General features: G+C 72.8%; 53 protein-coding genes, 1 tRNA gene and 2 pseudogenes (2 of these 56 cut by a window edge). 25 read left to right on the top strand and 31 right to left on the bottom strand.

Features of this window, described 5'->3' with window-relative positions; all coding sequences use genetic code 11:
* The 5 genes from FYW99_RS27200 to FYW99_RS27220 form a co-directional block, all read right to left on the bottom strand.
* Positions 1 to 691, bottom strand: the 5' portion of a protein-coding gene (locus FYW99_RS27200) for a hypothetical protein (RefSeq protein ID WP_150254869.1). 95 nt of this gene lie to the left of the window's left edge; 691 of the gene's 786 nt are visible here — the first part of the coding sequence; it begins with the start codon at positions 689 to 691; its stop codon lies beyond the left edge, outside the window.
* A gap of 268 nt (positions 692 to 959) precedes the next feature.
* Positions 960 to 4,340, bottom strand: coding sequence for a pyruvate carboxylase (locus tag FYW99_RS27205; protein WP_150254870.1), 3,381 nt, complete (start codon positions 4,338 to 4,340; stop codon positions 960 to 962).
* 323 nt (positions 4,341 to 4,663) lie between these two features.
* On the bottom strand, positions 4,664 to 5,251 hold the full coding sequence (locus FYW99_RS27210) for a DUF488 domain-containing protein (protein WP_150254871.1): 588 nt from the start codon (positions 5,249 to 5,251) through the stop codon (positions 4,664 to 4,666).
* 5 nt (positions 5,252 to 5,256) lie between these two features.
* Positions 5,257 to 5,478 carry a hypervirulence associated TUDOR domain-containing protein gene (locus FYW99_RS27215; protein WP_150254872.1) on the bottom strand — a complete coding sequence of 74 codons (222 nt, stop codon included), beginning with the start codon at positions 5,476 to 5,478 and terminating at the stop codon, positions 5,257 to 5,259.
* A gap of 106 nt (positions 5,479 to 5,584) precedes the next feature.
* Positions 5,585 to 6,268: a TetR/AcrR family transcriptional regulator gene (locus FYW99_RS27220; RefSeq protein ID WP_150254873.1), complete on the bottom strand. Its 684-nt coding sequence runs from the start codon at positions 6,266 to 6,268 to the stop codon at positions 5,585 to 5,587.
* A gap of 126 nt (positions 6,269 to 6,394) precedes the next feature.
* Here FYW99_RS27220 and FYW99_RS27225 point away from each other — a divergent pair, with 126 nt between their 5' ends.
* Together FYW99_RS27225 and FYW99_RS27230 are read left to right on the top strand one after the other, a co-directional pair.
* Positions 6,395 to 6,868 carry a hemerythrin domain-containing protein gene (locus tag FYW99_RS27225; protein WP_150254874.1) on the top strand — a complete coding sequence of 158 codons (474 nt, stop codon included), beginning with the start codon at positions 6,395 to 6,397 and terminating at the stop codon, positions 6,866 to 6,868.
* A gap of 231 nt (positions 6,869 to 7,099) precedes the next feature.
* Positions 7,100 to 7,672: a suppressor of fused domain protein gene (locus FYW99_RS27230; protein ID WP_150254875.1), complete on the top strand. Its 573-nt coding sequence runs from the start codon at positions 7,100 to 7,102 to the stop codon at positions 7,670 to 7,672.
* Positions 7,673 to 7,714: 42 nt separating this feature from the next.
* Here FYW99_RS27230 and FYW99_RS27235 read toward each other — a convergent pair whose 3' ends face one another.
* The 3 genes from FYW99_RS27235 to FYW99_RS27245 form a co-directional block, all read right to left on the bottom strand.
* Positions 7,715 to 9,370 (bottom strand): glycoside hydrolase family 10 protein, encoded by a 1,656-nt coding sequence (locus FYW99_RS27235; protein WP_449289647.1) that lies wholly within the window; start codon positions 9,368 to 9,370, stop codon positions 7,715 to 7,717.
* Between the two features lie 236 nt (positions 9,371 to 9,606).
* Positions 9,607 to 10,017 (bottom strand): hypothetical protein, encoded by a 411-nt coding sequence (locus FYW99_RS32575; RefSeq protein ID WP_223839656.1) that lies wholly within the window; start codon positions 10,015 to 10,017, stop codon positions 9,607 to 9,609.
* A gap of 452 nt (positions 10,018 to 10,469) precedes the next feature.
* The gene (locus FYW99_RS27245) at positions 10,470 to 11,513 is read right to left on the bottom strand and encodes a LacI family DNA-binding transcriptional regulator (protein WP_150254876.1); all 1,044 of its coding nucleotides are present in this window, start codon (positions 11,511 to 11,513) and stop codon (positions 10,470 to 10,472) included.
* 437 nt (positions 11,514 to 11,950) lie between these two features.
* Between FYW99_RS27245 and manD the strand changes: the two genes are divergently transcribed.
* On the top strand, positions 11,951 to 13,165 hold the full coding sequence (gene manD, locus FYW99_RS27250; protein ID WP_150254877.1) for a D-mannonate dehydratase ManD: 1,215 nt from the start codon (positions 11,951 to 11,953) through the stop codon (positions 13,163 to 13,165).
* A 237-nt stretch (positions 13,166 to 13,402) separates the two neighbouring features.
* On the opposite strand, the gene aztD is transcribed toward manD, so the two are convergent.
* The 4 genes from aztD to aztB form a co-directional block, all read right to left on the bottom strand.
* On the bottom strand, positions 13,403 to 14,605 hold the full coding sequence (gene aztD / locus FYW99_RS27255; RefSeq protein ID WP_150254878.1) for a zinc metallochaperone AztD: 1,203 nt from the start codon (positions 14,603 to 14,605) through the stop codon (positions 13,403 to 13,405).
* A 79-nt stretch (positions 14,606 to 14,684) separates the two neighbouring features.
* The gene (gene aztC / locus FYW99_RS27260; protein WP_150254879.1) at positions 14,685 to 15,653 is read right to left on the bottom strand and encodes a zinc ABC transporter substrate-binding protein AztC; all 969 of its coding nucleotides are present in this window, start codon (positions 15,651 to 15,653) and stop codon (positions 14,685 to 14,687) included.
* Entirely contained in the window at positions 15,647 to 16,846 is a 1,200-nt protein-coding gene (locus FYW99_RS27265; RefSeq protein WP_150254880.1) for an ABC transporter, read from the bottom strand. Before FYW99_RS27265 ends, aztC begins: the two co-directional genes overlap by 7 nt.
* Positions 16,836 to 17,744 carry a zinc ABC transporter permease AztB gene (aztB, locus tag FYW99_RS27270; RefSeq protein ID WP_150254881.1) on the bottom strand — a complete coding sequence of 303 codons (909 nt, stop codon included), beginning with the start codon at positions 17,742 to 17,744 and terminating at the stop codon, positions 16,836 to 16,838. The genes FYW99_RS27265 and aztB overlap by 11 nt, the downstream gene beginning before the upstream one ends.
* A gap of 63 nt (positions 17,745 to 17,807) precedes the next feature.
* On the opposite strand from aztB, the gene aztA reads away from it, so the two are divergent.
* The 4 genes from aztA (at position 17,808) to FYW99_RS32880 (ending at position 21,817) form a co-directional block, all read left to right on the top strand.
* Positions 17,808 to 18,524: a zinc ABC transporter ATP-binding protein AztA gene (gene aztA, locus FYW99_RS27275; protein WP_150254882.1), complete on the top strand. Its 717-nt coding sequence runs from the start codon at positions 17,808 to 17,810 to the stop codon at positions 18,522 to 18,524.
* A 148-nt stretch (positions 18,525 to 18,672) separates the two neighbouring features.
* Positions 18,673 to 19,977 carry an MFS transporter gene (locus FYW99_RS27280; protein ID WP_150254883.1) on the top strand — a complete coding sequence of 435 codons (1,305 nt, stop codon included), beginning with the start codon at positions 18,673 to 18,675 and terminating at the stop codon, positions 19,975 to 19,977.
* A gap of 230 nt (positions 19,978 to 20,207) precedes the next feature.
* A complete protein-coding gene (locus FYW99_RS27285; protein WP_150254884.1) occupies positions 20,208 to 21,575 on the top strand; it encodes an L-lactate MFS transporter in 1,368 nt (455 codons plus the stop codon).
* Between the two features lie 113 nt (positions 21,576 to 21,688).
* Positions 21,689 to 21,817 (top strand): MFS transporter small subunit, encoded by a 129-nt coding sequence (locus tag FYW99_RS32880; RefSeq protein WP_017566608.1) that lies wholly within the window; start codon positions 21,689 to 21,691, stop codon positions 21,815 to 21,817.
* Between the two features lie 181 nt (positions 21,818 to 21,998).
* Here the strand turns inward: FYW99_RS32880 and FYW99_RS27290 are convergent, their stop codons facing one another.
* The 5 genes from FYW99_RS27290 to FYW99_RS27310 all read right to left on the bottom strand — a co-directional run bounded on the left by FYW99_RS27290 (position 21,999) and on the right by FYW99_RS27310 (position 27,895).
* Positions 21,999 to 22,892, bottom strand: coding sequence for a shikimate dehydrogenase (locus FYW99_RS27290; RefSeq protein WP_150254885.1), 894 nt, complete (start codon positions 22,890 to 22,892; stop codon positions 21,999 to 22,001).
* Positions 22,889 to 24,955 (bottom strand): sugar phosphate isomerase/epimerase and 4-hydroxyphenylpyruvate domain-containing protein, encoded by a 2,067-nt coding sequence (locus FYW99_RS27295; RefSeq protein WP_150254886.1) that lies wholly within the window; start codon positions 24,953 to 24,955, stop codon positions 22,889 to 22,891. The genes FYW99_RS27290 and FYW99_RS27295 overlap by 4 nt, the downstream gene beginning before the upstream one ends.
* 37 nt (positions 24,956 to 24,992) lie before the next feature.
* On the bottom strand, positions 24,993 to 25,988 hold the full coding sequence (locus FYW99_RS27300) for a DctP family TRAP transporter solute-binding subunit (RefSeq protein ID WP_150254887.1): 996 nt from the start codon (positions 25,986 to 25,988) through the stop codon (positions 24,993 to 24,995).
* 81 nt (positions 25,989 to 26,069) lie between these two features.
* Positions 26,070 to 27,344 (bottom strand): TRAP transporter large permease, encoded by a 1,275-nt coding sequence (locus FYW99_RS27305; protein ID WP_150254888.1) that lies wholly within the window; start codon positions 27,342 to 27,344, stop codon positions 26,070 to 26,072.
* The gene (locus FYW99_RS27310) at positions 27,341 to 27,895 is read right to left on the bottom strand and encodes a TRAP transporter small permease (RefSeq protein ID WP_150254889.1); all 555 of its coding nucleotides are present in this window, start codon (positions 27,893 to 27,895) and stop codon (positions 27,341 to 27,343) included. Before FYW99_RS27310 ends, FYW99_RS27305 begins: the two co-directional genes overlap by 4 nt.
* Before the next feature lie 147 nt (positions 27,896 to 28,042).
* Between FYW99_RS27310 and FYW99_RS27315 the strand changes: the two genes are divergently transcribed.
* Positions 28,043 to 29,047, top strand: a complete 1,005-nt coding sequence (locus FYW99_RS27315; RefSeq protein WP_150254890.1) for a LacI family DNA-binding transcriptional regulator — start codon at positions 28,043 to 28,045, stop codon at positions 29,045 to 29,047.
* Positions 29,048 to 29,206: 159 nt separating this feature from the next.
* Here the strand turns inward: FYW99_RS27315 and FYW99_RS27320 are convergent, their stop codons facing one another.
* The gene (locus tag FYW99_RS27320) at positions 29,207 to 30,679 is read right to left on the bottom strand and encodes a potassium/proton antiporter (RefSeq protein ID WP_190394827.1); all 1,473 of its coding nucleotides are present in this window, start codon (positions 30,677 to 30,679) and stop codon (positions 29,207 to 29,209) included.
* Between the two features lie 47 nt (positions 30,680 to 30,726).
* On the opposite strand from FYW99_RS27320, the gene FYW99_RS27325 reads away from it, so the two are divergent.
* Positions 30,727 to 31,551 (top strand): universal stress protein, encoded by an 825-nt coding sequence (locus FYW99_RS27325; RefSeq protein WP_150254891.1) that lies wholly within the window; start codon positions 30,727 to 30,729, stop codon positions 31,549 to 31,551.
* Positions 31,552 to 31,616: 65 nt separating this feature from the next.
* Here the strand turns inward: FYW99_RS27325 and FYW99_RS27330 are convergent, their stop codons facing one another.
* From FYW99_RS27330 to FYW99_RS27350, 5 genes are all read right to left on the bottom strand, one after another.
* Positions 31,617 to 32,096, bottom strand: a complete 480-nt coding sequence (locus tag FYW99_RS27330; protein ID WP_150254892.1) for an SRPBCC family protein — start codon at positions 32,094 to 32,096, stop codon at positions 31,617 to 31,619.
* Positions 32,093 to 32,422 (bottom strand): ArsR/SmtB family transcription factor, encoded by a 330-nt coding sequence (locus tag FYW99_RS27335; protein ID WP_150254893.1) that lies wholly within the window; start codon positions 32,420 to 32,422, stop codon positions 32,093 to 32,095. Before FYW99_RS27335 ends, FYW99_RS27330 begins: the two co-directional genes overlap by 4 nt.
* Positions 32,423 to 32,848: 426 nt before the next feature.
* Entirely contained in the window at positions 32,849 to 33,241 is a 393-nt protein-coding gene (locus FYW99_RS27340) for a DUF2267 domain-containing protein (RefSeq protein WP_150254920.1), read from the bottom strand.
* 108 nt (positions 33,242 to 33,349) lie between these two features.
* On the bottom strand, positions 33,350 to 34,573 hold the full coding sequence (locus FYW99_RS27345) for an MFS transporter (protein ID WP_150254894.1): 1,224 nt from the start codon (positions 34,571 to 34,573) through the stop codon (positions 33,350 to 33,352).
* A gap of 258 nt (positions 34,574 to 34,831) precedes the next feature.
* Complete coding sequence (locus FYW99_RS27350) at positions 34,832 to 35,428, bottom strand: TetR/AcrR family transcriptional regulator (protein ID WP_150254895.1); 597 nt, start codon at positions 35,426 to 35,428, stop codon at positions 34,832 to 34,834.
* A 198-nt stretch (positions 35,429 to 35,626) separates the two neighbouring features.
* Between FYW99_RS27350 and FYW99_RS27355 the strand changes: the two genes are divergently transcribed.
* From FYW99_RS27355 to FYW99_RS32580, 3 genes are all read left to right on the top strand, one after another.
* On the top strand, positions 35,627 to 36,628 hold the full coding sequence (locus tag FYW99_RS27355; RefSeq protein WP_150254896.1) for an aldo/keto reductase: 1,002 nt from the start codon (positions 35,627 to 35,629) through the stop codon (positions 36,626 to 36,628).
* Between the two features lie 186 nt (positions 36,629 to 36,814).
* Complete coding sequence (locus tag FYW99_RS27360) at positions 36,815 to 36,961, top strand: VOC family protein (RefSeq protein ID WP_223839658.1); 147 nt, start codon at positions 36,815 to 36,817, stop codon at positions 36,959 to 36,961.
* A 67-nt stretch (positions 36,962 to 37,028) separates the two neighbouring features.
* Positions 37,029 to 38,285 carry an RNA-guided endonuclease InsQ/TnpB family protein gene (locus FYW99_RS32580; protein WP_394350381.1) on the top strand — a complete coding sequence of 419 codons (1,257 nt, stop codon included), beginning with the start codon at positions 37,029 to 37,031 and terminating at the stop codon, positions 38,283 to 38,285.
* A 238-nt stretch (positions 38,286 to 38,523) separates the two neighbouring features.
* On the opposite strand, the gene FYW99_RS27380 is transcribed toward FYW99_RS32580, so the two are convergent.
* Entirely contained in the window at positions 38,524 to 40,131 is a 1,608-nt protein-coding gene (locus FYW99_RS27380; protein WP_150254897.1) for an MFS transporter, read from the bottom strand.
* A 64-nt stretch (positions 40,132 to 40,195) separates the two neighbouring features.
* Here FYW99_RS27380 and FYW99_RS27385 point away from each other — a divergent pair, with 64 nt between their 5' ends.
* The 5 genes from FYW99_RS27385 to FYW99_RS27405 all read left to right on the top strand — a co-directional run bounded on the left by FYW99_RS27385 (position 40,196) and on the right by FYW99_RS27405 (position 44,528).
* On the top strand, positions 40,196 to 40,858 hold the full coding sequence (locus tag FYW99_RS27385) for a TetR/AcrR family transcriptional regulator (RefSeq protein ID WP_223839662.1): 663 nt from the start codon (positions 40,196 to 40,198) through the stop codon (positions 40,856 to 40,858).
* Positions 40,859 to 41,125: 267 nt separating this feature from the next.
* Positions 41,126 to 41,833, top strand: a complete 708-nt coding sequence (locus tag FYW99_RS27390) for a phosphoribosyltransferase (protein WP_150254898.1) — start codon at positions 41,126 to 41,128, stop codon at positions 41,831 to 41,833.
* 84 nt (positions 41,834 to 41,917) lie between these two features.
* Positions 41,918 to 42,577 carry a dienelactone hydrolase family protein gene (locus tag FYW99_RS27395; RefSeq protein WP_150254899.1) on the top strand — a complete coding sequence of 220 codons (660 nt, stop codon included), beginning with the start codon at positions 41,918 to 41,920 and terminating at the stop codon, positions 42,575 to 42,577.
* Complete coding sequence (locus FYW99_RS27400) at positions 42,574 to 43,872, top strand: erythromycin esterase family protein (RefSeq protein ID WP_150254900.1); 1,299 nt, start codon at positions 42,574 to 42,576, stop codon at positions 43,870 to 43,872. The genes FYW99_RS27395 and FYW99_RS27400 overlap by 4 nt, the downstream gene beginning before the upstream one ends.
* 311 nt (positions 43,873 to 44,183) lie before the next feature.
* Positions 44,184 to 44,528: a hypothetical protein gene (locus FYW99_RS27405; RefSeq protein ID WP_150254901.1), complete on the top strand. Its 345-nt coding sequence runs from the start codon at positions 44,184 to 44,186 to the stop codon at positions 44,526 to 44,528.
* Positions 44,529 to 44,554: 26 nt separating this feature from the next.
* Here FYW99_RS27405 and FYW99_RS32585 read toward each other — a convergent pair whose 3' ends face one another.
* Entirely contained in the window at positions 44,555 to 45,679 is a 1,125-nt protein-coding gene (locus tag FYW99_RS32585) for an IS200/IS605 family accessory protein TnpB-related protein (RefSeq protein WP_223839664.1), read from the bottom strand.
* Complete coding sequence (locus FYW99_RS32590; protein ID WP_223839666.1) at positions 45,622 to 46,164, bottom strand: hypothetical protein; 543 nt, start codon at positions 46,162 to 46,164, stop codon at positions 45,622 to 45,624. The genes FYW99_RS32585 and FYW99_RS32590 overlap by 58 nt, the downstream gene beginning before the upstream one ends.
* Before the next feature lie 224 nt (positions 46,165 to 46,388).
* Here FYW99_RS32590 and FYW99_RS27415 point away from each other — a divergent pair.
* Positions 46,389 to 46,462, top strand: a tRNA-Pro gene (locus FYW99_RS27415).
* A gap of 100 nt (positions 46,463 to 46,562) precedes the next feature.
* Here the strand turns inward: FYW99_RS27415 and FYW99_RS31990 are convergent.
* From FYW99_RS31990 to FYW99_RS27440, 4 genes and pseudogenes are all read right to left on the bottom strand, one after another.
* Complete coding sequence (locus tag FYW99_RS31990; RefSeq protein WP_190394831.1) at positions 46,563 to 46,823, bottom strand: tyrosine-type recombinase/integrase; 261 nt, start codon at positions 46,821 to 46,823, stop codon at positions 46,563 to 46,565.
* 88 nt (positions 46,824 to 46,911) lie between these two features.
* Positions 46,912 to 47,992: pseudogene (locus FYW99_RS31995) on the bottom strand (IS3 family transposase); the annotation flags it as partial.
* A gap of 102 nt (positions 47,993 to 48,094) precedes the next feature.
* On the bottom strand, positions 48,095 to 48,880 hold the full coding sequence (locus FYW99_RS27435; RefSeq protein ID WP_150254904.1) for a TIGR03943 family putative permease subunit: 786 nt from the start codon (positions 48,878 to 48,880) through the stop codon (positions 48,095 to 48,097).
* Positions 48,877 to 49,947: a permease gene (locus tag FYW99_RS27440; RefSeq protein ID WP_150254905.1), complete on the bottom strand. Its 1,071-nt coding sequence runs from the start codon at positions 49,945 to 49,947 to the stop codon at positions 48,877 to 48,879. The genes FYW99_RS27435 and FYW99_RS27440 overlap by 4 nt, the downstream gene beginning before the upstream one ends.
* 435 nt (positions 49,948 to 50,382) lie before the next feature.
* Here FYW99_RS27440 and FYW99_RS27445 point away from each other — a divergent pair, with 435 nt between their 5' ends.
* From FYW99_RS27445 to FYW99_RS32595, 7 genes and pseudogenes are all read left to right on the top strand, one after another.
* Positions 50,383 to 50,775 (top strand): hypothetical protein, encoded by a 393-nt coding sequence (locus FYW99_RS27445; RefSeq protein ID WP_150254906.1) that lies wholly within the window; start codon positions 50,383 to 50,385, stop codon positions 50,773 to 50,775.
* A 133-nt stretch (positions 50,776 to 50,908) separates the two neighbouring features.
* The gene (locus FYW99_RS27450) at positions 50,909 to 51,595 is read left to right on the top strand and encodes a DsbA family protein (protein ID WP_150254907.1); all 687 of its coding nucleotides are present in this window, start codon (positions 50,909 to 50,911) and stop codon (positions 51,593 to 51,595) included.
* Entirely contained in the window at positions 51,592 to 52,245 is a 654-nt protein-coding gene (locus FYW99_RS27455; protein WP_150254908.1) for a vitamin K epoxide reductase family protein, read from the top strand. Before FYW99_RS27450 ends, FYW99_RS27455 begins: the two co-directional genes overlap by 4 nt.
* A 161-nt stretch (positions 52,246 to 52,406) precedes the next feature.
* Positions 52,407 to 52,535 carry a hypothetical protein gene (locus FYW99_RS32885; RefSeq protein ID WP_263364094.1) on the top strand — a complete coding sequence of 43 codons (129 nt, stop codon included), beginning with the start codon at positions 52,407 to 52,409 and terminating at the stop codon, positions 52,533 to 52,535.
* 187 nt (positions 52,536 to 52,722) lie between these two features.
* A complete protein-coding gene (locus FYW99_RS27460; RefSeq protein WP_223839668.1) occupies positions 52,723 to 53,364 on the top strand; it encodes a TlpA family protein disulfide reductase in 642 nt (213 codons plus the stop codon).
* Positions 53,364 to 54,170 carry a cytochrome c biogenesis CcdA family protein gene (locus FYW99_RS27465; protein WP_150254924.1) on the top strand — a complete coding sequence of 269 codons (807 nt, stop codon included), beginning with the start codon at positions 53,364 to 53,366 and terminating at the stop codon, positions 54,168 to 54,170. Before FYW99_RS27460 ends, FYW99_RS27465 begins: the two co-directional genes overlap by 1 nt.
* Position 54,171: 1 nt before the next feature.
* Positions 54,172 to 54,363: pseudogene (locus FYW99_RS32595) on the top strand (cytochrome c biogenesis protein ResB); the annotation flags it as partial.
* A gap of 413 nt (positions 54,364 to 54,776) precedes the next feature.
* Here FYW99_RS32595 and FYW99_RS32890 read toward each other — a convergent pair.
* Positions 54,777 to 54,891 carry the 3' portion of a hypothetical protein gene (locus tag FYW99_RS32890; protein WP_263364095.1) on the bottom strand. It continues 20 nt past the right edge of the window, so 115 of the gene's 135 nt are visible here — the last part of the coding sequence; its start codon lies off the right edge, out of view; its stop codon occupies positions 54,777 to 54,779.

A 54,891-nucleotide genomic window follows, 5' to 3' on the forward strand; every position in this document is an offset into this window, starting at 1 on the left:
GGTGGGCGTCCCGGCACTCCTCGCTGAAGTCGTCTTCCCGGCACGCCTCCATGAGCTCCATGGACGACACGTCCGAGTAGCCGCTCGTGCGCATCCCCACGAGGACGAAGTACACCTCTCCGACCTGGCCCCACGCAGTCCTCGCCGCCATGTGCGAGCGCTCGCCGTACAGGGTCACGGAGAACATGCCACCGCCCTCGGGAAGGGCGGGTGAGTCCCTGGAGACGAGCGCGCCCTCGACTCCTCCGTTCATGGACACGCTCATCCTGGAGCAGGTGTCCAGCAGGTGTCCGAACCCGGTGCCCTCGACCGGAGCATCGCCGAAGTCCCCCGAGACCAGGACGTAGCCGTAGGTCGCCGCACCCGGAGAGGAACCGGACGGGGTCGCGGTCTGGGCCGCCCCCTCGACGGTTCCCGCGGGCAACCGCCCGGTGCCCCCGTTGAGGACGGCTTCGCACTCGGCCGGTTCCACGTCGCCGAAGTCGTCGGTGTCCGTCCCGCCGAAGTCCACCCCCTCGATCTCCTCGACGTTCAGCTCGTCGACGTCGAACCCGTCGGGGTAGGCGTTCGAGGAGGGCAGCAGGGCCTCCAGGCGCGAGCTGCTCCGGAGGTCGAGCTGGGGGCCGCAGCCGGTGGTCAGGACCAGGGCCGCGAGGAGGGTCAGGGCGCCGTGGCGGTGCAGGGAAGCCAAGGGGGAACCTTCGTCGTCGTGTCAGCGGTGTACCGACACGTTCCGACGCCGCCGGGACACGTGGGGTTCCCGTCCTTCCCCGGCCGAATCCGGTCGGGCTCCGGCCCGTTCGGGCAGGCCCCGCCGAAGCCTCCAGTCGAGCTTCGGCCGAAGCCGACCTTCCTCCGGCCGGGCCCCCGGACGGCAGAGGGCCCGGCGGACACCCGCAGGTGCCCGCCGGGCCCGAACGGACCGGACGAACGGCCGCCCTGCCGTCCTGATGCCGGGCTCAGCCGAGGCAGACCAGCAGGTCGCCGCCCTCCACCTTCTGCACCCGGTCGACCGCCACCCGCGTGACCGTCCCCGACACGGACGCGGTGATCGCGGCCTCCATCTTCATCGCCTCGATGGTGGCCACCGTCGCACCGGCCTCCACCGCGTCGCCCTCGGCGACCGTCAGGGTCACCGCGCCCGCGAAGGGCGCCGCGACCTGCCCGGGGTCGTTGCGGTCCGCCTTCTCAGCGGCCCGCACCTGCGAGGCCAGGGCCCGGTCGCGGATCTGGAGCGGGCGCAGCTGGTCGTTGAGCGTGGCCATCACCGTGCGCACACCGCGCTCGTCGGCCTCGCCCACCGCCTCCAGCTGGATGAGCAGCCGCACGCCCGGCGACAGGTCCACCGAGTACTCCTCGCCCGCGCGCAGGCCGTAGAAGAAGTCCGCGCTGGAGAGCACGCTGGTGTCGCCGTAGGCGGCCCGGTGCTCCTCGAACTCCCGCGTCGGGCCGGGGAAGAGCAGCCGGTTGAGCGTGGCCCGCCGGTCCTCGGCCAGCCCCGCGCGGTCCTGCTCGCCCAGCTCCTGCGCGGGCCGCGCCTCGGACCGCCCCTGGAGCGCCCGCGTGCGGAAGGGCTCGGGCCACCCGCCCGGCGGGACGCCCAGCTCACCGCGCAGGAACCCCACCACCGAGTCCGGGACGTCGAAGCGCCCGGGGTCGGACTCGAAGTCGGCCGGGGAGACCCCCGCGCCGACCAGGTGCAGCGCCAGGTCGCCCACGACCTTGGAGGAGGGGGTGACCTTCACCAGGCGCCCGAGCATCCGGTCGGCGGCGCCGTACATCGCCTCGACCTCCTCGAAGTGCTCGCCCAGCCCCAGCGCGACCGCCTGCGTGCGCAGGTTGGACAGCTGCCCGCCCGGGATCTCGTGGTGGTACACCCGGCCCGTGGGGGAGGACAGCCCGGCCTCGAAGGGCGCGTAGACCCGGCGCACCGACTCCCAGTACGGCTCCAGTTCGTTGACCGCGTCCAGGCTCAGGCCCGTGGCGTGCTCGGAGTGGTCGAAGGCGGCCACGATCGCCGACAGCGACGGCTGGGAGGTGGTGCCCGCCATGGACGCCACCGCGCCGTCCACCGCGTCCGCCCCGGCGTTCACCGCCGCCAGGTAGGTGGCCAGCTGCCCGCCCGGGGTGTCGTGGGTGTGCACGTGCACCGGCAGGTCGAACTCGCTGCGCAGAGCCGTGACCAGCTTCGCGGCGGCCGGAGCGCGCAGCAGACCGGCCATGTCCTTGATCGCGAGCACGTGCGCGCCCGCGTCCACGATCCGCTCGGCCAGCTTGAGGTAGTAGTCCAGCGTGTAGAGCTTCTCGCCGGGGTCGGACAGGTCCGAGGTGTAGCACAGCGCCACCTCGGCCACCGAGGTCCCGGTCGCGCGCACGGCCTCGATGGCCGGGCGCATCTGCTCGACGTCGTTGAGCGCGTCGAAGATCCGGAAGACGTCCACGCCCGTCTCGGCGGCCTCGCGCACGAACGCGTCGGTCACCTCGGTGGGGTAGGGGGTGTAACCCACGGTGTTGCGTCCGCGCAGCAGCATCTGGAGGCAGATGTTGGGCACCGCCTCGCGCAGCGCCGCCAGCCGCTCCCAGGGGTCCTCGGCCAGGAAGCGCAGCGCCACGTCGTAGGTGGCGCCGCCCCAGCACTCCAGGGACAGCAGCTCGGGCATCGTGTGCGCGACCACGGGTGCCGCGGCCAGCAGGTCGCGGGTGCGCACCCGGGTGGCCAGCAGCGACTGGTGGGCGTCGCGGAAGGTGGTGTCGGTGACGCCCAGGTTCGGCGACTCGCGCAGCCACCGCGCGAACCCCTCCGGGCCCAGCTCCGCCAGGCGCTGGCGCGAACCCGGGGGCGGCGACCCGGCGGCGTCGGGCAGCGGCGGCAGCTTGGTGGCGGGGTCCACCAGCTGGGGGCGCTCCCCGTGCGGCTTGTTCACCGTGACGTCGGCCAGGTAGGTGAGCAGGCGGGTGCCGCGGTCGGCGGAGGGCCGCGCGGTCAGCAGGTGCGGGCGCTCCTCGATGAAGGAGGTGGTGATCCGCCCGGCCTGGAAGTCGGGGTCGTCCAGCACCGCCTGGAGGAAGGGGATGTTGGTGGCGATACTGCGGATGCGGAACTCGGCCACGGCCCGGCGCGCCCGGCTGACCGCGGTGGCCAGGTCGCGGCCCCGGCAGGTGAGCTTGACCAGCAGAGAGTCGAAGTGCGGGCTGATCTCGGTGCCCGCCGCGGAGGTGCCGCCGTCCAGGCGGATGCCCGAGCCGCCGGGGGAGCGGTAGGCGCTGATGGTCCCGGTGTCGGGGCGGAAGCCGTTGGCGGGGTCCTCGGTGGTGATGCGGCACTGGAGCGCGGCACCGCGCACGTAGACGCCCTCCTGGGAGATGCCCAGGTCGGACAGGGTCTCGCCGGAGGCGATCCGCAGCTGGGACTGCACCAGGTCCACGTCGGTGATCTCCTCGGTCACCGTGTGCTCGACCTGGATGCGCGGGTTCATCTCGATGAAGACGTGGCTGCCGTCCGCGCCGACCAGGAACTCGACCGTGCCCGCGTTGCGGTAGCCGATCCGGCGGGCGAAGCGCACCGCGTCCGCGCAGATGCGGTCGCGCAGGTCCGGGTCGAGGTTGGGCGCGGGGGCCAGTTCGATGACCTTCTGGTGGCGCCGCTGGAGGGAGCAGTCGCGCTCGTAGAGGTGCACGACGCCGCCCTCGCCGTCGGCGAGGATCTGCACCTCGATGTGGCGTGGGTCGACCACGGCGCGCTCCAGGAACACGGTGGCGTCGCCGAACGCGGCGGAGGCCTCGCGCATGGCGGCCTCCACCGACTCGCGCAGCCGCTCGGGCTCCTGGACGCGGCGCATGCCCCGCCCGCCGCCTCCGGCCACGGCCTTGACGAAGAGCGGGAAGCCGATCCGCTCCGCGGCGGCCACCAGTGCCTCCACGTCGTCGGAGGGCTCGCTGGACTCCAGGACGGGCACGCCCGCCTCCCGGGCGGCGGCCACGGCGCTGGCCTTGTTGCCGGTCAGCTCCAGCACGTCGGCGGGCGGGCCCACGAAGGTGATCCCGGCGCGCTCGCACGCGCGGGCCAGCTCGGGGTTCTCCGACAGGAAGCCGTAGCCGGGGTAGACGGCGTCGGCCCCGGCCCGGCGGGCGGCGCCCACGATCTCGTCCACGGACAGGTAGGCGCGCACCGGGTGGCCGGGTTCGCCGATCTGATAGGCCTCGTCGGCCTTGAGCCGGTGCAGGGAGCCGCGGTCCTCGTGGGGGAAGACGGCGACGGTGCGGGCGCCCAACTCGTAACCGGCGCGCAGCGCGCGGATGGCGATCTCGCCCCGGTTGGCCACGAGCACTTTACGGAACATGGCGCACTCCTCCTGGTCGGTCAGGCGTGGTGCCGGGGGCGGAAGATCCGGCAGCGTCGCCGGGGCCCGCGGCCGGATGGAACACCCGTACGTTAACCAGAAGAGGGTTCGGTAAAACCCACCGGGGCCGTCCTTCGCGCTGAGTCCGGCTCACGGCGGGCGTTCCGGGCCGCCCGCCTGGCGCGCGGGGGCGGTCCTCCTGTCCACGACCGACGCGCGCCCTCCGGCTCAGCTCCGTCCGCCGCTTCGGTCGGACCGCGTGCGTGTGCCCGGTGACGCCTCGCCACGGCGGACCCGACCCGGCCGGGGAAGTCGGGTTCGCGTCACACCCGGGGAGATCCGGCCGCCGGGCCGGTCTCGTCGCCGTCCGCGTCCGCCGATCGCGCCGGATAGGTGACGGTGCGGTCGGCGTGCACGACGGCCCCCGGCGTGAGCCGGGCGGCGTCGGCGCGGTGGCCGGACATGACGTGGAGGACCTCGTGGCCGCGGGCGAGCAGGTGGTCGGCGATGATGCGCCGGTGGCACCGCCACCACACCGCCTCCGAGCACATCACGGCGGCGCGGTGGTCCGCGCCCGCCTCGCGCAGCCGGGCGAGCCCCGATCCGAACCCGGCCGAGAGCGCGTGGTCGGCGTAGTTGTGGAAGCTGCGGTTCCGCCAGAACCCGTTCACCTCGAAGGCCACGTCCTCGGCGACCGGGCGCCGTCCGCCGAGTTCCGCGACGCGCAGGTAACGTACGCCGACGTCGCGCAGGGCCTCGGAAAGGGCGTCCTCGTCGAACTGCGGGTTGCGGCGCGAACCCGGGAGCTTGCGCACGTCGACCACCACGTGCACGCCGTTCTCGCGCAACAGTGCGGAGAACTCCTCGAACGTGCGGTCGGAGTGGCCGACGGTGAGGAACGGAGGTGCCATCGCGGCTAGCCGTCGCCGGAGACCCGGGTCAGGGCCCCGTCCTTGTGCGCCGCGACGTGGTCGGTCCTGTCGCTCCTGATCTCGTACTGCGGCTCGTCCTCGGAGGCGCGGCGTGTACGGCCCCTGAACGCGAAGTCGCTGGTGTGCACCTTCGTGATCGTGCCGGACACCCGTCCGGCCTCGGAGTTCCAGCTCACATGGTCACCGACGTCGAAACGGCGTGTCATCGCGTACACCCTCCTCCGGTCGTGGCGAAGCGGCGCCTGGTGGGAAGGTTCCTCGCCTACCCCGGACGGCCCCGGGTATGCGGACGGAGCCCTCGGTGCCCGGTGCTCACCCGGGGGTTCGGCCGTGCCGCGTGAGCGTGTCCGGTGACAGCGTCAGCGCGTGGGGCAGGGCGTCGAAGGCCGCGGTGACCTCGGCGATGAGCGTCCCGGCGTCGCCGGTGCGCTCGCTGTGGCGGTAGGCACGGATCCAGTTCTTGCTGCCGTAGCGCACCGCGGCCAGGGCCATCTCACTGACCAGCCGCAGCCGTACGTCCGCACGGCCGTCGGCGCCGGTCTTGTCCTCCAGCAGTTCGGTCAGCCGCACCTGGAGGCTCTGGACGGCGCCCGCGTGGTGCGCGCCCAGCGCCGGGTTGTGGGCGACCAGCTTCCGGGTGGCCAGGTAGCGCTCCGTCCAGTCGCCGGGCAGGCCGCGCACCGCGTCCACGTAGCAGTCGCGCAGGTGGGACAGGACGGGGCCGGTGACGCTCAGGCGCTCCACCTCGGCGGCGTAGGCCTGCCACAGTTCGCCCTCGGCGGCCAGGGCGACCTCCTCCTTGGAGGAGTAGTAGCGGAAGAAGGTGCGCACCGACACCTCGGCCGTGGCCACCAGGTCGTCCAGCGTGGTCTCGTCGAAGCCCTGTTCCAGGAACATCCGCAGGGCGGTGTCGGCGAGCACGCGCCGCGTGCGCAGCTTCTTGCGCTCGCGCAGGGGGAGCGCGGACTCTTCGTTCCGGAAGGGTTCGGCGGTCATCGGGCCAGGATACGGCGGGCCCGCCGGGGTCGGGAAAAACCCGTTGCCTCAATGTGCCAGTAACTGGCACTATGCCATCACTGGCATTTTTTCGGATGCCTCCGCCCCTCCACCGAGAGAGAACACATGAGCGACCAGACCACCTCCCCCGTTCCCGAGGGACAGCGCATCGAGGCGCTGGGCGACCAGCTCGTCAAGATCCACGACATGCTGCGGGGCGAACTCGCCTCGCTGCGCCGGGACCTCGCCGGGGGAGGCGCCCCCTCCGGCGTCCCGGCGCCCCTGGACCAGCAGCTGCGCAAGAAGTGCCTGTCCTTCTGCGACTTCCTGCACGGCCACCACACCGCCGAGGACGAGGGCGTGCTGCCCGGACTGGCGAGGAGCCACCCCGGACTCGCGCCCGTCCTGGAACGCCTGACCAGGGAGCACGTGGTCGTCAGCCGGTCGCTGGACCGCATCCGCGCGCTCCTGGACGGCGACGACGCGGCCGGGGTCCGCGACGAGGTCGAGCACCTGGCCACCGAGGTGGAGACGCACCTGGACTACGAGGAGCGCCAGATCGTGGAGGCCCTGAACTCCTACGGCCCCGTCACGATCTGAGCGTCGTCCCGTCGCGCGCCGCGGGGTCGGCCGCGTCCCCGCCGTCCCGCCTACGCGGCGCTGCCGGGGCGTCCCGAACGGCACGCGTGCCAGGACGCGGACGGGACGGCCTCCCCCATCCCGGACACGTCCGGGAAGCCGTAGTCTGGCCGTTCCAGATGTCCGTATATCGGGCGCTCCGGGAGGGCGATGCCCCCTGGCGGCCGAAGCCACAGCGAGGGGTCGGGTTCGTTGACGACCGGGGAGGACGCGCGGATCCGCGCGCTCGAACGCCACGTCCGGGAGTTCTGGCAGGGGCACGCCGTGGAGCCCGCCACCTGGGAACAGGCCCCGCTCCTGGACCGGGTCCCGGGCTTCGCCACCTATCGGGTGGCGCCCCGGAACGAGGACGAGGGCTGGACCTACGTGACGGTCGGCTCGTCCGTCCACGAGGCGGAGGGCGGCACCGAGTTCTTCCTCGTGGCGCCGACCGCGGAGCGGGCCCACGCCGAGACCCTGGCCATGGTCAGCCACCTGCACTCCTTCGAGGAGTACCGGCTCGGCGTGGGCTCGGTGATCGACGTGGGCGGCCCGTGGACGGAGGGCTCGCGCATGGACCACCTCCTGGTGAGCCCGCCCTACCCCTACGGGCCCGCGCTGGAGTGGGCGCCCGCCGAGGCCGGGGGAGCGAGGTTCCTGTGGCTGCTCCCGGTCCACCGGAGCGAGGCCGCCTTCGTCGCGGCCGAGTCGCTCGACGCCTTCGAGGAGGTCCTGGAGGCGGAGGGCGTCAACGTGCTGGACGCCGACCGGGGCCCTCTGGTGTGAGCTGATCCGGTCTGGTGCGAGCCGCCCCCGCGCCCGCCGGGGTCAGCCGCGCGGGTCGGCGATCCCGCCGACCGGGCCCTCCACGCGGTAGTCGTCCAGCGCGGTGACCACGTACGCGGAACCGGACTCCTCGCCGTCGTCCTCGGCCTTCGCGGCGTCCTCGGCGGTGTGGCCGGAGTCCTCCAGCGAGGTCGCGCCGGTCACGCCCACGAGGTTGTCGGAGGAGAGCACGTCGCAGTACTCCTCCGGGTCGCCCGAGTCCGCCCGCGCGGCCTCCTGCGGGTCCAGGCGGTAGACGGCGTAGAAGCGCGCGTCCTCCACCCGCTCCCACTCCACCGCGGTGTGCTCGTCGGTGACCTCGGCGCTCACGTCATCCACCGCGCCCGCCAGGGACCCGCCCCCGCGGTCCCCGCCCGCCAGGGGCGGCAGGGCGGGGTCGCCGTAGTGCTCGTCGGCCAGGTGCGCGTAGGCGTCCTCGGCCACGCCCGTGAGGGACGTGAAGGAGAAGTAGACGTCGCCGTCGACCTCGGGGTGGTCGGAGGAGTAGTCCAGCTGGGTGCTCAGCGCGTCCTCGTCGGTCCAGTTGCGGTCACCGACCCGGTACGCGCCCTGGCCGACGTACAGGTCCACGTCCGTGCCCTCGACCTGGTCGGCCCACCACGGCAGCAGCTCCTCGTAGTCGGCGGTGTCGAAGCCCCGCTCCCAGTACAGCTGCGGGACGACGTAGTCGACCATCCCCTCCCGGATCCAGGCGCGGGTGTCGGCGTGCTGGGCCCCGTAGGACTCCAGACCCGAGGTGTCGGACCCGGCGGGGTCGTTCTCGGCGTTGCGCCAGATGCCGAACGGGGAGATCCCGAAGCGCACCCAGGGCTTGGCCTCCTCGATGCGCTCGTGCACGCCGCTGACGAACTCGTTGACGTTGTCGCGCCGCCAGTCCTCGCGGTCGTCGAAGCCCTCGCCGTGCTCCTCCCACGTCTGGTCGTCGTCGAACTCCTCGCCGTCCTTGGGGTAGGGGTAGAAGAAGTCGTCGAAGTGCACGCCGTCGATGTCGTAGCGCTCCACCACGTCCATGATCACGCGGGTCACCCACTCCTGGACCTCGGGCCTGCCCGGGTCGAGGAAGCCCTCGCCGCCGTAGCGCACCAGCCAGTCGGGGTGCTCCCGGACCGGGTGGTCATCGGCCAGCTCCTCGATGTCGGAGTCCATGCCGACCCGGTAGGGGTTGAACCAGGCGTGCAGCTCCAGGCCGCGCTCGTGCGCCTCGGCCACCGCGTACTCCAGCGGGTCGTAGCCGGGGTCGCCGCCCTGCTCGCCGGTGAGGTACTTCGACCACGGCTCCAGGTCCGACTCGTAGACGGCGTCGGCGGTGGGGCGCACGTGCAGGAACACGGTGTTCAGGCCGAGCTCCACCGCCTCGTCCAGGCGCTGGTCCATCTCCGCCTTCTGCTCCTCGGCGGACAGGCCCGGCTCGGAGGGCCAGTCGATGTTGCCGACCGTGGTCAGCCACGCCCCGCGCATCTGCCGCTTGTCCTGGGCGGCCTCGCATCCGGCCGCACCGGGGCCGGGGAAGGTGCCGGAGGGGGAGTGGGCGGCGCCGACGAGGGCGTACCCGGAGATCATGAGCCCCGACGCGGCGGCCGCGGCCACCCACCGGGAACGCCAGCGCGGTGAGAGGCCGGCTCGTCGTCCAGGGGTCAAGGAAACTCCTCTGAGCTGCGTTGACATCCGTTTGACGTCACGTCGGGCATCAGGGTAAGCGAAGAAGTAACGTTTTGGACAACATGGACGGTTTTGGTGGTTTGAATCTCATCCGCCTGGGAAAAGCAACTTCCCGCCGTCGGAGGCGGCACGCGGACCGGTTCGCCCGCCGGGACCGCCCGCGGGGAAGGCCCTCCCGCCGCGGACCGGAGCCGCCCGGTTCCCCGGCGCACGCCTCAGGCGGGGACGAGTGCCCCCGCCAGCAGAAGCACGGACACGAGTGCGACCACGGCCCCGACCGCCACCAGGTAGTGGCGGGGCCGGGTGGCGCCGGGCATCCACGCCAGGACCGCGAGCACGGCGACCAGGGCCGTGGCCCCGATCGGCAGCAGCAGCCGCCAGGCGCGGTCGAGGGAGTCCAGGGGCAGGTAGGGGTTCGCGCCGTACAGCGCCAGCACCAGGGCCGGGAGGCCGATCACCGCAGCCCCTGCCCCGACGGCCAGGGTGAAGCGCTCCTGAGCCTCGGCCCCCTGCGCCACCGCGAAGCTCGACATGCCGCCCAGCAGCGCCTGGAGCCGGTCCGCCTCCTCGGTCAGCTCCCGCTCCATCGCCTCGCAGTGCCGTACGCCCGCGCGCAGCCTCGGCATCCACGCGGGTTTCTCGTCCGGCTTCGGGGCCGCCTCGTCCCGCACGCGCAGGTAGGCCGCCCTGTCCCACGTCCAGACCCCCCAGTCCCGCGCGGACCGCCTCCAGGGCCTGGTCGCGCGCCCGGCCGACGGCGGTCGAGAGCTCCACCGCCGCCGCGAGCAGGGGCCGCAGCTGCCCGTCCGCCCGTCCGGCGAGGTGGTCGGCCATGCGCTGCTCCAGTTCGTAGCGCAGCTCCCGCAGCCGCAGCACCTCGTTGCGCGAGGACTCGGCGAACGCCTTGGCCATGGTCACCGCCCGCGATCGGGCGTCCCCCGCGATCCCGTGGGCGGGAACGTTGCGCTCCCGTCCAGGAGCATTCGGCTCCGTCCGGGACGTCCGTCCCGACCCGGGGCGGTGTTCCCCTTCCTGCCAGCGGAGCCCGACAACGGGCGGGCGCCCGCTCCGTCCGCGCTCAGGCTCCGGGCGGTGCCGTGGACTCGCGCACCACGAGCTCGGGAGGGGCGATCGCGGGCACGTCGGCCGTCGCCCCGTCCAGCGCGGCGACGAGGGTCAGCGCGGCGGCCCGTCCGAGCCCCACCAGGTCGTGGCCGACCGTGGTCAGCCGCGGCTGCACGAGCGCGCCCAGGGGCAGGCCGTCGTGGCCGATGACGGACAGGTCCCGGGGCACCTCCAGCCCCCGCCTGCGCGCGGCGCTGATCCCGGCGATCGCCATCATGTCGTTGGCGAACAGGATCGCGGTGGGACGCTCGGCAGCCGACAGCGCCTCGTCGGTGGCCGCGGCCGCCCCCTCGGTGGTGAAGTCGGGGACCGCCAGCACGACGGCGGAGAGCCCGTGCCGCCGCACCTGCTCCTCCACGACCCGGCGGCGGAAGCCGGTGTGCACGCGGTCCTCGGGGCCGCAGACGTAGGCCACGCGCCGATGCCCCAGCGAGGCCAGGTGCCGGATCGCCTCGACCAGCCCCCGCTCCTGGTCGGGGGCCAGTACCGCGGGGACCGGGTCGTCGCGCCAGGGCATGCCGATCAGCACGGAGGGGAGGCCGAGCCGCCGCAGCAGGTCGAACCGGGGGTCGTTGACCAGGCTCTCGGTGAGGATGACGCCGTCGACCCGGCGCTCCTCGGCCAGACGCCGGTAGGCGCGCCGTTCGGCGTCCTCCTCCTCGCCCACGATGTGCAGCAGCAGGCCGTAGTCCAGGGGGGCGAGCTCGCGCTCGATGCCCGAGATCAGCACGCCGAAGTGCGGGTCGTAGGACAGGAGGTCGGGGGAGCGGCGCGAGACCATGCCGATGGCCCGGGTGCGCGCCCCGCGCAGCGCCACGGCCGCGGCCGAGGGCGACCACTGGAGCTTGTGCACCGCCTCGAGGACCCGCTGGCGGGTGGGCTCGGCGATGCGGCCCTTGTTGTTGACCACCTTCGACACGGCCGAGACCGACACCCCCGCCAGCGCGGCGACGTCGGAGATCGTGGGGCGGCCGGTGGATCCGGGGACGGCCGTCATGGCGCCTCCTGGCCGGACGGGGCGCCGGGGGCTCGATCGCGCACCAGTGCCGCTCCCTTCGCTGTCGCGGGTTCCCCCGCGCTCGCGCCGCCGTTCCCGGGTGTTGCGGGCAGGGCGGGGGCGGGGCGCGGACAGGTTACCAGTGGGTGTGTGGAGGGCTCCCCGGCTCGTGTCCGGGACGCCTTCAGGAAAACGATGGATCTCACGTGTCGGCGGACCATATCGCAGGAGAAGAGGTTTTTCCAGGTCTCGACACCCGCTCGGGAAAACGATATACCTACGACGTCAGGCACAGTGCGGGGAGTTGCCGGAAGCGCGGCGCGACTCCGCCGGGCTCACCATGGCCCCGGTCCGCGGGGGCGCGCCACCGTCCGGCCGCCCCCGCGGCCCGGTTCTGCCGGGCGTCGCGGTACACACCCACCCACGAGGAAGCACCCATGAGGATCACCTCCGCCGACGTCATCGTGACGTGCCCGGGACGCAACTACGTCACCCTCAAGATCACCACCGAGGACGGAACCACCGGCCTCGGCGACGCCACCCTGAACGGCCGTGAGCTCTCCGTCGCCTCCTACCTGCGCGACCACGTCTGCCCCCTGCTCGTCGGCCGCGACTCCGGCCGCGTCAACGACATCTGGCAGTACCTGTACCGCGGCGCCTACTGGCGGCGCGGCCCCGTCACCATGACCGCGATCGCCGCCGTGGACTGCGCCCTGTGGGACATCCTCGGCAAACAGGTCGGCAAGCCCGTCCACCAGCTGCTCGGCGGTGCCGCCCGCGACGGCGTCATGGTCTACGGCCACGCCAGCGGCCAGTCCGTGGACGAACTCCTGGACTCGGTCGGCAGCTTCCTGGACCAGGGGTACCGGGCGGTGCGCGTGCAGGCCGCCGTCCCGGGCCTGGAGAGCACCTACGGGCTGCACCACCCCGGTACCGGCCACACCTACGAGCCCGCCGACGCGGCCATGCCCACCGACAACGCCTGGCACACCCCCGCCTACCTGGACTTCGCGCCCCGGATGATGGAGGCGGTCCGGGAGAGGTTCGGCTACGGCTTCCACCTGCTGCACGACGTGCACCACCGGCTCTCCCCGCTGGAGGCCGCCCAGCTGGGCAGGGCGCTGGAGCCCTACCGCATGTTCTGGATCGAGGACCCCACCCCGGCCGAGGACCAGGAGGCGTTCCGCACGATCCGCCAGCACACCACGACCCCGCTGGCGGTGGGGGAGGTCTTCAACTCGATCTGGGACTGCCAGCACCTGATCACCGAACGGCTCATCGACTACATCCGCATGTCGGTCTCGCACAGCGGGGGCATCACGCACCTGCGCCGGATCTTCGACCTGGCCGACCTGTACGGGGTGCGCACCGGCTCGCACGGCGCGGGGGACCTGTCGCCGGTGTCGTTCGCCGCGGCCCTGCACCTGGACCTGACCGTGCCCAACTTCGGCATCCAGGAGTACATGGGCCACCTGGAGCCCGCCAGCGAGGTGTTCCGGACCTCCTACACCTTCGCGGACGGCTACATGCACCCGGGCGACGCGCCGGGTCTGGGCGTGGAGATCGACGAGGAGGCCGCGGCCCGCTACCCCTACGAGGCCCGGTACCTGCCGGTCAACCGCAGGCTCGACGGCTCGATGCACGACTGGTGAGGCGCGGCGGCGCCGGGTGCGGGTGTGCCCGCGCGTGCCCGGCAGCCGTGTGCCGCCCGGCCGCGGCGGCGCGCCTGGTGGGCGCGGTCCGCCGGACGGCGCGTTCCGGCGCCGGGACGCGGCTCGGGGCGGGCGCGCGACTTCGCGCGCCCGCCCCGGGTGGGACGGTCCGGCGGCGTGACCGCGAAGGTTCGCCGGGGCCCTTGCGTCACGCCAGCAACGTTTCTGGTCGGTCTGTCAGGAGACCACGCCGCTGAGCTCGTTGGGCTCGGCGTCCAGGGTCACCGAGGCGGTGACCTCACCCGACTCCAGGTCCAGTGCGTGGACCTGCTTCGTGGCGGGGTCGCTCACGTAGGCGGTGGCGCCGCGCACGAACAGCGCCGGGCGGGGCTGCTGCCACTCCAGCGGCTCCTGCCACTCGTCCATGACCTCGATGCTGTCCACGACCTCGCCCGCCTCGGGGTCGATCACGTGCAGGCTGCCGTCGGTGCCCAGGACCAGGGCCTCACCCTCGGGGCCGCGGCCCAGGGAGCGGAAGGTGTAGCTGGCGGGCAGGTCGACCAGGGTCAGGTCGCCCGCGGCGGTGTCGACCAGGGCGACCTGTTCGGGGCGCTCCAGCTCGGCGTCGGGGTCGGTCTTGTAGTCGCCCAGCACGATCGGCGACTCCTCGCTCCCGGCCTGGTTGCCGATGCGCCCGTAGTCGTCGGGGCTGTCCACCTTGGTGAACTCGCCCCCCTGGTAGACCAGGACGCCGTCCTCGCAGCCGATGACGACCGCTTCGCCCTCGGCCGTGGTCTCGCCGTGGACGCCCGGGCACTCCTCGCTGCGGGCGACCTCCTCTCCCACGGCGTCCAGGACGACGGCGCCGACGCGCTCCTCCTCGTCGCCCAGGGTCAGCAGCATCCCGCCGTCGGCCAGCTCCACGGCCACGCCGTGGTGGGCCTCCTCGGCGCTGTGCACGTCGGTCTCGGGCAGGCCGTCACCGAGCGCGTCGGTGTCGAAGGCGGTGATCTCGCCGCTGCCGTCGGCGAACAGGACGGTCCTGCCCGCGTGCCGGACGACGTGGCCCGGGGTGTCGGCGGGGAAGAGGGTGTCGGTCAGCTCCGCGCCGGCCGCGTCCAGGACCTGGAAGCCCTCCGAGGTGGAGACCAGCACGTGCCGGTCGTCGCCCGCCGGGTTGATCCGGTTGAACCCCTCCAGGGCGATGTCCTGGACGACCTCCAGGCTCTGGCCGTCCAGGACGTACAGGCCGCCGTCGTAGGTGGTGACGACCGGGTTCTCCACCACGGCCTCCGAGGCGGCCTGCTCCTCGCCTCCCTGCTCCTGCCCGGCCTCCTCGCCGGTGCCGCAGGCGGTCAGCAGCAGTCCTGCGGACAGCAGCGCGGGCAGTGCCGCCCGCGCCGGGAACCGCGTCGTCGTGTTGTTCATCGGGGTGTTCACGTTTCTCTCTTTCGGGGTGGAAGGGTCCGCTGCGGGCGGGGGGAGGGGCCGCCGCGGTCGTGCCGGGCCCGGGGCCCGGTCAGTCGCCACGCAGTCCGGTGGCGATGGCCTCGGTGTTGGAGCGCATCATCTCCAGGTAGGTGGCCGCGCCCCCGCCCTCCTCGCTCAGCGACTCGGAGAACAGGGGGACGACCTCGATGTGCACACCCGCCTCCTCCGCCATGGCCGTGGCCAGGCGGTCGGGCTGGGAGGAGTCGGCGAAGACCGCGTCGACGCCCGCCTCGCGCACGGCGTCGGCCAGGGACTTGAGGTCGGAGCTGCTGGGCGAGGCCAGGGTGGTGCCGCTGGGGATCACGGCGCCCACGACCTCGAACCCGTAGCGCTCGGCGAGGTAGCCGAAGACGTGGTGGTTGGTCACCAGGTTGCGCTTCTCCTCCGGGATCGCGGCGAACTCCTCGGCCATCCACGCGTCCAGCTCCTCCAGCTGCCCGGTGTAGGCCTCGGCGTTGGCGCGCACGGCCTCGGCGTCCACGCCGTCCACCTCGGCGACCACGTGCTCCGCGATCAGGTCGACCGCCCGGACGACCCGGTGCGGATCGGTCCAGAAGTGCGGGTCGGGCTCGCCCTCGTCCTCGTTGCCCGAGGCGGCCTCCCCGCCGGGGGAGAAGGCCAGGGGGTCGACCCGGGCGCCGACCTCCAGGGCGGGTATCCCGGCCTCCTCGGCGGCGGCGACGTTGCGCAGCACGCCCTCCTCCAGCCCGAGCCCGTTGTAGACCACGAGCGCCGCGTTCTCCACGAGCGCGGCCTCCCTCGCGGAGATGCCGAAGGAGTGGGGGTCGGCGTTGGGCTTCATCAGGACGGTGACCTCGGCCTCGTCCCCCACGACCGCCCGCGTGAGGTCGCCCAGGATGTTGGTGGTCACCACGATCCCCTCGTCCCCCTCCTCCGAGGGGGAGCAGGAGGCCGTGCCGAGGAGGGCGGCCCCGGCCAGGGCGGACGCGGTCGCGGCTCGCAGGAGCGCCTTCGGCGTCGTCACGGCGGTCACCATCCCGTCTCGACCATGAGGTGCGGCGTGATCCCCGGGTCGAGGGTCCGCGCCACGCGCAGGTCGTCGTTGTAGTCGATCTCGTGCACCACACCGCGTCCGGTGTCGTTGACGTAGGCGCGGCTGGTGTCCGCCCGGATGACCGGGGCGTGGGCGGTGTCCGTGCCGTCGAGCAGGTCGGCGGAGGCGAGCTCCTCGCCCGAGGCCGGGTCCAGGGAGTGCAGGGTCCCGTCTCCGGTCAGGGCCAGGACGGGGGCGCCCGCGCCGACGGCCGTCGCGGTCACGGCGCCCTCCAGCTCCAGCGGGGTCCACCCGGGCTCGGCCAGTTCCAGGACCCACAGGTCGCCGCCGGTCGAGACCGAGGCCAGGGTCGCCGAACCGGGGCGGTGCCCGAACTCCTCGACCCGCTCCCCGGAACCCCCGGGGTAGTCCACCACGCCGCCGGAGAACTCCCCGTCCTCCTCGGTGACGTGCAGGGCGCCCTCGGCGCAGCCGATGACCGCTCCGCGCCGGGTGACGGCCTGGCCGAGGGGATCGGTGCAGGTCGCGTCGAGCGTCGCGACGGGGGAGCCCTCCCGGTCGTGCACCGCGACCGCGCCTTCGGGGCCGCCCTCGGCCACCAGGAGGTGCTCGGCGAAGGGCAGGACCACCGCGGCGCCCTCGGGGACGGTCGCGGCCTCCTCGACCGACCCCTCCTCCAGCGCGGCCCGGTCGAGCACGGCGGCGCCGTCCGGTGCGGTGAGGGCGGTCAGGACGGTGTCGGAGGCCGCCCGGCCCGCGGCGAGGCCCTCCACCGTGCCCGCGAGCCCGACGCCGGTCCGGTAGTAGTGCTTGTGGTCTCCGTGGTCGACGGTCCACGACCCGCTGTCCACGACGATGGTCATCCGGTGATCGGATGAGTGAAGGTAGGCGAAGCGGCCGTCCCCGGCGATGCCGTCGAGGCCCTCCACGGGGTCGAGTTCCGTCGTCTCCTCGGTGATCAGGTCGAGCACCCGGACGTCTCCGCTGACGGGGTCGGCGACCACGAGGCGGGACTGGGGCTCGGCGGCCTCCTCGGCGCCCTCGACGTAGCCGTGCGGGACCTCCTCCTCGGGCTGTCGCTCCGCGGTGTCCTGCGCGGCGCCGCAGCCGGTCAGCAGGACCAGGGCGGACAGTCCGGCAGCGCCCAGCGCGCCGGTGCGGTGTTCACGCCTCATCTGTCATCGGCCTCTCCATCTGTACGGGGTGGTCAGGGGCGGTGTCGGGGGGCGAGTCGGAGGTCGGGTCGGGGGAGCCGCGCCCGCGGGAGCGCACGGCCGCCGCGAGCGCCGAGGCGAAGAAGAACGCGGTGGCCGTGGCGGCGATCGTGGCCCCGGCCGCCGTCTCCCAGTGCCAGGAGGCGAGCAGGCCGAGGAAGGTCGCGGCGCTGCCGAGCACGGCCGCGCCGAGCATGATCGCGGGGACGCTGCGCGCCCACAGGGCCGCCGCGGCCGGGGGCGCGATGAGCAGGCCGAACACCAGCAGCGTGCCGACCACGTGGAACGAGGCGACCACGGCCAGGGTGACCAGGCCGAGCAGGACGCCGTGGGCGACCCGGGGCGCCAGCCCCAGGGTGGCGGCCTTGCGCGGGTCGAAGGCCAGGGCGAGGAAGGCCCGGTGCCCCGCGACCGCGACGGCCAGCGCCGCGGCCAGCGCCAGCCCCAGGTGGACCAGGTCCTGTTCGCGCACCGCCAGGACGTCACCGAACAGGAAGCCCGTGAGGTCGACCGCGAAGGAGGACGAGTGCGAGACCAGGATCACGCCGAGTGAGAGCATCCCGACGAAGAGCAGTCCGATGCTCGTGTCCTGGGACAGCCGGGAGGAGCGGCCCAGCGCGGTGACGCCCGCGGCCATCGCCCCCGCGGCCAGGGCCGCGCCCAGCATGAGGTTCTGGCCCAGCAGGGAGGCCAGGGCCACTCCGGGCAGCATCCCGTGCGACATCGCGTCGCCGAGGAAGGCCATGCCGCGCAGCACCACCCAGGTCCCGGCGATGGCGCAGATGAGGGAGACCAGGATCCCTCCCCACAGCGCACGCTGCACGAACACGACCCCGAACGGGTCGAACAGAGCTTCCATAGTGGGACACTGTATAACGATAACCATTATCATTTGCACATCGGGGTGGGCGTGAGGAGCAGGATGAACCGGCTGGAACTGGACGGCGTGTACGCGGGGTACGGGCGCGGGGACGTCCTGCGGGGAATCGACGCGGTTGTCCCGCAGGGCGCGGTCACGGCGCTGGTCGGACCCAACGGGTCGGGCAAGTCCACGCTGCTCGGCCTTCTGGCGGGCACGGTCGCGGTCCGTCGTGGCGGGGTCCGGGCCTCGCGTCCGACCCGCCCCGCCTTCGTGGTCCAGCGCAGCGCGGTCCCCGACGCCCTGCCCGTCACGGTGCGCGAGGCCGTCTCGATGGGGAGGTGGGCCCACCGGGGGTTCTGGCGGCCGCTGACCCGGCGCGACCGTGCCGTGGTCGCGGAGTGCCTCGAACGCCTGGACGTCGCGGACCTGGCCGAGCGCCGCCTGGGGGAGCTCTCGGGAGGTCAGCGCCAGCGGGTGCTCATCGCCCAGGGCCTGGCGCAGGAGGCGGACCTGCTCCTGCTGGACGAGCCCTCGGCCGGGCTGGACCACCGTGCGCGCGAGTACGTGCGCCGCGTCCTGGAGCGGGCCCGCGCCGACGGGGTCACCGTCGTGCACGCCACCCACGCCCCCGACGAGGCGTTCGACGCCGACCACTGCCTCGTGCTGGCGGACGGTCGGATCGCGGCCGAGGGGCCGCCGGAGGAGGCCGCGCGGGCCTGGGAGGGGGCGCGGGGACCCTGGCTCCGTGAGCGGGACCGGGAGGGCGCGGCCGGGTAGCGGCGGGAAGGCGTCACCCCAGGCCGTGAGGGCATGGGGCGCGGGGACGCGGCCGTGTCCGGGGAGGAGCGGGGAGGAGGCCGCGCGGGTCTGGGAGGGGGCACGGGGCGGCGGACCCGACGGACGACGCCTTTCCTAGGCTGTCGGGGTGCTCGTACGGAACCGCTGGGTCGTCCTCTCGGTCAGCATGGTGGCGCAGGTGGCCAGTGTGTCGGCGATGTTCGGCGTGCCCGTCGTGCTGCCGCAGCTCAGGGACGCCTTCGGCGTCACCACGGCGCAGGCCGGGATGCTGGCCGGACTGCCCTCGCTCGGCCTGCTGCTCACGCTCCTGGTGTGGGGCCTGGTGATCGACCGGTTCGGCGAGCGGCCGACGATGGCGCTGAGCCTGGTGCTCACGGCGTGCGCGCTCGGCCTGCTCTGGGTGGTCTCGGGGCTGTGGGGAGCCGTCGTGGTCCTGCTGCTGGTGGGCGCGGTCGGCGGCCCGGTCAACGCGGCGAGCGGGCGGCTGGTGCTGTCCTGGTTCTCCGAAGGCGAACGCGGCCTGGCCATGGGCATCCGCCAGTCGGCGCTGCCCCTCGGCGTGGGCGTCTCCGCCCTGGTGCTGCCCTGGGCGGCCGGTGCCTGGGGGTTCGTCGGCGCGATGACGCTCCCGGCCGTGCTCGCGCTCCTCGCGGTCCCGTTCGTGCTGGCGATGCCCGCCTCCGCCCCCGGGCGGCCCGCGGCACCGGAGGCGGCCGGAGGCGCCGCGGGCGCGGACGCCGTCGCGCGCACCGGCTCCGCTGACGACACCGCGCACGCCGACGCCTCCACGGACGCTGACACCGCCGACATCGCGCACGCCGAGGACGACACCGCGCGGCCTACGGCGGGGTCGCCCTACCGGCACGGGCACATCTGGCGGGTGCACGGGGTGAGCATGCTGCTCGGCGTTCCGCAGATCGCGCTGATGACCTACGCCGTCATCTACCTGGTGCAGGAACAGGGGTGGAGCCCGCCCGCCGCGGGCGCGGTCGTCGCGGTGGCGCAGGTTCCCGGCGCGGCCGGGCGCCTGCTGCTGGGGGTCTGGTCCGACCGGACCGGAGACCGGATGCGCCCGGTGCGGTGGCTGGCGGTGGTCTCGGGGGTGTGCCTGGTGCTGCTGGCGGTGCTGCCGGGGATCTGGGCGTGGACGGCCGTGCCGCTGCTCCTGGCCTGCCTGGTCCTGACGATGTGGCACAACGGTCTGACCTTCACCGCTGTCGCCGAGGCGGCGGGGGCCTCCTGGGCGGGGCGGGCCCTGGCCGCGCAGAACTGGCTCCAGGCGGTCAGCACGACGCTGACCCCGGTGCTCATGGCCGCGGTGATCACCCTCGCGGGCCTGCCCCTCGTCTTCGCGGTGAGCGCGGTCTTCTCCGCCGCGGCCGTCGCCGTGGTCCCGGTGGCGCGGGGGCGTCGAGAGAAATGGGGCGTTTGACCGGTTCGTGTCCGCTGAGGGCTTGATCATGACGCATCCATCACATAAGTTCGCTTCCGGCACAGACGTTCGACATTCGTACGGTCACTCTCCGTGAGGAGGCTGCTCTCGACAGGGTGAAACGCCCCGCCCAGCCCGGTTCCCGGCAACCCCGGGAGGATCCCGGACCGGCAGGAGCGGCCCCGGCGTCCACGCCCCCACCGCGACAGGCAGAACACGAAGCGGGATCCATGACGCGCACCAGTCCCCTGACCTCGTTCCTCGACTACGAGAGGAGCATCGCGCCACCCGGCTACAGCCGGTGGCTCATCCCGCCCGCGGCTTTGGCGGTACACCTGTCCATCGGCCAGGTGTACGCGTTCAGCGTCTTCCGCAACCCGCTGGTCGAGCGGTTCGACACCTCGCTGACCGCGATCGGGATCATCTTCAGCATCGCCATCGTCATGCTCGGCCTGTCGGCCGCGTTCGGCGGCAAGTGGGTGGAGCGCAACGGCCCCCGCAAGGCGATGTTCGTCTCCGGCCTGTGCTGGTCGGGCGGTTTCGTGGTCGCCGCGCTCGGCGTGGCGACCGGCCAGCTCTGGCTGGTCTACCTCGGCTACGGCTTCCTCGGCGGGCTCGGCCTGGGCATCGGCTACATCTCACCGGTCTCCACCCTCATCAAGTGGTTCCCCGACCGGCCCGGCCTGGCCACGGGCATCGCGATCATGGGCTTCGGCGGCGGCGCGCTCATCGCCTCGCCGCTGTCCTCCGAGCTCCTCAGCCGCTACGCCGACACCCCCGCGGACGCCATCGCCCCCGCGTTCCTCACCCTGGGCGCCGTCTACTTCGTGGTCATGATGCTGGGCGCCTTCACCGTGCGCGTCCCCCCGCCGGGCTGGCGGCCCGCGGGGGCCCCGGCCGAGGAGCCGAAGGAGGCCTCCGCGGGCCGGTCCCCGGCCCTGGAGGGGGTGTCGGTGGAGACCGCCGTGCGCACCCCGCAGTTCTGGCTCCTGTGGACCGTGCTCTTCTGCAACGTCACCGCGGGCATCGGGATCCTGGAACAGGCCTCGCCCATGGTGCAGGAGTTCTTCACCGGGGTCGGCCCGGCCGAGGCGGCGGGCTACGTCGGTTTCCTCTCCCTGTGCAACATGCTCGGGCGGCTCGTGTGGTCCTCGGCCTCCGACGTGATCGGCCGCAAGCGCGTCTACATCGGCTACCTCGGCCTGGGCGGGCTCCTCTACCTGCTGATCGCCGTCGCGGGAACCAGTTCGATCGTGCTGTTCGTGGCGCTGACCGGCGTCATCCTGTCCTTCTACGGCGGCGGCTTCTCCACGGTGCCCGCCTACCTGAAGGACCTGTTCGGCACCTTCAACGTGGGCGCCATCCACGGCAGGATCCTCACCGCCTGGTCGTTGGCCGGGGTCGCCGGGCCGATGATCGTCAACGTCATCGCCGACGCCCAGCTGTCCGCCGGGCGCGACGGGGCGGAGCTCTACGGGCTCTCCCTCTACGTCATGGTCGGCGTCATGGCCGTGGGCTTCCTCGCGAACATGCTGGTCCGCCCCCTGCCCGAGCGGGTCCACCAGCGCGAACGGGAACGCGTCGCCGGGCGCGGCTGAGACCGAATCCGGGGGGCGGGACCGCGACCGGTCCCGCCCCCCGGACCGCACACACGACCCCCACCGGTCACCGAGCCCTCACCGGCCACCGAGGAACCGAGGAAAGGCCACACATGTCAGGCAACCGGACCACCAACGCCTCCACCGTCACCGCGATCCTGCTGTGGGTGCTCGTGCTCGCCGCCCTGGCCTACGGGGTGGCGCAGACCGCCGTGGACGCCGCGGCGCTCTTCGCCTCCTGAGGCACGCGACGCACCGGAGCCCGCCGACACCCCTCGTCGGCTCGTGCCCCACACCTGCGCCGCCACCTCGACGGTCCCTGCGCAGGGGGCGCCGCTCGGAGAGGCCCGTCCTGATCCGGGGAACCGGGCGGGCCCGGCTCCCCGGCACCCGGGCCGAGGGGGCGTCGGCCCCCGGCCCGGGTCAGGAGTCCGCGAGCAGGGCGTGGAAGTGCGCGAGCATGCGCCCGGCGTCCGCCTCCAGGCCCGTGAACAGCCCGAAGGCCTCGCTGGCCTGGAACACCGCCATCTCCCCGCCCGCCAGGGTCGGGCACCCCCTCTCCGTGGCCTGGCGCAGGAGTTCGGTGCGCAGCGGACGGTAGACGACGTCGGCCACCCACATCGACGGGCGCAGCAGACCGGCCGGGACCGGGGTGCCCGGGTGGTGCGCCATACCCGTCGGCGTCGCGTTGACCATGCCGTCCGCCGCCGCCAGAAGCGGGCCGAGCCGGTCGGTCCCGTCCGCCAGGCAGCGCGCCCCGGGGAAGTGCCCGCCCATCCGCGCGGCCAGGTCGCGGGCGCGGTCCACCCGCGTGTCGACCACGGCCACCTCCCGCGCGCCCGCGGCGAGCAGGGCGTAGACCACGGCCGCGCCCGCCCCGCCCGCGCCCAGCACCACGACGCGGTCCAGGGGCGCGCCGGGCAGCCCGCGCTCCAGGCAGCGTGCGAACGCCGACCAGTCGGTGTTGTGCCCGATGGCGGAGCCGGACCGGAACACCACCGTGTTCACCGCGCCCAGGGTGGCCGCCTCGGGGGTGAGGCCGTCCAGCGCGGGCAGCACCAGCTGTTTGCACGGGTGGGTGATGTTGAGGCCGTTGAAGCCCAGGTGGCGGGCGGAGGCCACCAGGCCGCCCACCGACTCCGGGGCCAGTCCCAGTTCCGCCAGGTCCACGGCCCGGTAGATCATGCGGTGCCCCAGCTCGGCGGCCTCGCGCTCGTGCATGGGCGGGGTCAGGGAGGGGCCCACGCCCGTGCCGATCAGCCCCACCAGGGAGGAACGGGCGCGCGCCCGCACCGGCTCGGCCGTCGCCGCGCTCATCGGCCCGCCTCCGCCCGCCGGTCAGCCGTGCGCAGGGCCTCCGCGCGCGGTGTCTCCGTGCGCTGGGCCTCCGCGCGCTGCGCCGCCATGCGCAGGGCGCTGTTGGCGGCGCCGTAGCCGCGGTACCCGCCTCCGCGCTGCACCACCTCCAGGAAGAGCCGCCCGTCCAGCATCGGCGTGTAGAAGTGCCAGAACTCGCCCTCCTCCGACCGGTCGTACAGGATGCCGAACTCGCGCATGAGTTCGAGGGCCACCGGCTCCAGGTCCGTGCGGCAGGCCAGGTCCGCGTAGTAGTTGTCGGGGATGCGCAGCGGCTCGGCGCCGCCCCGCCGCATCGCCCGCGCGACCGCGAACACGTCCTCGCACCCGAAGGCGACGTGCTGGGGCCCTCCCTGCGCGTCGTCGGGCCCCCGCCCCAGCAGCGGGGCGTTCAGGGCGATGCGCGGCGCCGCTCCGCCCCGGCTCAGCGCGCGGCTGCGCACCAGGCCGTCCGGAGCGGCCAGCTCGGTGCCGTCGTCGGGGTCCAGGCCCAGCACGGAGCGGTAGAACAGCGAGGCCTCGTCGAAGTGGTCCAGGTGCTGGAACAGCCCCACGTGGTCGATACCCGTCAGGGCGACCCCGCCGGACCCGTCCGGCCCGCGCACCGGAACGGAGAAGTCGGCCAGCCAGTCCTCCCCGTCGGCGGGCTCGCCCGGACAGAAGAACACCGAGGTCCCGTCGGGCGCGGCCACCGCGTGCAGGACCGACTCGGCCGGGTCGCGTCGCCGTGGCAGCGGCGGGGCCAGCAGCCGCTCGGCCCGCCGCATCGCGCCGTCGGCGTCGGCCACGTCGACGCCCAGGGCCGTCACCGCGGCGTCGTCGCTCCAGGTGTGCCCCAGCTGGGGGTCGGTGGCGTTGAGCAGGACGCGCGCGTGCCCGTTCTCCCACAGCTGCACCGGCTTGGAGCGGTGGTCGCGGGTGTGCGCGAAGCCCAGGCCCCGCAGGGCGTCGCGCACCCGCCGGGCCGCGTGCTCGGGTGCCGCGACCTCCACGAAGGCGTAGCCCCGGGTCCGCGCGGGGGAGGGCAGGCGCACCAGTTCCACCGCCGCGCCGTCCTCCCGGACCGGTCCCGGGACCGTGCCCGCGTCGCTTCCCCGGGCCGGGGAAGCACCCGAGCCGGTGCTGTCCTCCCGGGCGGGGGCCGGGCCGCCGTTTCCGCTTTCCGGAACGGTGACCGTGCCGTTCCCGGCGTTCGGGGACGGGTCCGGGACCCGCCGACCGACCTCGTCCTCCAGCACCGCCAGCGACCGCAGCGCGTCGGCGGCCGTGCGCCGTGGGTCCGAGGCCCGGAACACGTCGTTGAACACCTCCAGCGACAGCGGCCCGGTGTAGCCCGCCGCGAGCACGTGCCCGGTGAACTCCGTCAGGTCGAAGGCGCCCTGGCCGGGGAAGCACCGGTGGTGGCGGCTCCAGTGCAGCACGTCCATCGGCATCAGCGGCGCGTCCGCGAGCTGGAGGAAGAAGATCCTCTCGCCCGGGATCTCGCGGATGCCCGAGGGGTCGTGCCCCCGCGACAGGATGTGGAAGCTGTCCAGGCACACCCCGAGCCCGGGGTGGTCGGCCAGCCGGACCAGCCGCCAGGCGTGCCGGTAGTCGTTCACCCAGCGCCCCCATGCCAGGGCCTCGTAGGCGATGCGCACCCCGAAGGGCGCCGCCGCCTCGGCCAGGCGGCGCAGCTGCGCGGCCGAGCGCGCGTCGTCCCCGGTCGCGGCGGGCGCGACGCTGGAGCACACCAGGAGCACGTCCACGCCCAGCTCCACCATGAGGGCGAACTTGGCCTCGGCGCGCCTGAGGTTGCGCTCCAGTTGGGCCTCGTCCACCCCCTCGAAGTCGCGGAAGGGCTGGTAGAGGTCGATGGTCAGGGACAGCGAGTCGGCCAGGGCCCGGACCTCGCGGGGCGGCAGCGCCGACCCCACGAGGTCGTTCTCGAAGATCTCCACACCGTCGAACCCGGCCCGGGCCGCGGCTTCGAGCTTCTCCTCCAGGGTGCCGCTCAGTGACACGGTGGCTATGGAGCGCCGCATGGTCGTGCTCCCCCCTCCTCTTCCTCGTCTCCCGTACCTACTCGGTCTCCTGGAAGGACTCGTAGAGCGCGAGCTGCTCCCCGTCCAGGTTCTGCTCGAAGTGGTCCTGGACCCGGGTGCGGAAGGCCTCCACGTCCACGTCGTCGACGACCTCGATGGCACCCTCGGCCCGCCACTCCTCCAGGATCTGCTCCTCGGCCTCCTCGATGCAGGCCCGGTTCTCCGCGCGGACCTCGCTGACGGCCGCCTGGAGCACCTGACGCTGCTCCTCGGTGAGCGCGTCCCAGGTCTGCCCCGAGACCACGATCATCTGCGAGCCGACCTGGTGGCCGGTGAGGCTGACGTGGGACTGGACCTCGACGAAGTTGTCGCCCTGGATGGTCGGGATCGGGTTCTCCTGGCCGTCGGCGGTGCCCTGCTGGAGGGCGAGGTAGACCTCCTCGAAGGCCACGGTGGTCGGTTCGGCGCCCAGCGCCTCGGCGTTGGCCAGGTAGATGGGCGAGTCCGGGAAGCGCATCCGCAGGCCCTCCAGGTCCTCGGGCCGCCGGATGGGCTGGTTGGCGGTGAAGTGGCGGTCGCCGAAGTACCACACGTCCAGGATCCGGGCCCCGGTCGCCTCCGCGAAGCCGTCCCTGAGTTCCTGGGAGCCCTCGGAGTCGAAGTAGGAGAACAGGTGGTCGGCGTCGCGGAAGGCGTAGGCGGCGTCCAGGACGCCGATCGGCTCGTAGGCCGAGCCCAGTGCCGCGGAGCCCTGCACGTCCATGTCGATGTCGCCGGACATCACCGACGCGAAGGTCTCGGTGTTGTTGCCCAGCTGGCTGTTGGGGAAGGTCTCGACCGTGAACCCGGCGTCCGCGCCGTTCACGCGCTCGGCGACCAGGTCGATGCCGCAGCGGGTGTGCGGGTGGTCCTCGGGGTAGCTGTTGGCGAAGGTCAGGGTGGTCGCGTCGTCGTCGGAGCCGCCGGTGCCGCAGGCGGTCAGGGCGAGCGCCGCCGCGGGGAGCAGCGCCGTCCAGCGGGTGATGGTGCGCATGGGGTTCCCTCCTCGGGAGTGGGGTGTCAGGGGTGGCCGGGGTGGTCGGGCGCGGGCGGGCTGTCGCGGGCCCGGCGGGTGTCACAGGTCCAGGAGCCCGGGCAGGAACAGGACCAGGTCGGGGACCAGGGTCAGCAGCAGCAGGACCGCCACCAGCGGCAGCAGGAAGGGCGCGGTGCCGCGAAACACCTCGTGCATGGGGGTGCGGGTGGCCGAGCCGAGGACGAACAGCACGCCGCCGATCGGCGGCGTGAGCAGGCCGATCATGAGGCTGACGATGGTGACCACGCCGAAGTGGATGGGGTCGACCCCCACCTGGACGACGACGGGGAGCAGGACGGGGACCGTGATGACCAGCGCGGCGACGGGTTCGAGCACCGTTCCGACCAGGAGCAGGATCAGGGCCACCAGCAGGAGCAGGACGGTCGGGTTGTCGGTGAGACCCAGCAGCAGGGAGGCCACCTGCTGGGGCACCTGCTCGCGGGCGAGCACCCAGCCCAGCAGACCGGAGGCGGCCAGGATGATCGCGATGGAGGCGGCCGTGGTGGCGGTCTCCACACCGATGCGCCACAGCGCGCGCGGGCTCAGGGTGCGGTAGCACAGGCCCAGGACCAGGACGTAGGCGACGCCGACCGCCGCGGCCTCGGTGGGGGTGAACAGGCCGCTGAGGATGCCGCCGAGCAGCAGCACGGGGGTGCCCAGCGGGCCCAGGGCCCGCACGGTCGCGGTGCGCACCTCGCCCCGCCGCGCGCGCTGTCCCGCGAGTTCGGGTTTGTTGCGTGTCCACAGGAACACGGCCAGGGTCAGCCCGCTCGCCATGAGGAACGCGGGCACCACCGCGGCGGCGAACAGCCCGGCCGTGGAGACGGCGGCCACGGAGGCGTACACGATCGCCGGGATGCTGGGCGGCATGACGGGGCTGATCAGGCTGGTGGACGCGGTCAGCCCCAGGGTGAAGCGCCGGGGGTAGCCCGCCCTGTTCATCGCCGGGACCAGCATCTTGCCCATGCCCGCGACGTCGGCCAGGGCCGACCCGCTGATCCAGGAGAAGCCCACGCTCACACCGATGTTGACGTAGCCGAGGCTGCCGCGCACCCGGCCGAACAGCACCCGGGCGAAGCCGAAGAGCCGGTCGGCGATCCCGGTGTGGTTGGCGACCACCCCGAGCAGGATGAACAGCGGGACGGCCAGGAGGGGGAAGCTGTTGACCTCCTGGGCCGCCGTGCGCAGGCTCAGCCCGGTGGACTGCCCGCCGACCACCATGTAGGTCAGGCACGGACCCAGGATCGCGAAGGCGATGGGCACCCGCAGGACCAGCAGGACGAGGATGCCGAGGACGACCAGCAGCGCGCTCATCGCACCTCCTCCCCGGAGTCGGCGGCGCGGCCCTCGCGCTGCGGCGGTTCGGCGACCAGGAGGGCGTTGGCCAGGGCCCGCAGCGACATGAGCGCCAGACCGACGAGGGGGATCACGTAGGTCCAGGAGACGGGGATGCGCAGGGCCGGGGTCTGCTGGGGGGAGCCGCCGAAGACGAGTTCGACGGCCTCCAGGACGCACATCACGCCCACCGCGGCGACCACGAGGTTGGACAGGATCCACACCGCGCGCAGGGCGCGGCCGTCGAGCACGAAGTCCACGATCTTGAGGGTGATGTGCTCGTCGCGGCCCGTCAGGTAGCTGACCAGGGAGAACGCGAGCCACACCAGCCCGAGGCGGGCCAGTTCCCCGGTCCAGACCCAGCCGTCCACGGGCAGGTGGCGCTGGGTGGCCTGGAGGAGCATGAGGACGAGGATCATCGCGAGGAGCGCGACGCCGGTGACCAGTTCGGCGGTCTCCAGCCACCGCACCGGCGCGGGGCGGGAGGGGCGGGGAGGTCGGTCTTCGGGGGCGGGGGGTCTGTCTGCCATCGGTTCCACTCAACGGTCGGACGCTGTCGGCGCAGGTCAGAAAGCGTGACGGGGGTCACGTTCCTCGGTGTGGTGTGAACCCTAGGTTTCGCGTCCGAACAATGACAAGCGATTGCCAAAAGTTGTCAAAACGCGTAGAAGACTCCCATGAGCTCACCGAAGCGCACCACCATCTACGACGTGGCCCGGGAGGCGGGTGTGGCCGCCTCCACCGTCTCGCGGGCCCTGCGCAACCCGCGCCGCGTCAACACCGCCACGCGCGAGCACGTCCTGCGGGTCGCCGAACGCCTCGGCTACCGCCCCAGCCCCCTGGCGACCGCGCTCCAGTCCGGGCGGACCGCGACCGTGGCGATGCTGGTGCCCGACATCACCAACCCCCACTTCTTCGGCACCATCCGGGGCGCCGAGCGCCGCGCCTCCGCGGCCGGGATCACCTTCATCCTCAGCGACACCGAGGAGTCCGCCGACAACGAGCGCACCAAGATCGAGCACCTGGCGCGCTCGGTGGACGGGTTCATCCTCGCCGCCAGCCGCATGTCCGACGAGAGCATCCTGGAGCTGGCCGAGGAGCACAACCTGGCACTGGTCAACCGCGAGGTGCGCGGCCTGCCCAGCGCCGTGGTCGACACCCGGATCGGCAGTCGCCAGATCGTGGAGCACCTGGCCTCGCTGGGTCACCGTTCGCTGGTCTACCTGTCGGGTCCGCACCAGTCCTGGCTGGCGGGGGAGCGCTGGGAGGCGCTGCGCGAGGGCGCCGAGCGGCACGGGATCCGCGCCGTGCGCCTGGGCCCCTTCCCGCCCCGCCTGGTCGGCGGGGGCGCCGCGGCCGACGCCGTCCTGGTCACCGGGGCCACGGCCGTGGTGGCGCACAACGACCTGCTGGCGATCGGGGTCCTGCGCCGCCTGGCCGAGCGGGGCGTGGGCGTGCCGGAGCGGATCAGCGTGGTGGGCTACGACGACATCTTCGGGGCCGACTTCTGCGTGCCCTCGCTCACCACCCTGGCCGGGCCCCAGGACAAGGCGGGCCGCTCGGCCGTGGAACTGCTGCTGGAGAACCGGTCGCGCTCCACCGCCCGCACGACGCCCGACCGGCGGGTCATGCTCCCCTCGCACCTGGTCATCCGCGCCTCCTCCGGGCAGGCGCCCGGGTGAGGGAGCCGGGCCGCGGGACCCTCCCGGCGGCGTGACCGGCTCGGGACGGGGGAGCGGCCGTGGGCGGCGGGGCCCCGTCTCCGGGTGGATGGGGGCACCGCCCGGCCTGAGCGGTGAGCGGTCGTGGACGGCAGGCGACCGGCACGGCCGGGCCCGGTGTCAGGCTCCGTCCGCGCCCTCGCCCTTGGCCCAGGCGGTGACCAGCCTCTGGGCGTCGGGGCGGCGCGGCATGGCCACGAGGAGCAGGTCGTCCTCACGGATCCGGGTGTGCGCCGAGGGCATCAGCACCCGCTTGCCCCGCACGATCGTGGTGACCAGGCCGTGCGGCGGGTCCAGCTCCCCGAGCCGCCTGCCCACGATGTAGAGCCCCGGCGTCGCGCGCACCTCGATCAGCTCGGTGCCCAGGTCGCTGATCGGGACGTCCGCCGCCACGGGGTCGAGCGAGTGGCCGCCCCGGGTCAGCCCCAGCAGGCCCGCGGCGGCGCGGACGCTGGTGCCCTGCACCGCCGCGGAGACCAGCACGACGAAGAAGACGACGTTGAAGATCAGGGCGCCGTCCGGATACCCGGCCACGAAGGGGAACGTGGCCAGCACGATCGGCACGGCCCCGCGCAGCCCGGCCCAGCTGACGAAGACGATCTCCCGCCACGTGTAGTCGAACCACACCAGGCACAGCGCCACCGTCACCGGACGCGCCACCAGGACCAGGACGGCGCTGACGGCCAGTCCCGGGAGCGCCACCCCCGGCAGGTCGGAGGGGAAGACCAGCATGCCCAGCAACAGGAACAGTCCCACCTCGGCGGTGTTGGACAGCCCCTCGTGGAAGGTGCGGATGCCCCGCCGGTGCAGGGGCGCGCGGGCGCCCACGACCAGCCCGGTGACGTAGACCGCGAGGAAGCCCGAGGCGCCCGCCAGCGCCGCGGTGCCGTAGGAGGCCCCGGCCACGCCCAGCGCCAGCACCGGATAGACCCCGGCCGGGCCCAGGTTGACGCGGGTCAGCAGCCAGCTTCCGGCCAGCCCCGCCACGGCGCCCACGACCAGGCCCCCGACCAGCTGCATGAGGGCGAACAGCGCCCACTCGGCCGGTGACGGAGTGTCCTGCCAGGTGGCGATGAGGCCGATGGTGAGCAGGATGGCGATCGGGTCGTTGGCGCCGGACTCCACCTCCAGCAGGGAGGCGACCTTGCGGGGCAGCGGGGCCCTCCGTAGCATGGCGAACACCGCCGCGGCGTCGGTGGAGGCCACGACCGCGCCGATGAGCAGGGCGGTCAGGGGGCGCACGTCCAACAGCAGGTACGTGCCCGCCGTCAGGATCAGCGCCGTGCCCGCCACGGCCACGGTGGCCAGCCCGAACCCGGGAGCGGCGGCGCGCCGCAGGTCCCCGGGCTTGGTCGTCAGGCCGCCCTCGAAGAGGATGAGGATCAGTCCGACGGCTCCGCCGATCTGGGCGATCTCGGGGTCGTCCAGCCGGATCAACCCGAGCCCGTCGTCGGCGATGAGCATGCCCAGCGCCAGGAAGAGCAGCAGGCCGGGCAGCCGGATGCGGTTGGCGAAGCCCGCGGCCAGGATCGCCGCCACCAGCAGGAGCCCGGCCGCAAGGATCCACCCGTCGGCGGGCAGGTGCACTGCCATGGTTCCCCCGTCGTCGGCTCTGGGACGCGGTGGAGGGGGGAGTGCCGATGGCCGCCGGTGGTGAAGACGGCGCCGCACGGGCCCCCACCCGCGCCATCACCCGGTTCCTGGTGCCCCTGGACGGCACCGCCGGTGCGGCCGCCGCCCTCGGCCCCGCGCTGCGCGCCGCCCGCGTCCTGAGGGTCCCCCTGGAACTGCTGACCGTGCACGACCGCGTGCACGGTACGTGGGCCGAGGACGTCGACGCGGTCGCCGCGGGCCTGGACTACGACCGCGTCGAGGTCTCCATGGTCGGCTCCGGCTGGCCGGGGGACGTGATCGTCGACGCGGTCGCCGAGCAGCCCGGAACGGTCGTGTGCATGGCCACCCACAACCGGGACCGGTTCTCACGCCTGGTGGCGGGCAGCGTCACCGAACACGTACTGCGTCAGGCCGCTGCCCCGGTGCTCATGATAGGTCCCGGGTACCTGCGGGACGGGGGAGGCGGGGCCGGTGACCGCGCCCTCGTCTGCCTGGACGGCGGTTCCCGCGACACCGCCACCCTCGCCCTGGGGCGGGGGTGGGCCCGCCAGCTCGGACTGGAGGTGGAGCTGGTGCACGTGGCCCCGCCCGGCGGGGCGGCCGTGGCCGGGGCACGGCTGTCGGGGGCCGCGCGGAGGCTGGAGGCGGACGGCCTGGCGGTGCGGACGACCGTGCTGACCGGCGCCGACCCCGCGGGCGACATCACCGGGCTGCTCCACCGCCGCCCCGGCGCCCTGGCGGTGCTCGCCAGCCGCGCCCGGGTGGGGATTCCCAAGCTCGTCCTGGGCAGCGTCAGCTCGCGGATCCTCGCGGCCAGCCCCCGCCCCGTCCTCCTCACGCGCTCCTCCTGAGGTCCCCCCGCCCCCGGTGCGCTGATCGGAAACGTTGCCGGTGCGACGCGAGGGGGCCCGGTGCCTCAGCCGGTGGCCAGGGTCTGGCGGTAGTGCGCGATCAGCGCCTCGTCGGGACCGGCCTGCGTCCGCTCCGCGCGTCCGTCCAGCACGGCGGCGAGCGTGCGCAGGCACACGTCCCACCCGGCCGCGGTGTTGGCCGTCCAGGCCGGGTCGGCGACGGTGTTGGACAGGCGCAGCACGCACCCGTCGCCGTCCTCCTCCAGGGTCCAGCGCAGGTCCTCGCCGTCCCAGTGGAAGGCCAGGACGTGCGGCGGGGCGAACTCGGTGATCGGCGCGGTCCGCGGTTCCTCGCCGGGGAAGGTGAGCGTGAGCGCGCCGCCCTCGCGCGCGTCGATCGCCACCCGGCAGGGGAACCACCGGCTGAGCGCCTCGTCGGTGGTCAGCGCGGCCCAGACCGCCGACAGCGGGTGCGGGTAGCGGCGGGTGAAGTGCAGTACGGGTGCGCCGGGCGTGCTCGCGTCGACGCGGACCTCGGTGCTCATGGCTGCTGCCCCTCCTGTGGGTGCGTGGAGTCCAGGTACCCGCCCAGTTCGTCCAGCCGGTCCGTCCAGAACGCCCGGTAGGGGCGCAGCCAGTCGTCCAGGTCGCGCAGCGCCTCGGCGCGCAGGCGGTAGCGCCGCCCCTGCCGCTCGGCGGTCTCGGAGACCAGCCCGGCCGTGCGCAGCACGCGCAGGTGTTTGGAGACGTTGGGCTGGCTCATGTCCAGCCCGGAGACCAGGTCCTTGACGAGCAGGCCCTCGCTGCGGCGCAGCGCGTCCAGGATGCGGCGCCTGCTGGGCTCGGCCAGGACGGCGAACAGATCGGGCATGCACTGAGTATGCCTAACTGGTTATATAACTGTCAAGGCATGAAGGAGGGTTGTGGGCTCCCCTTCCCGCTGAGGGGCGTCCTGGCCTACTGGGGGGTGGTGCCACCCCCCCAGCAGGCCGGAGGGCTGGCGACCCGGAGGGCCCGGGCCCCGCCGGGCACACCTGGCGGGGCCCGGGGCGGATTCAGCCGCTAGACAGTGTTTTTTGGGACCTCCGCTTCGCTTCGGCCCGTGTTCGGGCGCCCGAAGCACGGGAACCTTCGGTGTCTCCGGCGGGTTCGCTCGTGCCCACCCGTCGCCCGCCACCACCCTCAACGGACGCCTACGGCGCGGTTCTCCCACGGAAACCCGCCTCCACCACCTCCAGGACCCCGTGGGCGCCCGAACCAACCCCCACAAGCTGAGGCCGGTTCAAAAAAACAGGCCCTAGCCGCTCAGCTCCGGTTTGCCGAACAGCGCGGCGTAGCCGGAGGGGAGCTGGCTGAGGATGTGGTTGAGCTGGCCCCCGGTGACCCGGCGGGAGACGGTGGTGAGCACGGCGCTGGCGTCCCACTCGGCGGTCCGGGGTCGGGCTCCGGTGGCGGCGCCCACCCGGGTGAGGAACTCCTCCACGCCGAAGGACTCCGCCTCCAGCAGTTCGCCCTGCTGGATCGCCTCGCCCAGTTCGTCGGGCAGCTGCGCGACCAGGTGTTCCGCGCCGTTCGCCTGGAGCCGGGGCGCCAGCACGCCCAGTACCGCGCGGCTGACCTGCTCGGCCTCGTCGCGGTCGGCGTACTCACCCAGCTCGCGGACCTCGTTCAAAAACTCGTCGTAGTGCATCTCGACCTCCACGTGGTGGCGGATGTCCGGGTCCCCTGCCCGCTCCCCGGCGGGGGCAACCACCGGGGAACGGGCCAGGTCCGTGCAGGCCAGGGGCCTCGGAGGAGGTCAGGCCTCCGTGGGGTGGACGGCCCGGTCCCCCTTCGCCGGACCCGGTGCGGGCGGGACGTACAGGTCGGTGGCCTCGTGGCCCACCCTGCGCGCGGTCAGGGCCGCGGGCACCATGGCCAGCAGCGCGAGCAGGGCCAGGCCGACGCCGACCCACAGCGGGGCGCGCAGCCCGAAGGCGTCGATGCCCATGCCGCCGATCCAGGAGCCGACGACCACGCCCATGGTGATGAACGAGGAGTGCACGGTGTTGACCAGGGCACGCGGGTTCCCGGCGCGCTGGACGCGGGTGATCATCGCGGGGTTCAGCGTGATGCCCACCAGGCCGATGCCCGCCATCGCCAGCAGGGCGGGGACCGGCAGTTCGGCGAAGAGGGCGAAGACGCCCAGGAAGACCGTGTTGAGCGCCAGGCCGGCCACGATGACGGTCACGGTGTGGGACATGGCCAGACGGCCGACCACGATGTTGCCGACGACTGTCGCCCCGCCGTAGCCCAGGAGCAGCAGCGGCACGATGTCGCGGGAGAAGCCGGTGACCTCGGTGAGGATCGGCGTGAAGTAGGAGAACGCCGCGAAGGTGGCGCCGATGACGAGCGTGGAGGTGGCCATGACCGTCCACAGGCGCGGGCGGCGGAACACCTCCAGCTCGGAGCGCAGGGCCCCGGCCTCCTCGGGCCTCTCCAGGCGCGGCAGGGCGAGCATGGTGGCCACGGCCACGACCACGGTCAGCACCCCGACGGCGGCGAAGGCGGTGCGCCAGCCGAACTGGCCGCCGACGAGCGTGGACAGCGGCAGGCCGAGCAGGGTGCCCACCATGAGGCCCTGGAGGGCCAGACCGGTGGCGCGCCCGCGCAGGTGCGGCGCGGTGACCTGGGCGACCGCCGACAGGGCGACTCCGAAGAACGCGCCGGAGGCCGCGCCGGTGACCACGCGGGCCGCGAGCATGGGCCAGTAGGAGGTGGAGAGGGCGGCCAGTGCGTTGCCGACGAAGAAGACGGCGAACAGCACCATCAGCGCGTGGTTCGTGCGCAACCGGAGCACCGACAGGGTCGCCAGCGGGCCGCCGAGTGCCATCGCCAGCGCGAACGCGGTGATGAGGTAGCCGATCTGCGGGATGGTGGCCCCAAGATCCTCGGACATCTGCGGCATGAGTCCGCCGACGAGCAGTTCGCTGGTGACCATGGCGAAGATGCCGAGCGCCATGAGGTGGACGGACTTGGGCATGGGGGTTTCCTTCCAGGTTTTGAATCGATCAGACCAAAACTGGGGCGCGCGGGGAGACGCCCGGCGGGCACACGGCAGTGCCGCTGCGGGAGCGGAGGGCCCGCGCGGGCACGCGGGTCCGGGGTGGTCGGGGTGGTCGGGGTGGTCGGGACGAGCCGGGGCTCGGGGGAGTGCGGGGGCGGACAGGTCAGGGGTCGGAGCGGACCGGGGAGCGGGCGGGCCCGGGGGCGGGACGGGGAGGGCGCTGGGGAGCGCGGGTCAGGGCCGGAGCGCCTCGATTCCGGTCGAGGCGACGCCCTCCAGCACCGTGCGCCCGGCGCCCGACTGGGCCGCGACCCTCATCCCGGAGATGAGCGAGACCACGTACCAGGCCAGGTCGCCGGGGTCGCGGTCGGCGGCGATCGAGCCGTCGAGCTGGCCGTCCATGACGGTCAGGCGCAGTGAGGACAGGCGTTTGTGCAGGTCGGCCTCCACCACCTGGGCGATTCCCGGGTTGCGTGAGGCGATCGTGGTGATGGTGTTGACGGTGAAGCAGCCTGCTCCGCGTCCGCTCTCCCGGTTGGCCGTCTCGTCGGCCACGATCACGGCGAGCAGAGACCCGATCCGGTCCAGCCCGCTGCCCTCCGCGGAGTCCAGCACGGTTCCCTGGCGGGCGGTCATGGTGGTGACGTAGTGGGAGAGCGCCCGGCGGAACAGGTGCTCCTTGGAGTGGAAGGTGTTGTAGAGACTGCTGCGGGTCAGCCCGGTCGCCTGGCACAGGTCGGCCGTGGAGGTCCCGTCGAAGCCCTTGGCCCTGAACGCCTCGTAGGCGGCCCGGATCACGTGCTCCTCATCGAACTGGCGTGGTCTGCCCATGCTCCAGACGGTACCACTTTATGGACCGATCGACACAAAAAATCGAGGGCGTAACCGGGGTGCCGACCGAGGCCGCGGAAGTGGTAGTCAGGGGCGCGGGCGCTGGACCCGCGCCCGGCGGGCGCCGTCCGGAGCGGTCCCCCGCGGCGCCGGAGACCCGTTCGGCGCCGCCCACCAGCGCAGAGGGAGAACCACGGCATGGAACACAGCCCCGTCACGCGGGTCCGGTTGGGCAGGTCGTCGGTGACGCTCAGCCCCCTCGGGCTGGGCACCGCCCCGCTCGGCAACAGCGGTTACCAGGAGGTGGACGAGGAGGCCGCGGCCGCGACGGTCCTGGCGGCGTGGGAGGCGGGCGTGCGCTACTTCGACACCGCCCCCCACTACGGCCTGGGCCTGGCCGAGCGCCGCCTGGGCCGTGCCCTGGCCGGTCTGCCCCGCGAGCAGTACGTGGTCTCGACCAAGGTCGGCCGCCTGTTGGAACCCACCCCGCACCGGGCCGGGCGGCTGGACGACCAGGGATTCGCCGTCCCCGCCGCGTACGGGCGGCGGTGGGACTTCAGCGCCGACGGGGTGCGCCGCTCCCTGGAGCGGAGCCTGGAGCGGCTGGGCCTGGACCGGGTGGACGTGGTGCTCCTGCACGACCCCGACCACCACTGGGAGCAGGCGGTCGGGGAGGCCTATCCGGCCCTGCGCGAGCTGCGCGACCAGGGCGTGGTCGGCGCGATCGGCGCGGGCATGAACCAGGCGCGCATGCTGGAGCGCTTCGCCGTGGAGACCGACGTGGACGTCGTGCTGCTCGCGGGGAGGTACACGCTGCTGGACCAGGGCGCGGCGGCCACGATGCTCCCGGCCTGTCTGCGCGCGGGGGTGTCGGTGATCGCGGCCGGGGTGTTCAACAGTGGGATCCTGGCCGTGGACGAGCCCTCCGCCGACGCCACCTACGACTACGCGGCCGCCCCCGGCCCGCTGCGCGACCGGGCGCTGCGGATCGCCGCGGTGGCCCGCCGCCACGGCGTGAGCCTGCCCCGGGCGGCGATGGCCTTCTGCGCGCGCCACCCGGCGGTGGCCGGGGTCCTGGTGGGGGCCCGCTCGGCCGGGGAGATCACGCACGACGCCGAGCTCCTGGCGGCCCCGGTCCCCGAGGCCCTGTGGGCGGACCTGGAGGCCGAGGGGCTGCTGGTCCCCGGAACCGCGCCCTGAGCCCGGACGCCGGTACCCGCCGTGCGGACGGACACGAGGACCGCCTTCCGCGCGGGCGGGTTCCGCGGCGTCGTAGCGTTCGGCCTCCCCGGCGCTTCGGGGTCTCCCGCCGTGCGGGGCCTCCGTCGTAGGGTGGCCGTGCGGACCGCGGCCGCGGTCCGCACGGCGAACCGAGGGGAGCACCACGTGCGCCTGGTCTGGGTACTCGACACCAACGACCTCCACGCCGCCGCCGAATTCTGGTGCGCCGCACTCGGCTTCGAGCGCGAGGAGGGACAGCACCCGGTCTACCGCTCCTTCGCGAGAGTGCCACCGGCTTCAGCCGGTGGGTGAATCGCCCGTCACGAAACGTCACACCCCCGCGCTAGGGTCGATCCAGACTAGCCAAGGGAGGTGACACATCAAGCGCGAACGCGGCCACAAAGCCCGCCTCTATCCCACCAAGGAACAGCTCTCCGGGCTGGAGACCCAGGGGCATGCCGCCCGCGCTCTGTGGAATCTCCTGCACGCGTGGTGGACCATGTCCTCGCAGAACCGGCGGGTGTCCCTCACCGACGCCGATGCCGCGATTCGTCAGGCCCGCAAGGACCTGCCCTGGTTGGCGGCCCTTCCCGCACAGGCCGGGCAGCAGGTGTTGAAGACCTACTTCCGGGCGTGGCGGAACTGCTGGGCGGGCCGGGCCGGGCCGCCCGCCTTCAAGGCCCGGCTGCGCACCCGGATGTGCGTCGACATCCCCCAGGGCCGGGACCTGAACATTCAGCGCCTCACCCGCCGTTGGGGGATCGTGCAGATCCCCAAGGTCGGTGTGGTCCGGTTTAGGTGGACCAAGAACCTGCCCGTGGGCAAACACGCCGACGCCGCCAACCGCGTCACCGGGGCGCGGTTGGTGCGGGAGGCCCACGGCTGGCACGTGGTGCTGCGCCTGCGCACCGACGTGAAGGAACCGGCCCCGCACACCGGCCCGGGGGTGGGCATCGACCGGGGCATCGCCCAGCCGCTCGCCCTGTCCGATGGCACCTTCCGTGAACACGGCCCGTGGCTGTCCCCGGGCGAGCAGGAGCGTCTGCGCCGGTTGGAGCACAAAGCCGCCCGCCAGAGGCGGCAGCGCACACCCGGACAGCCGTCTTCGAACCGGCTGCGGCGCACCTATGACCAGATCGCCAGGGTGCGCGCGAAAGCCAAGCGCCGCGCCCTGGACTGGCAGCACAAGGTCACACACACCCTGGCCCAGGAGTTCGGCGTGGTGGGGGTCGAGGACCTGCACATCACCAGCATGGTCCGCTCGGCCCGGGGAACGGTGGACGCCCCGGGCACCAACGTGGCGCAAAAGCGCGGGTTGAACCGGGCCATCGCCACTCAGGCGTGGGGGCGCACCATCACGTTGTTGGCGTACAAGCTCGCCGATAGGGGCGGACACCTGGTGCGGGTACCCGCCCCGAACACCTCGCGGCGCTGCTCGCGGTGCCAGACCATCACCGAGGGCAGCCGCGAGTCGCGGGACCGGTTCGTGTGCAAGGCACCCGGATGCGGGCACATCGCGCACGCCGACACCAACGCCGCGTGCAACATCGAGCACGCGGTCAAGCAGCAAGCGCCCCAGGACATTGTGGGTGCCAGGACGTGGAGCCCTCGCCGTCAGGCGGGCTGTGAAGCGTAGACCACCAGCGGCGGACGGGTTCCGTTAGCTGGATTCTCCCGCCTTCAGGCGGGAGAGGATGTCAAGAGGAGGACGGCCACCTGCTGGCGGTGATGGCCGACCCCGAGGGCAACGAGTTCTGCGTGGTCCAGCGCCTCGACGGCACACTGGGCGGGTAGCGCGGAACCGGTCCCGGTGCGGTTGCAGGACGCCTGACGAGCCGGTCCGCGCGGAGGTTCGTCCGACGTCCGGGCCCGGGTCAGGACGGCTCCTGCGCCCGGTCCGCACCGCCCGAGCCGCCAGCTTGGTCCGCGTCGTCCACGCCGTCCGCGTCGCCCGCCCGCTCCGACCCGTCCGCGCGACGCGGGCGCATGCCGACGGCGGCGAGCACGGCCAGACTGGCGGCGACGGCGGCGCACACGTAGCCGACGGCGGTGAAGGCGTCCCCGAAGGCCTCCCGTGCGGCGGCGACGACCTCTCCGGCCGTTCCCGACGGCAGTCCCGCGGCCGCTTCCAGGGCCGAACCGATGTCCTCCCTGGCCGCGGTGAGGACGTCGTGCGGCAGCCCGACGGGCAGCAGCCCCTCCACCCGCAGCCGGTAGAGGGCGGACACCAGGCTGCCCGTGGCCGCGATGCCCAGTGCCACACCGAGTTCGCCGCTGGTCTCGGACAGGGCCGCGGCCGACCCCGAACGCTCCTCGGGCGCGGAGGAGACCACCAGGTCGGTGGTCAGCACGGTCGTCGGACTCAGTCCGAGCACGGCCAGGGACCCGCCCGCCACCAGCGCCCACAGCGGCCCCTGCACGTCCACCTGCGCCAGGAGCAGGTACCCGGCCAGGGAGAGCAGCGCGCCGCCGGCGATCACCGCGGGCGGACCCCAGCGCCCGGCCAGGGCGGGCGCGGCGAGGGAGCCGGCGATCGCGGACAGTGCGACGGGCACGGTCAGCAACCCCGCCCGCAGCGGGGACAGTCCGGCGGCCGACTGGAGGAACTGCGGCACGAGGAAGTTCACCGCGGTGACGGCGAAGACGCCCACCACCAGCAGGGCGAGGGCGGTGCGAAAGGTCCGGGACCGGAACAGCACGGGATCCACCAGCGGTGTCGCCAGGGTCCTCTGCCTGCGGGCGAACACCACGCCCAGGGCCAGACCGGCGGCGAGCACGGAGACGGCCACCGCGTCGGGCCCGGAGACGACCATCTCCTTGAGGCCGTAGACCACGCCGAGCATCGCCGCGACGGACAGCACCACGCTCACCGCGTCGGTCCGGGCCGCGGAGGGGTCTCGGCTCTCGGGCAGCAGTACCGGCCCGAGCAGGGCCAGGACGAGCATGAACGGCACGGCCACGAGGAACACCGCCCCCCACCAGAACGCCTCCAGCAGTGCGCCGCCTACGAGCGGCCCCAGAGCGACGCCCACCGAGAAGGTCGTCATCCACACCGCGACCGCGGTCGTGCGCTGGCGACCGTCCCGGAACATCGTCCGGATGAGCCCGAGCGTGGACGGCATCAGGGTGGCACCGGCGGCGCCGAGGGCGGCGCGCGCGGCGATGAGCATCGTGGGGGAGTCCGCCAGGGCCGCCCACACCGAGGCGGCGGCGAACACGACGGAGCCGATGAGCAGCAGCCGTCTGCGGCCGATGCGGTCACCGACCGAGCCCATCGTGACGAGCAGACCGGCGATGGCGAAGCCGTAGACGTCCATGGCCCACAACCACTGGGTCGGACTGGGATCCAGGTCGGCGCCGATGTGCGGTCCGGCAAGGAACAGGATGCTCGCGTCGACGGCCAGTACGAACAGCGGAAGGGTGAGCAGACCGAGCCCGAGCCACTGGCGGGGTCCGGCGCGCGGGGGTACGTCCGTGGCCATGGTTGTTCCCGTCTCTCATTTCGATACGATACGGTTCGGATCGGATATTAGACATGAAGGAGAGATGACGTCAATGGCTCAGCGCTCCGGCGGAGGCGGGCGTCCCCGTGACACGCACATCGACGCGGCGGTCCTCGACGCGGTCTCCGATGTCCTGGAGGAGGGCGGTTACCGGGGACTGGCGATCGAGCAGGTCGCCAGGCGGGCACAGGTGAGCAAGGCGGCCGTCTACCGGCGCTGGCCCAACCGGCAGCTGCTCGTGCTCGCCGAACTGGAGCGGCGCATGGGGCGGGTGGAGCCGCCGCGCACCGGCTGCACCCTGTGCGACCTGGATGAGGCCCTGTCGCTGTTCGCGCGGACCTTCACCTGTATGGGGCCGGAGTTCTTCAGCCCACTGCTCGCCGACTGCTCGGGTGACGCCGAACTGCACCGCAGGTTCATGGACACGCTCTTCACGCCTCCCCGCGCGGCGGTGCGCGACACCCTCGAACGGGCGCGTGATCGGGGTGACTTGCGGGACGACGTCGACCTCACGCTGGCGGTCGACACCCTGGCCTCCCTGGTCCACTACCGGCTGCTCTTCGGGCACGCGCCGGTGGACGGCACGGAGATCGGCCGCGCGGTCATGACCCTCCTGCGAGGGCTGGCCCGCGACTTCACCACGTTGGAGGCAGAGGCGGCCGGACACGCCTCGGCGGGGCACGGCGGGGAGGGGACCGGCGAATAGCGGGGCACCGGTGCGGGAGCGATCCGGAACCGGACGGCCTGGGGAAGGCCCGCTCGGAGAGGGACGCGCCGCGCCGTGGCGTTCCCGGCCACGAAGGCGGCCCCGGCGCGTCCTGCCCGCACCCTGCCCGCACCCTGCCCGCGCCATGTGTGCGCCGGAATCGCCGGGGTAGCGCTCACCACACGGCCCGCGCGCACCGCTGAACCGCGCGGACGCGGGCCTTCGCGCCACAGGGTTTGGCGCCGCGACCGGGGTGAGGTGACACACGTGTTTCGGGACCGGCGAGAGGCGGGCGAGCGGCTGGCCCGCGCGGTGGCGGAGCGGGCGGGACCGCGCCCGCGCGTGCTGGCCCTGCCGCGGGGCGGTGTTCCCGTGGCCAGGCCCGTCGCCGAGGCCTTGGGCGTGCCGCTGGACGTCGTGGTCGTGCGCAAGATCGGTGCCCCGGCAAGCCCGGAGACGGCGATCGGGGCGACCACGGCCGAGGGGCCTCCGCTGTTCGACCAGAGGGCGCTGGACCTGCTGGGCATTCCCGAGGGGCGCCTGGCCGACATGGTCGGGGCCGAACAGGCCGAGGCGCGGCGCAGGCTGCTGGCCTACCGCGGGGAGGACCCCGAGCCCGAGGTCGGCGGATACGACGTCGTGGTGGTCGACGACGGGCTGGCCACCGGGCTGAGCGCCCGGGCGGCGCTGACCTCGGTGCTCGCCCGGCGCCCCGCGTCCCTGACGCTGGCCGCTCCCGTGGGCGCGCCCGACGCCGTGCGCGCGCTCTCCGACGTCTGCGACCGGGTCGTCTGCCTGGAGACGCCGCCGGACTTCGGCGCGGTCAGCCTCTGGTACGAGAGATTTCCCCAGGTCACCGACGACGAGGTCCGCGGCCTGCTGGTGAGGCTTCCCCGGGGACCCGGCGACTCCGGTGGCCCCGAAGGACCCGGCGGTTCCCACAGTCCCGGCGGCGGCCCTCCCGGCCGTCCCTGACCGCCACCGGCCGCCGTGCACGCGGCGGACGACACCGGGTCGGAGCACCGCACGGGAGCCCGGCCCCCACGAAGGGAGACCACCATGACCGCCGTCGACGTGACGGTACGTACGCCGGACGCGGGGCTCGACGGGCGGCTGACCGTGTTCCCCGGTGCGACCGCGGTCGTGGCCTTCGCGCACGGCAGCGGAAGCTCACGCCACAGCCCGCGCAACCGGGCCGTCGCCGAGGAGCTCAACCGGATCGGGGTCGCCACGCTCCTGCTCGACCTGCTCACCCCCGAGGAGGAACGCGCCGACAGCGCGACCGGGCGGCAGCGCTTCGACATCGACCTGCTCACCCGGCGGCTCACCGGCACCGTGGACTGGCTGGCCACGCACGAGGACACCGCGGGGACGCCCATCGGCCTGTTCGGCGCCAGCACCGGCGCCGCCGCCGCGCTGAGGACCGCCGCCGAGCGCCCGGACCTGGTCGCCGCGGTGGTCTCGCGCGGCGGCCGCCCCGACCTCGCGGGCACGGAGGCGCTCCAGGTCGTGCGCGCCCCGACGCTGCTCATCGTCGGCGGCGCGGACACCGAGGTCCTGCGGCTCAACGAGGACGCGGCCGACCGGCTCAGCGCCCCGCACCGGATCCACGTCGTCCCCCGCGCCACCCACCTGTTCGAGGAACCGGGTGCGCTGGAGGAGGTGGCCGACGCCGCCTCCGGCTGGTTCGCGGGCATCCTGGGCGAGGTGGAGAGATGAGCCCCGGGACCGGCCCGGACGCCCTCCTGCGGCTGACCGGCCCGAGGTCGCTGGACCCGGTTCTGGAGCGGATCGGCGACGCGCGCTACGTGCTGTTGGGCGAGGCCTCGCACGGCACCGCCGAGTTCTACCGCTGGCGCGCGGAACTGACCCGGCGGCTGGTCGACGAGGCCGGTTTCTCCTTCGTCGCTGTGGAGGGCGACTGGCCGGACTTCCAGGAGCTGCACTGCGGTGTCGTGGGCGCGCCGGGTGCGCCCGAGGACCCCAAGGAGATCCTGGAGGGCTTCCGCAGGTGGCCGCAGTGGATGTGGGCCAACACCGAGGTGCTGGAGTTCGCCCGGTGGCTGCGCGGGCGCAACCTGCGGTCCGCGCCGGAGCGGCGCGCGGGGTTCTTCGGCCTGGACGTCTACAGCCTGTGGGAGTCGCTGTACGCGGTGCTGGGATGGCTGCGCGAGAACATGCCCGAGCAGGTGGGACCGGCCCTGAGGGCCTACCGCTGCTTCCAGCCCTACGGCGAGGACCCCCAGGCCTACGCCCGGGCCACACGGCTGGTGCCCGAGAACTGCGAGGCGGAGGTCGTGCGGCTGCTGGCCGAACTGCGCCGGAGGGCAGGGAGGGCCTCGTCCGCCGAGAGCCTGGCCGACTTCGCCGCGCGCCAGAACGCCGAGGTGCTCGCGGGTGCCGAGCAGTACTACCGGGCGCTGGTGCGCGGAGGCCCCGAGTCGTGGAACGTCCGCGACCGCCACATGGCCGACACGCTCGACCGGCTCATGGAGCACCACGGGCCCGGCGCCAAGGCCGTCGTATGGGAGCACAACACCCACGTCGGCGACGCGCGCGCCACCGACATGGCCGCAGCAGGCATGGTCAACGTGGGCCAGCTGGTGCGCGAGCGACACGGGGCCGAGGACGCGGTCCTCGTCGGCTTCGGCACCTACGAGGGCCGGGTCACGGCCGCACGGGCGTGGGGCGAGACCCCCGAGCCCATGCCGGTTCCCGCGGCGCGCCACGGGAGCGTGGAGGCCCGGCTGCACCAGTCGTTCGAGGGGGAGACGGGCCTGCTGGTCCTGACAGGGGACGGGGCGGTCGATCCGTTCGCGGGCGAGGTTCTGCCGCACCGCGCCGTCGGCGTCATCTACCACCCCGGGCGCGACGGGCTGCGCAACTACGTCCCGACCGTGCTGGGGGAGCGCTACGACGCCTTCGTGTTCGTCGACCGCACCCGCGCGCTCACGCCCCTGCACGAGGTCGAGGAGGACTCGGGCGAGGAGGAGACCTGGCCCAGCGGCCAGTGACGCGGACCGGCTGCCCCTGACGTGTGCGCGGATTCCATGCGTGTGCACGGATTCCGGTCATGTGCGCGGACCCCAGCCGTGTGCGCGGTTTCCGTCTGTGTGCACGGATCCTGACCGTGCGCCTGGAACCGAACGGGGACCCGGTGAGCGGGACCGGACGTCCCTGCCGTCCGGATTCCGTCCGCTGCTAGGTTGTCCGCGACATGACGGACGGTGCGGCCGTGCGGACACGGCGCCGCCGTCTCCGGCGCGCGGCCCCGAGGCCAGGGAGAGCAGTGGACGGGGCAGGGGCGCCGGATCGGCGCCGACGTGTGAGGAACACCCTGGCGTGGACCGAGGCGGGGCTGCTCGCGGGCGCCCTGCTCCTGGCGGCCGCCACGGTGGTCCGGAACTGGGGAGGGCGTGAGGACGGCCTGTTGGAGGAGACCGGCGGCTGGTGGGTCCCGGGGGCGGCCGTCGCCGGGCTGGCCCTGTTCTACGGCATCCGCTGGAACCTGACGCGTTCCCGCCGCCTCGACGACGAGCCCGAGGGCCGGGCGTACGTCGTCTGGCTCGCCCTGGCCGCCCTCGGCGGCGTGTACCCGGCTATCGCGGGCTTCCCGCGCGACTCCTTCCCGGCCACCGCAGAGACGGCCTGGCACTACGACCGTTCCTGAACAGTGGTCAGAAGTGACCCCGGGGGTCACGCTGGCACCGCACCCATCCCGAACGGTGCTGGATGGGCTGGGTCACCGCGTTCCTGCCGCGTCCGGCGACGTGCATCGTGTGCGCGCTCCGTGGCGGGTGGGCGGTTTCCCTCACGTCCGGAACTACCTGGTGCGGCCTGGGCGGTCCGATGCCCCGCACCATCACTCCGGTGGTGTGGGGGCGGTGCCGTCCGTCGCCGGACCGGGTGGCTCTGGGCGCGCCTGCCGACCGCGATGCTGGCCGCATCGTGCCGGGAGACCTTCCTGCGTTTGGTGGTCAGGGGTTGTTGCCAGTGCTGGGCACCCCACCTTGATGTATACGCGGGGTCCACGGCGATGACCGCCACCCCCAGGGTCTGGGCCATCGACACCAGCCGGGACCGCAACCGAGCCGTGGGAAAACCACTGATCAGCCGCCGAAACTTCTTACGCCGTCCGTGCTTCTCCCGGGTCTTCTCGCGAGCAAAGTCCAGGTCCTCCACCGCGATGGCCCGCACACCGCTCGCGGTGGCCCAGCGCAGCAGCCGGGACAGGGCGTGGCGTACCTGGGCGTCCCGGTGGGAGGCGCTGCCGGACAGGTCGAACTCAAAGCGGTGTGGGTTCCCGACCGGGTTGCCGTGCACGTCGAGCCGCCAGGCGGCCAGGTGGTCGGCGTTGGCGTCCACCCCGATCACCCCGTGGGCCAGCGCCGCTTGCATAGGCAGGGCAGGCACCGCCTGTGGGGTCCAGGACGCGCTCACATACCACCGGCCCCGATCCGCATCCAGGTGGAGGCGGTGGGCCACCGCCCTGTCGGCCTCGACCCGGTCGGCCCACTCGGCGCCCCGGTGGGCGAAGGCCACCCGGACCGAGAGCACGTACCGACCGTGCGCGGCGTTGGCCAGATATGCCAGTGGAGCGGGCAGCCTGATCGAGACCTGCCCCTCAGGGGTGATACGGATCGTCTCGTTGCCGTACCGTTTGCCGGACTCACCATCAGCTTGGAGGAAGGAGCGTGCGGCCTCCCACCGGGCCCGCCACTCGGCCTCGGTCAGCTGCGCCCGGTCCAGGTGGTGACGGCTGTTCAGTAACCGCTTGCCGCCACGCACCACAGGGACCCGCCCCGCCTCCCAATCGGCCACCGCCACCGCATAGCGATGCTCCAGGGCGGCCAGGCGTCGGGACTTGGCGTGCCACTCCCGCCGACAGGAGTACCCGCCCGGGACACCCTGGGTGCCCGGGGTTCTGAGGGGTTGGGAGAGCCGGTGGCGCAGGTGTCGATCCCGGTCTGGAGGCGGTGCAGGTGGGCGAGCTGGCTGCGGCGGGCCAGTGCCCACTGCTCGTTCGAGGCCCTGGTGATCGCCCCCGCCCACCGCGAGGACGAGACAGCGGTCAGCCCCCGTTTGCGGGCCGCCCAGGAGTCCTTACCGTGGCCGCTGCCGTCCGCGCACCGGGCGGCCAGGTCCGTGGAGGCGAGCGAGCCCAGATGGGCGCCCACGGCCCGCAGTACCGCCTCGTCCTCAGGAGTGAGGCCCTTGAGCCGGTCACGCACGCTCACCCCGGTCGGTGCGGGGGCCAGGAACGGGTTGGCGATCGACCGCAACCGCCGCGTGCCGGTACCTGCCATCTCGCCTTGCCTCCTGACCCTGCCGGTTTCGTCGCTGTGTTCGAGATGACCGTAGCCAGGACCGGGGGCGCTTGTCCGGAGAATCAGCGAACTTGTCGGACAGACTTTCCTGGGCGGGCCCTCCGGGGCCAGCGCCCGCGGCCCGGTATCCGGTTCGGGCGCCCTGCCGGATGCGATACAGTTTCACCTGTTGGCGGCGCTGGGAACGGCGTCCGCTCAGCGGACGGGACGTAGCGCAGTTTGGTAGCGCACTTGACTGGGGGTCAAGGGGTCGTGGGTTCAAATCCCGCCGTCCCGACAGAGAAGTAGCAGGTCAGCGAGGGGTCCACTGGATGGTGGGCCTCTTTCTGCGTTCCAGGTGGGGTGGAAGTGGGGCTGTAACCGGGAGATGCGGGCCGTCAGCCCACGTCGTTGAGGATGTCGTCCATGGCCTTGGCCGCGAAGCGGCGCACCGGCCTCAGCTGGCGGCGGTAGACGCGTTCGGTGGTGTCGGTGCCGTCGTGTCCGACCAAGAGCGAGATCTCCTCGATGCTCACGCCGTGGTTCGACAGCTGCGACACGAACCTGTGCCGCAGCTCGCGCGCGGTCCAGTCCTTGTCGTTGAGTCCTGCCTTTCTGATGATCCTTCTCAGGTCCCGTAGGACGTTGTGGCGATCCAGCGGTGTCCTGGCATGTACCGGCTTCGGTGGAGCCGTGTTTCCGGATTCTCAGGCCACGGTGCTCGGTAGTCTCTTCTCGAAGCTCTACGGGTGTCAGCCAGCCGATCGCCGAATGCCGACGTTGCCGGTTGTGGAAGATCTCCAGGTACTCGAAGATCGCGTTGGCCAACTCCAGACGAGTCCGCCACCTGCGCCGATCCAGCAACTCGACCTGCATGCGCGACCAGAACGACTCGATGACGGCATTGTCGTAGCAGTCCCCGATCGATCCCATCGAGGGCACCAGCCCGGACTCCTTGGCCTGCACGCCATGGTCCGAGTGAATCACCGTCCCGGGGCCGGTTCACGGTCATCGATGGCCATCCCGAGCGCGTTCGTGGTCAACGCCGCGGTGGGTGAGGAATCGATCGCCCACCCGACCACACGCCGCGAGCACACGTCCAGCACCACCGCGCAGTACACCTTGCCCTCCCGGGTGGGATGCTCGGTGATATCGGTGACCCACAGCTGGTCCAGGCCCTGGCGAGCGAACCGGCGGTCCACCAGGTCGGCTGAGACCAGGTCCGGACGCGCACGCCGCCACTTCGGACGGCCGGCGATCCCCTTGATGCCGGCCCGGGACATCAACATCGCCACCGTCCCGTGCCAGGTCCGCATCCCTCGCCTGAGGGTGAGTTCGGCGTGCACACGCCGCACCCCGTAGACGCCGTTGGACGCGGCGTGGATCTGGCGGATGGTGTCGGTGAGCAGCACATGCCGGATGGAGCGGGCCGAAGGTCCGCGGTCGCGCCAGGCGTAGAACCCCGACTCGGACACCCCCAGGACCCGGACGGCGACCTGGACCGGATGGCCCTCGGCGGCCATCACCGCGATCGCCTCGAACCGTCTTTTGGGGGCACCACCTTCCCCAGCAGCTCGCTGGCCCGGCGGTGGATGGCCAGTTCGGCCTCCAGCTCGGCGATGCGCTTGTTGGCTACGGCCAGCTCGGTCTTCTCGGTGCTGGTCAGGCCCGGAGCCAGGCCTTGGTCGATGCGGTCCTGGCGTCGCCAGGCGTAGATCGTCTCGGTGCTGATGTCCAGATCGCGTGCCACGTCCGCGACGCTGCGTCCGGCCTGGACCAGGTCCAGGACCTTGCGGCGGAACTCGGCGGGGTATCCACGACGTCCCACGATGCCCTCCTTCAAGGGTCACGTGGTCCCAGGATCCAGAAAACCGACTCCAAAAAACGCAGGACACACCACCACTCCGCCGCGTCCGTAGGCCGCCTTGTCTCAGCGAGGATCCGAGACAGGTCTCCTCTTCTCATAGGGGTCGGGCGGGTCGTCGATGGCCTCCACCTCCTCGACGCGGAAGCGGTGGTCGCGCACGTCCATCAGGTCGCCTTCGGGCTCGACCCAGGTTCCGCGCACGACCCACCAGCTGTTCTTCTCCGGCTCTGGGAACTCCGCGGGGTGCTCGACGACCAGCACGCGGTTGACGACCGTGTCGGCGGCGCAACAGGTCATCTGGAGACGGGCCAGGTACCAGCCCTCCGTCTCCTCGCCCGGCACGGCGAAACCGGTGAGTTCGATGGTGCGGTCCGCCATCGTACGTTCCTCGTCGGTCCACGCCCAGACCACGAAGTCCTGCATCTCCATCGCCACCGGAGAGTCCGGGTCTGAGGAGTTCAGGTCGTCCAACGGCCGCCCGCCGCCGACGTCGCGGGGAGGCCCCTCGGCCACGGTGCTCTGGGCCGTGTAGGCCCCCAGAGCGGGCGGCGCGATCACGAACACCGACAACACGGGCGCCAGGAGCAGCCAGGCCGTCCGTGGAGCACGAAAGTGGTCGTGACCATGGCCGTCATCGTGATCCCGCTCGGTCAGGCTCGGCCCGCGCACGGCCGCGCGCGCTTCGAAGACGACCAGCATGAGCCCCAGCGCCACCAGGATCGCGCCGGCCACGACGAGGAACGGCTGGAACCACCCCTGGACGTAGTTGAGGTAGAGGCCGGTGGGCAGCGTGCCGATAAGCGAGGCGCCGAGCAGGATCAGCATCAGCCCTTGGGCGAGGCGGTTCACAGGAGTATCTCTCCGACCAGGAAGGTGAAGACGAGGGTGGTCGCGAGTGTGAGCGGCACGAAGCGCCGGACGAAGGCCCATCCGAACGTGCCCGCCTGGAGCGCGATGAGCTTGAGGTCGACCATCGGGCCGACCACCAGGAAGGCGAGCTTCGCCACGGGGGAGAACTCGGTGAAGCTGATCGCCACGAACGCATCCGCCTCAGAGCAGATCGACAACAGGATCGCCAGCAGCGTCAGGGTCAGCACGGACACGATCGGCCGGTCCGCCACGGCCGAGATCCACTCGCGCGGAACGACCACGTTCAACGTGGCCGCAGCGAGTCCGCCCACGATGAGAAAGCCGCCCGCGTGCACGATGTCGTGCACCATCGACTCCCCGAACTCCTTCCATCGGGGACCGGAGCCGGTGCGTTGACCACCGAACGGGGGGATCCAGTCGGCGCGGCCGACCCGGGCCCACACCCAACCGACAACCACGGCGGCGGCCAGGGAGGCGACGAACCGGGCCACGACCATCTCGGGCTGTCCGGCGAAGGCGACGGCCGTGGCGATCAGGACCACGGGGTTGATCGCCGGGGCGGAGAGCAGGAAGGTCAGGGCGACCGCGGGGGCGACGCCGCTCCTCATCAACCCCCGGGCCACCGGCACCGACGCGCACTCGCAGCCGGGGAGGACGGCTCCCGCCAGTCCGGCGACCGGGACGGCGGCTGCGCTGTTGGTCGGGAGGGCCCTGCGGTAAAACGAGGCGGGGACGAAAGTGGTGATGGCCGCCGAGAGCACGACACCGAACACGAGGAACGGTATCGCCTGAAGGCTGATCGCGGTGAAGATCGTGGCCCAGGCCAGGAACGCCTCGTGGGTCAGTTCCTCCGACAGCCACGCATGTCCGAGGGCGATCCCGGTGAGCAGGAGACCGAAGGACCACAGGGTCACGGCCCGGCGGGGCCCCCGGGGGCGTCCCCAGTCAGGAGGCGGAACGTCGTCCTGGGAATCCCAGTCGCCGGCCAGAGACGATCCCAGAGTGGGGGGACCGGGAACGGGGGGCCTGGGCGTTCTCTCGGGCACGTCAGCTCTCCGATGGGGCGGTGAAATGTTCGTGGGGGTAACGGGCCGGGCCCCGTCACCGGTGAACGCGTTCGGCAGGGGGCGATCCGTGCATGCCTGGCGCTCCCGAAGAGGCCCGGAGCGGGTTCACGGTGGCGGGAGTTTAGAGCTTCGCGCGACAAGGCTTCGGCGCGGGCCCAGAACACGCAGACAAACTAACGTCCATTGATTCGTTGCAGCAACCCGGCAGGTCGCGCCTCGGGTGTGCAGGGGCGCGCCGCACCACCGCCGAACGAACGGGCGGCCGCACCGCACGAGCGTCCGGCCGCCGACCCCCGCACTCGCCGCCTCCGCGCGGAACGGGCGTCGCACGGGTGTCCGACCAGGAGGTTCGTGCCCGGCCTCCAAAGACGCCCCCGAACGACGAGGTGCCCGACCACCGGTACAGTGCCTCTCATGAGGAACGGCATCGGTACCACACGCCTGAGCACCATCGCGGTGCTCCTGGGTGCTCTCGTACTGATGTCCCTCGCCTGCTCCCTGGTGAACTCCGCAGATGCGTCGGCCCCGGCCGCATCGGCGGCCCCACAGTCCGCCGTGTACGCCACCTCGGCGTCCGACACGGCGGAGTCCGGCTCCGGCGAGGCGCAGGAGTCCCACCCCTGTGGGGTTCCACAGAGCCAGCCCTCCGCCGCGTCGGGTCCGCTGCTCGGAGCGCTCACCGTCCTTCCCCTGCTCGAACTGTTCGGGCCACCCACGACGGACACCTCACCCAACCCGGTCACCGAAGTCCTCCCTGTCCGCCACGGGGACGGGCTGCTGACCTTCCTGTGCGTGCAACGGGTGTAGGCCACGGCCGCGCACGGGGCTTCGTGCCCCGCGCGCACACCACCAGAGCCGCTTGAGGCGGCTTCCCCTTTCCCGCGCCGTGACCACGGGGCCGCACACCACAGTCTGCTGCGGCCCGGCAGGAGCAACACCCGTGAACAAGAACCTGACCATCAGCCTGTCCATTCTGGCCGTCCTGACCATCGTGCTGACCTTCGCCGCGTGCACGTCCTTCGGCTCCTCGTCCGATCCGGGGGCGGACGAAGCCTCCGGACCCCGACCCGACTCGCCTCCCACCGCTTCGGCCGAACTCCTGGTCCGCGAGGACAGTCGATACCTCGATGACGTCGAGGACGCGCAGGTCACCGTGGTGGAGTTCCTCGACTTCGAGTGTGAGGCCTGCCGCGCCCAGTTCCCCGTCATGGAGCAGGTCCGCGAGGACTACGAGGGCCGCATCGACTTCGTCGTCCGCTACTTCCCGCTCCCCGGCCACGCCAACTCCCGCCCGGCGGCCTCCGCTGTGGAAGCGGCCGCACAGCAGGGCGCGCTGGAGGAGATGTACGTCCGGATGTACGAGACCCAGGCTGAGTGGGGCGAGTCCCGGGAGGACCGCAGCGGGGTGTTCGTCGGCTTCGCCGAGGACCTCGGCCTGGACATGGACGAGTTCACCGCCGCCATGGAATCGGATGAGGTCGCCGCCCGGATTCAGGCCGACTTCGACGACGGCGTCGCCCTGGGTGTGCAGGGGACCCCGACGATCTTCGTCAACGGGGTCCAGACCCCGAGCATGCCCTCCTACGAGACGCTCGCCGCGCTGATCGACGCGGAGCTGGCCGAATGACCGCCGCCGGCACCACCGGTGCCGTTCCCGCGGCATCCACGGAGCCTTTGGGTGCCGGGGTCACCGTCGTCTCCCGATCCCTGCCCTGGCTGCTGGCCCTGGGCGGGGCGGTCGGGCTGCTCGCCGCCACCGCCCTGCTGGTCGAAAAGATCCGTGTCCTGGCCGACCCCGGCCACGTGCCCTCGTGCAGCATCAACCCCGTGCTCTCCTGCGGCACGGTGATGTCCACGCCGCAGGCGGAGGCGTTCGGCATCCCCAATCCGATCCTGGGTGTCGTCGGGTTCTCGGTGGTGACCACCGTGGGCGTCGCCCTGCTGGCAGGGGCCCGCCTCCCGCGCTGGTTCCACCTGGGGCTGTGGGCGGGGACGGTGTTCGGCGCCGGGTTCGTGCACTGGTTGATCTTCCAGAGCCTGTACCGCATCAGTGCGCTGTGCCCTTACTGCATGGTGGTGTGGGCGGTGACGGTGCCGATCTTCTGGTACGCCACGCTGCACGCCCTCCGCAGCGGCCATCTCCCCGTTCCAGCCGCCCTGCGCCGACCCGTGGAGACGATGATCCGCTACCACAGCACGCTCCTGTGCCTGTGGGTCCTCGTTCTGGTCGTGGCGATCGCCCAGGCGTTCTGGACCTACTGGACCACCCTGCTCTAAGCACCCGCGGCCGCCCGCTCCGTTCCACACCCCTCTCCGGCTCATGCGCCCCCGGGGTGGGCGGTCGCATGCCCTGACCCACCTCTCCCGCTTCCCAGGATCTCCGCAGACGACCGTGGAGGAACCGTGCCCTCGCCGGCTTTCGGCCTTCGGAGTCCGTCGTGGACCACGACACGAACGTGGACCACGGGATGTCCGGCCCCATGTGGACGCCGAGCGCCCCGCCCAGGCCCGAAGGGTTGCTCATCCTGCTGTACGGACTGGGCGTGGTGCCCCTGTGGCGACGGTGAATGGGCTGGCCGAACGCCGACCGTCGTGAACACCTCATCGAAAGGAAGGAACCTCATGATGTGCCCGTCTCCAGACCCGGCCACGGAGTCCTGCGGACTCCCGGCGATGCCACCACCCACCGCGCGAAAGCGTGATTCCGGCGCTCCGGTCCACCGGCCCCGGAACAGGCGGGCCGCCGCAGCGACAATGCTGGCTGCCGGACTCGCCCTGACCGGCTGCTCCGGCGGCGCTTCCTCCGAAGCCGACACCGCAGACGCCGCCTCTGACACCGCAGACGGGAACGCGACCGTCTTCACCGCCGATGAACGCACCGACGCACCCGAGATCACCGGCACCACCCTGGACGGAGAGGAAGTCTCTCTGACCGACTATGACGGACGCGTTCTCGTCCTCAACATCTGGGCGAGCTGGTGCGGTCCCTGCCGGGCGGAGCAACCGGTCCTGGACGAGGTGCGCGCCGAGTACCTGGGCCTCGGTGTGGACTTCCTGGGCGTCAACACCAAGGACGACGAGACCGCGGCCCGCGCCTACACCAGTGCCCAAGAGGTCGCCTACCCCAGCCTGTACGACCAGCCCGGCGAGATCACCCAGCTCTTCCGCGACACCGTCCCGCCGAGAGCCATCCCCAGCACGCTGGTCATCGACCCCGAAGGCCGCATCGCCGCCCGAGTCATCGGCGCCACCACCTACGGCCAGCTCACCGGCCTCCTGGACCCGCTCGTCATCGAGTACGGACTCGGTGACCCCGAGCAGCGTCCTCGTGTGGCCGAGCAGGAGATCGCGTCCCCGAGCCCGACCGCGAGCCCCGTCGAGGGAGGTGACCGGTGATGGATCTGATCGGCTCCACCATCCTCAGCGGCTCACTGCTCCTGGCGGCCCCTCTGGCCCTGGCCGCCGGGCTGGTCTCCTTCCTGTCTCCCTGTGTGCTGCCCCTCGTCCCGGGATACCTGTCCTACGTCTCGGGACTGAGCGGATCCGAAGTGCGCCGCCGCAGAGTCACCCCTTCCGACGCCAGCGGCTCCATCATCGAGGAGATCGACCAGGACCTGGCGCGGAACCGCCGCACGATGGTGCTCGGCAGCCTGCTCTTCGTGGCGGGGTTCTCTCTCGTGTTCGTGTCCGTCGGCGGCTTCGTCGGCTGGCTCGGCGATCTGTTCATCGACTACACCGAGCCCATCACCCGAGTCCTCGGCGCGCTGACGATCGTCCTCGGGCTGGCCTTCATGGGGCTGCTCCCGGGTATGGGACGCGAGTTCCGGTTCCACCACGTACCCAAAGCGGGGCTCGCCGGAGCGCCGCTGCTCGGCGTCCTCTTCGGCCTGGGCTGGACTCCGTGCATCGGCCCGACCCTGGCGGCGGTCCAGTCCCTGGCGTTCACCGAGGGAGGTGTCGGGCGGGGCATGTTCCTGTCCCTGTTCTACTGCCTGGGGCTGGGGATACCCTTCATCCTGGCGTCAGCGCTCTACCGGCGTGCGCTCACCGCGTTCACGTGGCTCAGGCGGCACACGCGAACGATCATGGTGGTCGGAGGCGCGATGCTGGTCCTGATCGGCCTGGCCATGGTCACGGGGCTGTGGACCGACCTGACGGTCATCTCCCAGGGATGGACCGCCGGCTTCCGGACGGTGATCTGACATGGCGCCGCACTCCTCAGCCCCGCCGCGGAGCGAAACCTCCCCGGCCGGGCCCGGAACCGGCATCGGCCTGCCCGGGTGGGCGCGGTGGACCTGGCGCACGCTCACCTCCATGCGCACCGTCCTGATCCTGCTCTTCCTCCTGGTCCTGGGGGCGATACCCGGATCGATCCTGCCCCAGAACGTCGTCAGCCCCTCCCGACGTCGTCCCGCCATCGAGGCGGGGCTCGTGCGCGACTGCGGGGCCCTCGGAAAGGCTCGGAGAACCTGGACCAGTTCGGTCCCCGGAGGGTGCTCGGCCAGGGTGGCGAAGACCAGCGGCGCCAGGGGCGTGTGCCCGCCGTCGGGGACGGGGAAGGCGGACATGTCGACGGGGTGGCCCTGGACACGAAGCAGAGACAGCCGAACCCTCGCCCACGGGACTCTCCTGCGTGGACGTTCTCGATGCGTTCGCGGACCTTCCGTCGAAGCTCTCGCCTCGGCGCCGCCTCTCTTCATCGGGGTTCGCGTCGCAGGGGATGCGGCGGTGGTCGCAGAAGGTACCCGGACCGCTCCGCCGCCGGGAGCGTCCGACGGCGGAGCGTGGAGACCCGGGCCCCGACCGGGTCATATCAGGAGGTAGACGACCCCGCCAAGCGTGACCACGCCGACGGTGAGGACCACGCCCAAGGCGATCTTCGCCGCGCGGTCGCCCTCGGGGGTGGGGTCCTCGTCCAGAGGG

Origin of the sequence: Nocardiopsis deserti (assembly GCF_008638355.1) — a bacterium.
GTDB lineage: Bacteria > Actinomycetota > Actinomycetes > Streptosporangiales > Streptosporangiaceae > Nocardiopsis > Nocardiopsis alborubida.

Bases quoted from the DNA above. Each gene is read 5' to 3' on its own strand.
- FYW99_RS27205 (WP_150254870.1), bottom strand. From the start codon at position 4,340: ATGTTCCGTAAAGTGCTCGTGGCCAACCGGGGCGAGATCGCCATCCGC.
- FYW99_RS27210 (WP_150254871.1), bottom strand. From the start codon at position 5,251: ATGGCACCTCCGTTCCTCACCGTCGGCCACTCCGACCGCACGTTCGAG.
- FYW99_RS27215 (WP_150254872.1), bottom strand. From the start codon at position 5,478: ATGACACGCCGTTTCGACGTCGGTGACCATGTGAGCTGGAACTCCGAG.
- FYW99_RS27220 (WP_150254873.1), bottom strand. From the start codon at position 6,268: ATGACCGCCGAACCCTTCCGGAACGAAGAGTCCGCGCTCCCCCTGCGC.
- FYW99_RS27225 (WP_150254874.1), top strand. From the start codon at position 6,395: ATGAGCGACCAGACCACCTCCCCCGTTCCCGAGGGACAGCGCATCGAG.
- FYW99_RS32575 (WP_223839656.1), bottom strand. From the start codon at position 10,017: ATGCCGAGGCTGCGCGCGGGCGTACGGCACTGCGAGGCGATGGAGCGG.
- FYW99_RS27245 (WP_150254876.1), bottom strand. From the start codon at position 11,513: ATGACGGCCGTCCCCGGATCCACCGGCCGCCCCACGATCTCCGACGTC.
- manD (WP_150254877.1), top strand. From the start codon at position 11,951: ATGAGGATCACCTCCGCCGACGTCATCGTGACGTGCCCGGGACGCAAC.
- aztC (WP_150254879.1), bottom strand. From the start codon at position 15,653: ATGGTGACCGCCGTGACGACGCCGAAGGCGCTCCTGCGAGCCGCGACC.
- FYW99_RS27265 (WP_150254880.1), bottom strand. From the start codon at position 16,846: ATGAGGCGTGAACACCGCACCGGCGCGCTGGGCGCTGCCGGACTGTCC.
- aztB (WP_150254881.1), bottom strand. From the start codon at position 17,744: ATGGAAGCTCTGTTCGACCCGTTCGGGGTCGTGTTCGTGCAGCGTGCG.
- aztA (WP_150254882.1), top strand. From the start codon at position 17,808: ATGAACCGGCTGGAACTGGACGGCGTGTACGCGGGGTACGGGCGCGGG.
- FYW99_RS27285 (WP_150254884.1), top strand. From the start codon at position 20,208: ATGACGCGCACCAGTCCCCTGACCTCGTTCCTCGACTACGAGAGGAGC.
- FYW99_RS32880 (WP_017566608.1), top strand. From the start codon at position 21,689: ATGTCAGGCAACCGGACCACCAACGCCTCCACCGTCACCGCGATCCTG.
- FYW99_RS27290 (WP_150254885.1), bottom strand. From the start codon at position 22,892: ATGAGCGCGGCGACGGCCGAGCCGGTGCGGGCGCGCGCCCGTTCCTCC.
- FYW99_RS27295 (WP_150254886.1), bottom strand. From the start codon at position 24,955: ATGCGGCGCTCCATAGCCACCGTGTCACTGAGCGGCACCCTGGAGGAG.
- FYW99_RS27300 (WP_150254887.1), bottom strand. From the start codon at position 25,988: ATGCGCACCATCACCCGCTGGACGGCGCTGCTCCCCGCGGCGGCGCTC.
- FYW99_RS27305 (WP_150254888.1), bottom strand. From the start codon at position 27,344: ATGAGCGCGCTGCTGGTCGTCCTCGGCATCCTCGTCCTGCTGGTCCTG.
- FYW99_RS27310 (WP_150254889.1), bottom strand. From the start codon at position 27,895: ATGGCAGACAGACCCCCCGCCCCCGAAGACCGACCTCCCCGCCCCTCC.
- FYW99_RS27315 (WP_150254890.1), top strand. From the start codon at position 28,043: ATGAGCTCACCGAAGCGCACCACCATCTACGACGTGGCCCGGGAGGCG.
- FYW99_RS27320 (WP_190394827.1), bottom strand. From the start codon at position 30,679: ATGGCAGTGCACCTGCCCGCCGACGGGTGGATCCTTGCGGCCGGGCTC.
- FYW99_RS27325 (WP_150254891.1), top strand. From the start codon at position 30,727: ATGGCCGCCGGTGGTGAAGACGGCGCCGCACGGGCCCCCACCCGCGCC.
- FYW99_RS27330 (WP_150254892.1), bottom strand. From the start codon at position 32,096: ATGAGCACCGAGGTCCGCGTCGACGCGAGCACGCCCGGCGCACCCGTA.
- FYW99_RS27335 (WP_150254893.1), bottom strand. From the start codon at position 32,422: ATGCCCGATCTGTTCGCCGTCCTGGCCGAGCCCAGCAGGCGCCGCATC.
- FYW99_RS27340 (WP_150254920.1), bottom strand. From the start codon at position 33,241: ATGCACTACGACGAGTTTTTGAACGAGGTCCGCGAGCTGGGTGAGTAC.
- FYW99_RS27345 (WP_150254894.1), bottom strand. From the start codon at position 34,573: ATGCCCAAGTCCGTCCACCTCATGGCGCTCGGCATCTTCGCCATGGTC.
- FYW99_RS27350 (WP_150254895.1), bottom strand. From the start codon at position 35,428: ATGGGCAGACCACGCCAGTTCGATGAGGAGCACGTGATCCGGGCCGCC.
- FYW99_RS27355 (WP_150254896.1), top strand. From the start codon at position 35,627: ATGGAACACAGCCCCGTCACGCGGGTCCGGTTGGGCAGGTCGTCGGTG.
- FYW99_RS27380 (WP_150254897.1), bottom strand. From the start codon at position 40,131: ATGGCCACGGACGTACCCCCGCGCGCCGGACCCCGCCAGTGGCTCGGG.
- FYW99_RS27385 (WP_223839662.1), top strand. From the start codon at position 40,196: ATGACGTCAATGGCTCAGCGCTCCGGCGGAGGCGGGCGTCCCCGTGAC.
- FYW99_RS27395 (WP_150254899.1), top strand. From the start codon at position 41,918: ATGACCGCCGTCGACGTGACGGTACGTACGCCGGACGCGGGGCTCGAC.
- FYW99_RS27400 (WP_150254900.1), top strand. From the start codon at position 42,574: ATGAGCCCCGGGACCGGCCCGGACGCCCTCCTGCGGCTGACCGGCCCG.
- FYW99_RS32590 (WP_223839666.1), bottom strand. From the start codon at position 46,164: ATGGCAGGTACCGGCACGCGGCGGTTGCGGTCGATCGCCAACCCGTTC.
- FYW99_RS27445 (WP_150254906.1), top strand. From the start codon at position 50,383: ATGAGGAACGGCATCGGTACCACACGCCTGAGCACCATCGCGGTGCTC.
- FYW99_RS27455 (WP_150254908.1), top strand. From the start codon at position 51,592: ATGACCGCCGCCGGCACCACCGGTGCCGTTCCCGCGGCATCCACGGAG.
- FYW99_RS27460 (WP_223839668.1), top strand. From the start codon at position 52,723: ATGCTGGCTGCCGGACTCGCCCTGACCGGCTGCTCCGGCGGCGCTTCC.
- FYW99_RS27465 (WP_150254924.1), top strand. From the start codon at position 53,364: ATGGATCTGATCGGCTCCACCATCCTCAGCGGCTCACTGCTCCTGGCG.